The organism is Oscillospiraceae bacterium CM (genome assembly GCA_022870705.1).
Taxonomy (GTDB): domain Bacteria; phylum Bacillota; class Clostridia; order Oscillospirales; family Oscillospiraceae; genus Sporobacter.
This window is the reverse complement of record CP072107.1, coordinates 432,501-490,171: the sequence shown is the minus strand read 5'-3', so window position 1 is coordinate 490,171 and position 57,671 is coordinate 432,501. Positions and strand designations below refer to the sequence as shown.

The following is a 57,671-nucleotide window of genomic DNA, read 5'->3' as shown; positions in this document are numbered from 1 at the left end:
TTTTCTCGCTCGTTGCCGCGCGCTCGGCATAGACCCATTCCGGCTCAAACGACAAATTAAAATTTTTGGAAAACGCATAATACAGCCCCAGCTTCTGATAGTACCGCTCGAAATCTGCCAGCGTCTGCCCCGCCGCCTTCGGCTTATTGATTGCTGCCTCTTTTTTGATAAAGCAGGTCTCCACGTGCTCAAGAAAGTCTGCCAATATCGCCGCGTCACGAACGTTGAAGGGCAGCTTCATGAGCTGAAATTCCGCTTTTTCCGGCAGACGGAAAGGGCGGATGCTATCGAGAATGAGCAGATAGTCCCGCACGTCCATTTTCCGATAATAATCAAGGCGCTCTGCGCTCGTGCTCCAGAGCGCGAGCTTGTCCCGCAGCGGCAGGCCTTGAATACGCATGATGGCCTCGCCGGGGCCTAAAACAGCCTTAATAAGAGGTTCATCTGCCGTTTCGAGATTTTCTTTGAGAAACAAAAAGTCAACGCCCGTTGTGCAGACGTAGCCGACGTCATAGATGCCGCGTCGCCCCGCCCGTCCCGCAATTTGTTTCACTTCCTGCGAGGTGATGTATCGTTTCTCCTCCCCGTCGAACTTCATCAGGTCGGTAAAAATAATCCGGCGAATCGGGAGATTAACGCCCATGCCAATCGCGTCCGTAGTGATGAGCAGCTTACTGTCTCCCTGTATAAAAGCGTGGTACTGCATCCGCCGGACTTCCGGCGGCAGATCGCCGTAAATGACGCTGTTATGAACGCCGCGCTCCTGATAATATTTTGATAGTTCTAAAACGCGCCTTTTGGAAAAAGCCACGAGCGCGTCTCCCCGTTGGGCGTGCTGGAGCGAAAACGGTGCGCTGCAAACCTCCAGCGGCGTGTTACGCCGGTATTCGATGATTTCAACGTCATCCCGGCAGTCCCCAAGAATTTTGAGCAACAGCGCTTTGGCGTTGAACGCCCCGCAGATATGGATTTCGGTGCTTTGAAGCCCCAGCACGGCGCGTGTCCACGCAAAGCCCCGCTGTCCGTCGGCTATCATTTGCACTTCGTCGATAACGGCAACATCATATAACACGTCCAGATCAAGCTTTTCGATCGTCGAGCAGACATGGCGCGCACCCGTTACAAGGATTTCCTCCTCGCCGGTGACAAGATGGCAAGGCACGCCTTCTTGATTCAGCCGCTCAAAATTCTCCAGCGCCAAAATGCGCAGCGGCGCGAGATAAACCCCGTTATCAGCCTGTTTCAACCGTTCAATAGCCCGGTATGTCTTGCCCGTATTTGTCTCCCCAAGGTGCAAAACGACGTGCCGACGCATTTTTCTGGCGTTTTCATATTCGTCCTTCGGGTTGGCCGGGAAATGGCTGTTGAACGCATCTTGAATCATTTTTGGGATATGGCTCGTGAAAAGAACGGACATGATACCGGAGGCTAAATAACCGGCGCGGTCTGTTTTTACAATTTCTTCAAATGTGTAATCGGTGCGTTTTTTCTTGTTGTAATGCGCCAAGAGGCGAGCGGAAATATCGTCGAGCAGGGCGAGATAGCCATTGTAAACCGTATCAAGCTCCGTAAAATCACCGGGTGCCATCTCTTGAAGCGCCTTTATTTTTTTGCGGACACTGGCCTCGTGATCCCAAAGCTTCGAATCCTTCGTGTTTCGGACGAGCGCCGTCAAGTGCGCGAGCTGCCCGCTAATTTTTTCAAATTCCCGCCGTGCTTTCTGCGCCTTTTTCATTAACTCACCGTCCTTAGACAATATCCGTCCGTCATGTTTGTCGGCTGATTGCATCAAGAGTTTAGGCGCTGATAGTATGCCCTGTCATTGCGATTGTTTCCGCTAAATGCGCTTTTTGTCGTAATTGATTATACATCCTTGCAGGCGTTCGTTAATTTGTTAACAAAGATGCAAGATTTTTAGACAATTTTCGTTGACGCCGTCCTCCCCATTCGATATACTGTTATCGATAACGCGATACTTAATAAGGCAAAGGTGGTTTTTATGACCGACAGCGAATTTAAACTCCCCTCTATCTCCGTTCAGACGCTTCGTCGCCTGCCGCTTTATCTCGAGCATCTGAAATCTCTCGACCATGAAAAAACAAAGATCATTTCGTCCCCCGCTATTGCCAGGGCCTTACATTTAAACGAGGTGCAGGTCCGAAAAGACCTTGCCGCCATTAAAAGCGGCGGCCGACCGCGGACGGGTTACTTACTTGAAAAGCTCGTCGGCGACCTGGAGACCTATTTGGGCTACGGCAATATTAATGAGGCGGTTCTCGTCGGTGCCGGTCATCTCGGCCGGGCGCTGCTCTCTTATAAAGAATTTGACAGCTATGGGCTTAAAATTGTCGTTGGCTTTGATGTGGATGATGCTGTCATCGGCACCGAGGTCGCCGGCAAAAAGGTTTTACATATTGGAAAGCTGGAAAGCCTCTGCCGGCGTATGCACATCAATATCGGTATTCTGACAGTTCCCGCCTCGAGCGCCCAGCTTGTCTGCAACATGATGGTTAAGGCTGGCATCCGCGCCATCTGGAATTTTGCGCCCGTTAAGCTTGACGTGCCGGAGCATATCCTTGTTCAAAACGAAAACATGGCCTCATCGCTGGCCGTTTTGTCAAAGCACCTTAAAAAGCGCATCAGCAAATAGCTTTGCAACTTCAATGAATGTTCACCGGGAGGTGTTACAGATGTCAAGATATCATCACAACGAAAAGCATAATACCGTCTACACCGTGACTGCAAACTGTCAGGACTGTTATCGCTGTGTCCGCGTCTGTCCCGTCAAGGCTATCAGTGTGCGCGACGGGCAAGCCTGCATTGAAGATGACCTTTGCATCAAATGCGGTACCTGTGTGCGAGAATGCCCGCAGCACGCCAAAACAATTCGTTCAAGTCTCTATACCGTCAAAGAGCTTCTGGCCTTCGGGCGGACGGTCGCTGTCAGCGTCGCGCCGTCATTTGCCGCCCTGTTTGACGGGCATCGTGCCGCGCGGCTGCCGGCCGCGCTCAAGAAGCTGGGCTTCCACTATGTCTCCGAGACGGCGGAGGGGGCCCTTTTTGTCACAGAGGAAACGCTCAAGCGCACGGGTCACGGCAGTATCTGCACCGCTTGCCCCGCCGTTATCAACTATATCGAAAAATATAAACCGGAATATATCGATAAGCTTGTCCCTGTCGTCTCCCCCATGATCGCGCACGGCCGCCTGCTGAAAAAACGGCTCGGACACGACTGTGCCGTTGTCTTCATCGGTCCGTGCGCGGCGAAAAAGCTTGAGGCGCAGCGCCCGGAAAACGCCGATGCCATTGATGCCGTCATCACCTTCAACGAACTGCTCAGCTGGCTTCAGGAGGAGGGTATCGATCTTGACACATGCCCTGAGGACGGCTTTGAGAGCTTTGGTGATCTCAGCAAGGCACGTCTCTTCCCGCTGCAGGGCGGTCTTTTAAAAACGGGCGACATTGACTGTGACGGGACGAATGCCGATACGATCCATATCAGCGGCGCGCAGGATGTCATCGGGATGCTCGATATTCCACCCGCGCAGTGGTCCTATGCGATTGCCGAACCGCTTTTCTGCGCGGGTGGCTGCATCAACGGCCCCGGCATTACCCTTGATAAGAATATCTTCCTGCGCAAGCAGGATATCATATCTTACGCCGAAAACCGCGCTCTGCCGGTTTTAACAGATATTGACCGCGCCGTCGTCGCAGACGCGACGTTTGAAAACGACATGGTCGACATTTTAAATGATTATGTTGATGAGGAAAAAATCAATCAAGTGTTAGAAGCGCAGGGCAAACTCAACCCAGAGCTGCAGCTCAACTGCGGGGCCTGCGGCTACGAATCCTGCCGCGACAATGCCATTGCCGTTACGCGGGGTATGGCAGAGCCGGAAATGTGCATTCCATACATGCGCCGCCTGGCCCAGCAGCGGACGGACCGTATTATAGAAACAAGCCCCAATGGCGTCGTGATCCTCGACAGCGAACTCAACATCATCCATATGAACCCGGCTTTCCAAAGCATGTTCCTGTGTAACAACGGCATTCTGGGGCGGCGCATTTCATATCTTGTCGACGCCGACGGGTACGAAAAAATGGCCACCGGCGCTGCCGACACATATGAAGCCATTCGAAGCCGCTACGGCAAAAAATATCATGAACAGCTTTATAAGCTGCCTGTTGAGAAGCAGTACGTCGGTCTTTATACGGACGTGACAAGAATCAAGTTTGACGCCAAGCAGATTGATTTAATTAAACGGCAGACGGTTGAGCAGGCCAAAGAGCTTCTGGATCATCAAATCCGCTTTTCGCAGGAGATGGCGCATTTTCTGGGCAAAAGCACAGCCAGAAGCGAGGAACTCGTGACGCGGCTGATGGACCTTTACGAAGAACAGGGGTCGTTTTGAGGTGACGCAACGTGAAGTTTTTTGAGGATACGGTCGCCCAGTCCGTTAAAACGGGAAAAATTATATGCGGTGACGCCTATTTGTGCCGCCGCTCTCTGGACACGACTGATTTCGTCCTCTGTGACGGCATTGGCTCCGGCGTCTACGCCAATATTGCCGCCGTCTCCTGTGCGAGCAGGCTTTTAGAGCTGTTTAAAAGCGGCGTTACATTTCGGCACGCCTGCGAAATGGTTGCCGATTCAATGCATAAGGCGCGTTCTGAATCGATCCCATTTTCTGCTTTTTCCGCCGTGCGCATCCTGCACGACGGGCAGTTTACCGTTTTTACATACGAAGCGCCGGAGCCAATTTACATCATGGACGGGACGGCCTTCGTTCTTAAGATGCACTATTATGCCGCCGGTGACGAGCAAATCGGCGAGGCGTCCGGCACACTCGCCGTCGGGGATACACTGATCCTCTGCTCAGACGGGGTGACGCAAGCCGGGCTCGGCCACGGCTATACGTTTGGTATTGGGTCCGAGGGAATCGCCGATTTTTTAAACAGACAGCTGGCCCGCGGGGCCGACCCGGCCAGTTTGCCGCGTCGCCTCGTTGACATGACGGCGGAAATTTCGAAGGACAAATTTGAAGACGATACGACGGCGGCCTTTTTAAACTGCCGGGATGCTTTTGAAATCACCATGCTCAGCGGCCCGCCGTCCATCAAATCAAAAGATCGGCTTTTCGTCGAGCGGTTCATGCAATCAGCTGGGCCGCGCATCGTCTGCGGGTCGACAACGGCAGAAATTCTCTCGCGCGAGCTCAAACGGGATTTGCTCTTAAAAAGCGCCGGCACCGCGCTTGGCAGCCCGCCGGAATACCAAATGGACGGTGTTGACATGATCACGGAAGGCGCCGTGATCTTAAACCAGATCTACAATATCCTTGGTGAGGACCCCGACTGCTTCTCCTGTGCGTCGCCTGTTGAGCGCCTGTGCGCCATGCTATTAAAAGCGGATGTGATCACGTTTATCGTGGGCCGGTCGGTCAATTCCGCCCATACCGAGCTTGTTTTTAAGCAGCTCGGTATCCGCCCGCGTGACGCGGCGATCCGCCTGATTTCAAAGCGGCTGACGGAAATGGGGAAGCTTATCGTCGGCGAATATTACTAATACATAATCTCACATGAGAAAAAGGCTGCCAGACGCTTAAAACCGCGTCGGGCAGCCTTTCATGATGAAGGTTTAAACTTTGCTGATTTTGAAATCAACGTCTCTCGGCAGCGCCAGTCCGGCGGCAGCCTCAATGCCTTTGATGATGGCCGACGGCACAGGGCACGCTGCATGCTTGCAATACTTTTTAGCCATCTCAAAAATCTCATTTTCGCCATACTTGGATAAGGCGACTTTATAGGGGTCGGCTTCCTTGAGTTCCTCTTCCAACGGCTTAAGCGTGGGGCAAGCCGTTTTAAAATCGATTTTTACTGCTTTTCTCCCGGCCGCTTCGACTTTGATTTCCGATCGCAGACCGCAGACGCCCGGGTTTACCTGTACTTCAACCATCGTCATCATCTCCTTATAGGCAACCTTATTCCAATTGCCCGTCACCGTCTGTGATGAAATCACCGAAATGTGCCGAGCAAACACTGCTTTAAATTTACGCCTATTCCAGTTCTTTGTCCAGCGCTGTTTTAATTTTTTCGGGATCACCGCCGTTTTCGGCGATAATTCGGCTGACCGTTTCGTAACCAAGTCGCGTCGTATAAGCCGTTGCAAAAGCGTGGGAAGCTGACAAAAGCGCAAGGCACCTGTCCCTGTCGGGCTCTAAGCGCTCGATGCATTTCGTCCGGAAGAGGAAAACAGCCCGCTCTAAGAGCTCCAAGCTTTCTAAAAGCGCGTCGGCTATGAGCGGGAAAAAGGCATTAAGCTCAAATTCGCCGTGCGCGGCGGCCAGCGTGATGGCCGTATCGTTGGCGATGACGCGCATCGCCGCCTGCATTGTCATTTCGGGGATGACTGGGTTATATTTCCCCGGCATGATCGTGCTGCCCATCTGCATGGGCGCAAGCTTTATTTCGCCGAGCATGCCGTGCGGCCCGGCATTCATCAGGCGCAAATCGTTTGATATCTTGATGAGGTTAACGGCCAGTGCCTTCAGAAGGCCGGACACTTCGACGAACACGTCGTTATTTTGTGTGATGTCCATCGGGTACTCGGCGGCGGCAAGACCGATGTTTGTCAGGCTGCGCAGCTGCTCAATGACCTCAAAGCGGTATTGGCGCTCGGCATTGTCCGCCCGGCCGACGGCCGTCCCCCCGATATTGACCTGCCGCAGCCGTTCCTCCACCTTATAAAGCCGCCAGCGGTCGCGCGCTATCGCCTGCGCAAACGCTCCAAATTCAGCGCCCAGCGTGATGGGAACGGCATCCATCAGCTCTGTTCGCCCAAGCTTTTTGACGGTGTCAAATTCGTTTTCCTTCTCCTGCAGCGCCGTCTGGAGCTTGGCACACCCATCGGAGAGACCGCGCAAAAGCTCGATAGCTGCGATGCGCAGCGCCGTTGGGTAAACATCGTTTGTTGATTGGCCGCGGTTAACGTCCTCAAGCGGATGAACAGTGTTATAGTCGCCCGGTTTTTTGCCCAGAATGACGAGCGCCAGATTGGCAATGACTTCGTTAACGTTCATGTTTGTTGATGTCCCGGCACCGCCCTGTAAGGCGTCGGTGATAAACTGGTCGTCGGCTTCACCGGCGAGAAGACGGTCACAGGCCGTTATAACCGCATCATAAACGCCGTCTTTGCCGATGCCCAGTTTCCGATACGACAAAGCGGCCGCCTTTTTAACACGGATAATGGCATATATAAGCCTGAAGTTCGTCTTTTTATAGCCGAGCGTGAAATTTTCACGCGCTCGGGCGCTTTGCAGGCCATACAGCGCCTCGTCGTCCAGCTGTATGCTGCCGAGGCTGTCTTTTTCTTCCCGCACAGGCGTTTACCCCTCTCGAAACATATATTGAATGTATATTCATTATATAAAGCCGATTTTACCTAACGGACGTTAAAGGGCCTAAACCCTTGTTATTCCGGGATTTCCGCATGGATGCTCGGAAAAACCTCCAGGCTGCGTTTTAATATCCCCTGCATATAAGCAATAATGATGCCGTAATTCGTGATGGCAACGCCCTGATCAACAGCGCACTTCTGCCGATAGCGGATTTCGCGCTCATTCAGCATGCAGCCGCCGCAATGGATCACGAGCTTGTATTTTGACAAGTCGTCTTCAAACGCCGCGCCGGAGGTAAAATCAAAGTTGAGTTCTTTCCCCGTGTAATTTTTTATCCACCGCGGCAGCTTCACCCGTCCGATATCGTCGCACTGGCGGTGATGGGTGCAGCCCTCGGACAAAAGGATAGTATCGCCGTCACGCAGGTTTTCCAGCGCCGCCGCGCCGCGCACAGCCTCGTGTAAAAGCCCCTTATATCGCGCGAACAGGATGGAAAAAGACGTCAGCGGGATGTCGCGCGGCGTATCGGCAGAGACTTTGGCAAACACCTGGCTGTCGGTTATGACGAGGCTCGGCTTTTTCCCGAGGTTTTCAAGTGTCTCCCTGAGCTCATATTCTTTGACGACGATGGCGACAGCGTCCGCCTCCAGAATGTCACGAATCGTCTGCTGCTGCGGGAGAATAAGCCGCCCCTTGGGCGCGGCTTTGTCAATCGGCGTCACTAAGACGACAAAGTCGGACGGGCTTAATAGATCGCCGACGATTTTGAGCTTTTGATCGTCCGTCGGCGCGAGACGCGCAATTTTTTCTTTCAATGCCTCAATGTTCGTTTGTTTCAGTGCGCTGACGTAGATTTCGTTTGGCAACGGCGTCTCATGCGCCGTCAGGAGGTCTGCCTTATTATAGACAACAATGTAATTGATTTTCTTTTCTTCAAAAAGGGCGATGAGGGCCCTGTCCGCCTCTGTTTTTCCGACGGCTGCGTCGATAACCAAAACGGCGACATCTGTCTTGTTGAGCACTTGCTTCGTTTTTTTAACGCGCAGCTGCCCCAGCTGTCCCTCGTCGTCAATGCCCGGCGTATCAATGATCATCACAGGGCCCATCGGCAAAAGCTCCATGGCTTTATAAACAGGGTCTGTCGTTGTGCCCTTAACGTCGGAAACGACGGCGAGATCCTGCCCCGTCACCGCGTTGACGACGCTGGATTTACCGGCGTTTCGCCGGCCGAAAAAGCCGATATGCACGCGGTCAGATGACGGCGTATCATTGAGAGACATGGCTGTTACCCCCTCTATATATACCCAATTCCGGACGATCATTGGTCGTCCGCTTTGCTGCATCTTTAAAAACGGAAATCCCGTTTGCCGTTTCTGATGTTCTCAAGGTTTTGAATGGCCCGGGCCTTGACCTTTTCGCTCGGCACCTTTTCAATCTCCGCTTTAATAAGCGCCTCGCCGATGGCTCGTGTCTCGGGTGTGGCATAATCGAGCAGGTATTCCTCCAGCGTCATGAGGGCGTTCGGATGGCAGAAGTTCAAAATCTGCCCGCTTTTGCAAAACGCCATAAAGCGGTCGCCCGTGCGCCCTTCGCGGTAACACGCCGTGCAGAAGCTGGGGATATGGCCAAGCTCCATCAGCCAGCGGACGACCTCGTCAAGCGTCCGTTTGTCACTTGTGTCGAATTGCTCTGTTTTCTCATCCTCCGGCTCCGCTTCGCAATAGCCGCCGACGCTCGTGCGGGACGCGCCGCTGATCTGGGAGATACCGAGGCCGAGAACGCGCTCGCGTGTCTCTTGGCTCTCACGCGTTGAAATGATCATGCCCGTATATGGGACGGCAATGCGGATACAGGCGACGATTTTAGCAAACGTCTCATCATCAATGCCGTTGTCAAACGTGTTTGGATCGATATCGTCAGCCGGTTTGATGCGGGGCACGCTGATGGTGTGCGGCCCGACACCGAAAACAGCCTCCAGATGCTCGGCATGCATGAGCTGCGCGGCGAATTCATAGCGGTAGAGCTCCAGCCCGTACAGAACGCCAAGCCCCACGTCGTCAATACCGGCTTCCATGGCGCGATCCATGGCCTCTGTGTGATAGGCGTAATTGTGCTTCGGCCCCGTCGGGTGCAGCTTTTCATAGCTTTCCTTATGGTATGTTTCCTGAAACAGGATATAGGTGCCGATCCCGGCATCCTTGAGCTTTTTATAATCTTCAACCGTCGTTGCGGCAATATTCACGTTGACGCGGCGGATTGCGCCGTTTTTATGCTTGATGCTGTAAATCGTTTTGATTGACTCTAGGATGTACTCAATCGGGTTGTTCGCCGGGTCTTCCCCCGCCTCAAGCGCCAGGCGCTTATGTCCCATATCCTGCAAGGCCATCACCTCGCGAACGATCTCGTCCTGTGTCAGCTTCTTTCGTGCAATGTGCTTGTTTGTCACATGATACGGGCAGTAAACGCAGCCGTTGATGCAGTAGTTTGAGAGGTATAACGGTGCGAACATGACAATGCGGTTGCCGTAAAAATCGTCTTTAATCTGCTTGGCGAGGGCAAAAAGCTCGTCATTTTTCTCCTTGATGTCGCAATCGAGCAAAACAGCGGCTTCGCGGTGCGTGAGGCCTTTACGCTCCTTCGCTTTTTGAATAATGCTGTCGATGAGCGCGGCGTTAGACTTGTTGGCCTCCGAATAAGCCAGCGTATCAAGAACCTCCTGGTGGTCGATAAATTCTTCCGCTTTTAATGACTTTGGGTTATACATGGCACTGTTCCTTTCTGACAAGCGTCTTCCGCCGTATGATCGTTTATTTTTTTATAATCGCCTCTGGCGACGACGATGCGGTATCCAATGCTTTCAACGCGCCGTGACATACAGCGAACGCACTCGGCGGCTTCGTCACCCGTACAGATTTTATTGTCGTATAAGAGGTACTTGTTCCGGACGTCAATCGGCGAGAGGTTTGGCATGACGACGTTGGCGCCCGCAAGAATCCCTTTTTCCCGCCCTTTCGGGTGAATCGTCCCGAGGGCTGTCGTCGCAGGGAGCAAAACGCTTGGGAGCATGAGGCGGATGATGGCCAAAAGATAAAGCGTTAGTTCCAATGCTCCCGCTTGTTCATCCTTAAACGGCGTGTCGTGGTGCGGGATAAAAGGCCCAATGCCGACCATCTGGGGGTCAAGCGCCTTGATAAACAAGAGGTCGTCAATGATGGTTTCCGTTGTCTGCTGCGGCGAGCCGACCATAAAACCGCAGCCAGCCTGAAACCCGATGTCTTTCAAATTGTAAAGGCATTGCATTCTGTCCTCAAAGGCCATGTCCGCCGGATGCAGCGCCGCGTAATGACACGGATTTGCCGTCTCATGGCGCAGAAGGTATCGGTCAGCCCCGGCTTCTCGAAACGCTTTGTACGTCTCATAGCTCTTTTCACCGACGGAGAGGGTCAGCGCGCAGTCGGGGTAACTCGTTTTAATCGCGCGGATGATATCGGTCATCTTTTCATCCGTATAAAACGGGTCCTCGCCGCCCTGCAGGACGAAGGTGCGGAAGCCGAGCGCGTAACCGCTGGCGCAGCAGCTGAGAATTTGATCCTTCGTCAGCCGGTATCGCTCGCAGTTTTTGTTGCTCCGGCGGATACCGCAGTAATGACAGTCGTTTTTGCAGAAGTTTGTAAACTCAATCAGCCCCCGCATATAAACGTCGTTGCCATACACGCTCTGACGGACGTGGCGTGCTCGCTCAAAGAGGTACGCCGCCGTCTCGTCGTCACGTTTTTCAATCAATGTTTTGAATTCCTCGCGGCTGAGGACTCTGTTTTTTTCCAGTTTGTCAACGAGTTCTTTCATATCAATCATCCTGTTTCGAAATTACATTTGAATAAGCTGTTTTCGCGCTGACACCGGCAAGACGCCCGATTTTGCCGGACAAGGCGCTGATCACATCCTGCGGCGCGTCGACGGCGATGCTGATAACGCTGATGTTTTTCTTGCGGTACGGCAGCCCCATTCTGCCGATGATAAATTCGCCGTATTCATGCAAAACACCATTGAGCCGATCAACCGAATCGCTGTTTTCAACGATGATCCCAATGACGGCAACTCTCGTCTCCATGTCATATCCCCCCGGCATTCAAAATAAAAAATGCGCCCCGAAAGGCGCATTGATTCCACAAACAATCAAATAGAGCCTTCCACTTCAGAACAAATCTTCGTGTCAGTTGCAGTTAAGCCTTCACCGTCGGACAATTCCACCGGTTCAGTGATTTTATTGTAGCACTTCCCTGGCAATATTGCAATATTATTGTTCAATATTGTTAATAAAATAACGAAATATACGTGGCTGATTTCCGTTAAAATTAACAGGCGGTGTGTTGGCACCGCCTGTTATTCGTCCTTATCCGATAACAAATGAAAAACTTCCTGTGTGGCATCAAGGAATTTATCAAGCGCGACATGCGTCATTTCGCCGGTACCAATACCATAGCGCAAGCGCGTTAAATAGCGAAACCATTCGGAAATGTCCGTCTGTGCCGTGTCGCTCCAACCAGTTCGGATGTTCATACTCGCCCATATGAGATTACAGCGTGTATTAACCTCCTGCAGCGTCCGGTTTTTTGCCGGTTGTCTCGCTGGGTCTTCAGCCAGGCGGATGATCATTTTTACCTTATCTTCTGGTAATTTCTCCGGCTGGACGCCGTTTAAGCGCTTTTTTGGGCCGTCGTCACGTTTGGCGGACGGCAGCTTATGTGCCGCTGCCTTTTTGCGAGCGCCTAGGGCGGCCAAAAGCATCTTTTCATCCGGGGACAACCGTTGGCTGCCCGCACCCTTTTGATCCGTGCCTTTATTAAACACCGGCAGCGGAAATTGCGGCACCTGAAAGGCCGCCTGCTGTTCCACAGCGGCAGAGGCGGGTGGCGTAACCGGCTCGGCTGGGATTTCCGGCGTCTCCGGCTCCGGCGGCGGTGCGGGTGGGGCTTCCTTCCGGGAAGTATATTTCAATCTCTGCCATTCAGTGCCCTCGCGTTTTAAATAAAAGCCCTTTTCGAGCAGCATGTCAAACTCCAGGTCCAAGACGGCCTTGAACCCGCTTGGCTGGTATACGGCGCTTGGCAGGTTGCCATATTTGCGGCTGAGCTGGTAACACTCCTCCAGCTCCGGCGGCTCCAAATCCGCCAGAAGATTGATGGCCGCACCGGCCATCTGATCCTGCACGCACCGCGCGCCGACAAGCGGCTTTCGCGCTTGAAGCTTTTTTGTGCGGGTCTCGATCGCCGGTTCCATCGCATTGACAGCGTTTTTTAAAAGCGTCTGCGCCTGATTTAAAAAAGCCGCCGTCGAGACGTGATTTTTCGGCAGGTCCTCGTTTTGATATCCCAAGGCGGCTGACAAACGCATGAATGCCAGATCAAAATAGAGCTTTTTCGCCTTGTGAACCGACATATCCGCCGCCGGGCCGTCATAAATAAAAGCCATTTTCTTGATGGCATAAGCCTGCATCCTGAGGAGATTGGACCACTGGTTGATGGCGCTGCCCATTTTGTATTCGGTGATACGCTCAAAAATGGCCTTCCCAAGGCTGTCCTGCGCCGTGATGTTCTGCACCCAAAGCGCCTCTAAGCCGACAGCCTTTTCCGTGCAGATATGCTCAATCACGCAATCGAGTACGATCTGATCAAAATCACTGCCGCGCAGCGCTTTGCAATACGGGTGGCAATTTTGCAGATACTCTTTTAAATGCGGGGCTTTGCCAAGAAAAACGTCCGGCGTATCTTTGCTATACGCACCAATGCACTGCTCCTGAAAGTAGCGCAGGTCGAAATCAGCAAATCGCAGAAGCGTCAAGCCAAGCTGCATTTCCTGTATGGAATTGTTAGCTGGAACTGAAAATGAAATAACATCTTTCATGTGAAGCACCAGTCTGATAGAAATTTCTGCCACGATGCGTCCATCATAGCATAGCGCCTGTTTGTTTTCAACATGGAGAACAGATGGTTGTTTTTTTCAATAATCCGTATTATAATTTCAACAATATTTTACAAATTCTGAAGGCAGGTTCTCATCATGACTGTATTGAATGAATCCGACATGATAAAACAGCTCAGCGATATCATTTTAAAGGCTGGCGCCAATTTGTTCAAGGCCACAAAATATCTGTACGCGATGACAGCCGAAAACTATTATCGCTGTGATATCAAGGATTTCTTCAAGGTCATTTTGAACAATATTTTCAATGCTGACATATTAAAGGCGTTTAATATCACCATTGACAGCGACGCGTGCGGTCTTTTGAATACACGGGAATATTTTGAGCTTTTTCCGCTTGTCATTTACAGCTTCGCCGTGCGCCTGCCCGCCCTTTGCCAGGGCAACCCGGGCACAACACCTCTTACGCACAAGCAAATCACCGCCATCTATGAAGCCGTGCTTGAGCGCGGTATCGCTAAAAGCACCCATATCCCCGAGACGTTTGACGATATTCTGGCCGCCGTTAAAAAGGGGAAAGACGTCTCCCCGTACACCGCCGAATGGTTCCGGACATATATCTACACAACCGTGCCGGACCTTGCCGACATCACAAACAGAAATCTTTATTTCATCGGTGCGTCAGACATTTTGTTTCCGCTTTACTACATGTGCCTTGAAAACGAATTTCAGGCGTGCCTCCAGCGCCTGACGGATACGGGCGCGCCCACCGTCGCACATTGACTTTCGTCCTACCAAACGATATAATCTCTTTGCCTTTTCCGATAAATTCCGGCAGAATTCGAGTCTTTCGATAACCGTTTTGGAGTGATATCGATGTATTTTGGAAGCGTCCGTTTTTTTCGTCACCTGATTCTTTCCGTTCTGGCTCTTCTTATTGTCGTTCCTGTTTTTTTTGCCATTTTCTTCGGCATCCGATACAATCACGCAAGGCATGAGCTTGTCCAGCTGCAAAACAGTGCGGGCTTGCCTGCCATGAACACACAGGATAACGACGATATGCAAAACCAACTCCAAGCGCTTCAGACGCAAATAACGGATGATGTCATTGTCAAACTGGCCACGCTCCAGAACCAGCTTGATGAACTGTCCGGTCAGACCGCCACAATTAACAACAAGCAGGCATCGATGCAGCAGCAGCTGACGAACGTTATCAAAACACAAACGGCTTCACTGCGTCGTCAGCTTGAAGCTGAAATTGACCAAAAAACGTCTGAGCTCATGAAAAAGATAAATGACATCGGCGGCACATCGTCTGCCGCACCGGCACCATAAGCGCAAAAAACGCTAAAAAAGGCCGTTAAATCATTTTTTTCGCGCGATTTCTTTCATTCCGGTCTAGACATTCGACATCAAACATGATACTGTGACAGTAATCACATTGGAACAGGAGAACGCTTATGGGGTTAAGGGAAAATTTTAATCTCGCCATGAAGGATCTTCTCAACAAGGGCGGTCTTGTGGGCTCCGAGATGTCGGAAAGCGCGAAATCGAATTCTGAACTTAATTCTTTCCTGGATGCGCCGTCGTTCAATTCAGCGGATACGAATCATTCGGGCAGTTTCGGCAAATCTGTTTACGACCAGGAAGCGGATACGGCGCCACCGCGTACGGGCGAAGCCAACTGGCAAAGTCCGCCGTTTGAGGATGAACCGGCGTTTAACGCGCCGAATGCCGCGCCGAGAGAAGCCGAATACGGCCAGATGTTCCGCCAGGCCGAGGAAATGACGACCATTTCAAAAAATACGATCATCGTCGGTGATATCAAAACACTGGCGAATATCACGATTGAAGGCAACGTCCGCGGCAAGGTGGATGTCATGAAGGACGCGAACATCCGCGGCATGCTCATCGGCGACCTCACCTGTAATAATTCCGATATCAGAGGCTCGTCCATTCAAGGCAATATCCTGACGAAGGGCAGCTCGTATATTGATAACGATTCCATTCTCTTGGGTGACCTGACGGCGCAGTTTGCCAGTATTGATGGCAAGGTCAAGGGCAATATTGAAATCGGCAGCAAAATTGAATTGCGCCGTAACTCCATCGTCGCGGGCAACATCAACACGAATACCATCGCCATTGAAGACGGTGCGAATATCAGAGGTTACATCAATACGGCGTATTTAAACGAACAAGGTGACAATGCCTTCCCGAAGCAGGTTGTCATTAACAGTGACGTTTCGGAATAATATCGTATATAGTCAAACGCAAGCACATAATAAACAGAAAAACAGCCCCCATCCATTGGGGGCTGTTTTTTTGCGCCTTTATATCGCGTTGCCGCGATGGCTGCTGCCGACGGCTGATTTCCGAATAAAATCGATCGGGATCACTGAGAAAGCAAGGATCAATACAAACTGCAGCTCCGCGTAGCGAAGCCCTGTCGTCCGAAAAATGCTGCCACCGTAATAAATAATAAGCAGCTGAATAACGGTTACAAACAGCATGATCGCCAAAAACGCTTTGTTTTTCCAGATGTGAGCCAGCAGGTTCAGGCGTGTCGTGCGCGCGTTGAAGCTGTTGAACACGCCTGCAAAGATAAACATCGCGAAAAAAGCCGTCATGAAGAATTCATCCCCTGTCCCGTGACTATACATAGTACGGATGGCAGGCAGCTTCAAGAAGAGAACGCACAAGATCGTCGTGTACAGCCCGCCGACGAGGATCTGGTTAACCATATAGCGGTTTATTATTGGTTCGTCACGCCGTTTTGGGCGCTCGGCCATGTATTCCTTTAACGGCGCTTCTCCGGCAAAGGCAAGCCCGGCCAGCGTATCCATTACCATATTGACCCACAGCATCTGCAGTACGGTGATCGGCGCGCTGATGCCGATAAACGGCCCAATGACGGAGATGGCGACGGCGCAAAGATTGATCGTCAGCTGGAAGATGATAAACTTACGAATACTTTTAAAGATCGTTCGGCCGTAAAGTACGGCCTTAGCGATGGACTGAAAATTATCATCGAGGATCACGATATCCCCGGCCTCCTTGGCAACCTCCGTGCCGCTGCCCATGGCAAAGCCGACATCGGCCTTCTTTAAAGCCGGCGCATCATTAATGCCGTCTCCCGTCATACCGGCTACGAGGCCAAGCGACTGCGCGGCAGCTATGAGGCGGCTCTTGTCAGACGGGACGGCCCGTGCCACAACGCGCAGGTGATGCAAGGCGGCTTTGAGATCGGCATCGCTCATGCGCTGGAGCACATCACTGGTAATGATGGCGCGGCTATCACTGCCTTTTACAAGGCCCACTTCACGGGCAATAGCCTCAGCCGTCTGCCTGTTGTCACCCGTGAGCATGACGACCTGAATCCCGGCTGCTGTCACCTGCCGGATGGCGGCAGCGGCTTCACGGCGCACCGCATCCTGAATACCGGCAATGCCGACAAGTGTCAGCATGCCGCCGGACTCATCCATCGAAAACGACGTGTCCCCCACGGCAACAGCAAGCAGGCGCACGGCGTTTTTGGCTGCGTTATCCATCAATTGCTGAATTTTTCCCTGATCGGTCAGTTTTTTTTTGATGCCGTTTTCATCGAAATATGATGTGCAGCGCGGCAAAAGCAGCTCCGGTGCGCCTTTTACAAGTGTGCACGTCTCGTCTCCCCGAATGTGTGCCATGGAATATTTGTTGGCACTTGAAAACGGCACACTCGACACGATTTGGACGTGATCCGCCAAAAGGCGCTCCGCCGTGACAAATTCCAAAAGCGCCCGTTCCGTTGCGTTGCCGCCGACGGCGCACTTTTTACGGCCGTCAAACGATGCGCCGCTGTTGAAAACGCTTGAAATCCGAAGGAGCCCCCCGAGGGGCAGCCTGCCAAGCTTCTGAAACCCGTCATAGACCGTTCCGTCACCGCCTGCAAAAAACTTGACCTTCAGTTTCCCTTTTGTCAGCGTTCCCGTTTTGTCGGTAAACAGAATGTTCAGGTTACCGGACGTCTCAATACCCACGAGCTTTCGGACGAGGACATTGTCTTTAAGCATGCGTTTCATGTTTGACGAGAGGACAATGGTTATCATGAGCGGCAGTCCTTCCGGGATTGCCACAACGATAACGGAAATGGCAAGCGTCGCCGCGTGGATAAGATGCCCCGCCATGGCTTTCGGCGCGCAGAGCGTTTGAAGAACCGCATCAAGCCTGAACGCGTTGGAGATGACGAGGGCATTGAACAGGTCGGCAAGCGCAACAAGGGCCGCGCCGATATACCCAAGCTTGCTGATGGTCTGCGCCAGTTTGCCAAGGCGCAGCTTTAATGGGCTCTCCCGCACATCTGCCTGCACGTCGAGCGCCAGCTTGCCGTAAAAGGTTCCCGTGCCGACACTGAGAACCCGCATGATTGCCTCACCGGAGCAGACGATGCAGCCGCGGAACAGTCGGCTTTTACTGTCAAAATCCCTGCCCGCGCTTTCACCCGCGTCATCCGGCTTTTTAAATACCTCTTTGCTCTCACCGTTGAGCGGCGATTGGTCGACATAAAGTTCACCACTTGCCATAAATCCATCTGCTGGTATACGGTCTCCCGCCTGCAACAGAACATAATCTCCGACAACAACGTCGCTGACCGGCAGCTCGATAAGCCCGTCGGCCCTTTTCACACGGCACTTTGTTTTCAAGGCCTCCTCCTGCAGTTTTTCAAAAGCCGATTCACTGCCGTATTCCGACAGTGTTGAAACAAAGGTGGAAACCAAAATGGCAGCCGCGATGCCGATCGTCTCATACCAGTTGAAGTCCCGCAGACGGATGACGATGTTGACAACGAGCGCGACAAGCAGAATCTTGATAATCGGGTCGCCGAAATTCTGTAGAAACTCTTTAAAAAAACTGTGCTTTTTCTGGCTGACGAGCGCGTTGTCACCATATTGCTCTTTTGAACGGCGCACGTCCTTTTCGCTCATTCCTTTGATTCTGCCGATCAGCTCTATCGTGTTTTGATGCCTCATACGCGGTCCCTCATTTGAAATTGCTTCTGCTTTTGTCACAACCCCTCGGGGTAAATGACTGTCTATAAAATATATGAAGGGGTTGTCTTGATATGTTTCAAATATTGCTGGTGTCGGCGCTCTGTCTTGACGCGTTCTCAGCCAGCTTTGCCTACGGCGTGAGCCGGACAAAAATTCCCCCGGCGGCCGTCATCGTCATCAGTGTCGTATGTACGGGTATCCTCGCCGCCTCAGCGGGGCTGGGCGGGGCCGCAAAAAGCATTATTCCGCCAGCCGTCGGGACGATTGTTTCCTTTGCCCTTCTGCTCATCATCGGCCTTGTCAAATGCTTTGAATTTTCTCTCAAGCGCTTCATTGCCAAAAAAAGCGAAAACAGGCTCAACATGAAGCTCTTTGACCTCCATATCGTCCTGACCGTGTATGCCGACACCGACAAAGCCGATCTGGATAACTCCAAAACGCTCTCCGTCCGGGAGTCTTTTTATCTGGCACTGGCCTTGTCGCTGGACGGTTTCGCCGCGGGCTTTGGCTGGGGCCTTGCACATGCCGGCAGCCTGACGCTCATCGTCCTCTCGCTTTTATCCAACCTGCTCGCCGTCACGCTCGGCTGTCTCCTTGGGAGGCTCCTAACGAACATGACAAAGCTTGATCTGTCATGGGTCGGTGGTGTCCTCCTCATTGTTTTGGCCGTTTCAAAGCTTCTGTTTTAAGACCTTGGAAAAAGGGGCAGCCACGGACATCAAATCCGGGGCTGCCCTTATCATTTTGTTGAATCCGCTAAAACATGGTGACGACGAGTGAGGCCGTCAGACCGATTAAAATGACTATCGTCGCCCAGGCGATGAGATTCGTCAGCGGTTTGTTGACGTATGGCCCCATGACCTCTTTTTTATTGATGATCAGTACCATGCAGATAAGGACGATTGGCAGCATGATACCGTTAATGCGCTGAGACCAGAGCGATATCTGAATCAGCGGCGCGTTTGGAATCAGAATCATACCGGCCGACAGCGCGATGATGCCGGTATACAGCCAGTAAAACTGCGGTGCCTCTTCCCACGTTTTGTCGATTCCCGCTTCATAACCAAATGCCTCACAGACGTAAAAGGAGACGGAAACAGGCAGGATGACAGCGGCAAAAATTGAAGCCACAAAAAGGCCGAACGCAAAGACCTGTGATGCCAAAGCGCCCGCAACAGGGGTGAGCGCCGCCGCCGCGTCAACCGCGTTTGCAATCACAACGCCCTTAACATGAAGCGTCGAGGCGCAGGAGACGATGATGAAGAACGCAACAATGATGGTACAGAGGCAGCCGATCAAAACATCGAGCTTTGACCATTTCAGGTCCTTGACGCGCAGCTGTTTTTCAATAACGGACGACTGCATGTAAAACTGCATCCATGGCGCGATCGTCGTGCCGACGAGGCCGATGATGGTGGCGATGTAAGAAAAATTGGATTCGACTTCCGGCTTAATAATGGATTGGCCGATAGCGCCCCAGTCCGGCTTGCCGAGTAGCGCCGCAGCGACATAGATAAACAGCGCTAAACAAAAAATCAGAAAAATCTTTTCGGCAATCCGATACGTTCCTTTGACGACGATAAACCATACGCCGGCGGCAACGAGCGGAACGGAGATATACTTGCTGACACCGAAAATCTCCATGCTCCCGGCGACACCGGTAAACTCCGTCATGGTGTTCATGATATCGGCACCGAGCAAAAAAATAACGATGAAAAAGGTGATCTTTACGCCGGTGTTCTCCCGGATTAAGTCGGCCAAGCCCTTGCCTGTCACAATCCCCATCCGCGCGTTCATCTCCTGCGTAACAAACAGGACAATAAACGCGGGAATCAGTGTCCAGATGAGCTTATAGCCATACAGCGCCCCGGCAACAGAATACGTCGTAATGCCGCCGACGTCGTTGTCCACACTGCCCGTAATAATCCCGGGCCCAATAATGGCAAGGAAGAAGGCAACGTTTCTCCAGAACTTCTTCTTTTTAACACTGCTGATAAAAGCCGTCATAACGCCTCTCCCTTAAACCTTTCTTTTTCTGGCTCTGAGGAGATTGTAAACGATGTCATCAATGACGACCATGCCTAAAAGCACCATGTCCTTGTCAACGACGGGGACGGCAAGCAGATTGTATTTGGAGATGATTTCGCCGATCGATTCAATATCGTCCGTGTCGCGGACGAAGATCATCTTCGTGTTCATAATTTCATCGATGATCGTCTCCGCCTCGGAGACAACGAGGTCACGGAGCGATACCGTCGCCGTCAGCTTCTCGCTCTCGTCAACGATATACAGATAGTAGATGGAGCTGGGCTCCGGCTTGAGGCGGCGCAGCTCTCCAATAACCTCGCCGACGGTCATGCTCACCTTGTAGGCAATGAAATCGGTCGTCATCACGCTGCCGACCTCATAGTCCTCATATTCCATGAGCTCGCGGACTTCCTCGGACGCCTCGCTTTCCATCTCGGACAAAAGCTCTTCGGCTTTCTCTTCGCCCATCTCTTCAAGAATGTCGGCAACCTCATCGGCCGGCATCATTTCCAAGAGGTCCGCGGCTTTTTCGACAGGCAGACTCTCCAAAACGGTAATCTGCGCTTCCATTTCGAGCTCCTCAAGAACATCGGCGGCCTTTTCGTCATCAAATGATGAGAAAACCTCCGTCTGCATCTTGATGTCCATATCCTCCAGGATATCGGCAAGGTCGGAGACGTGCAGCGTCTCCAGCTTGGAGTACGCCTTGCTCAGCTTGATGCCCGCGTGCCCGATATCAACAGTCTCAACGGCATCCCACAAAACAAGCTTACCGGGCATTGACGCGTTAAAGAGCCTCAAGAGCGCTTTAAGCGGCTTGGCTACACCCAGCCGCCGCATGAGCCCCTCAAAGCCGACATCAACGGCAACAAGAAACGTCCCGCTCGACATGACGGCCAGCCGCAGGTCATTGACGCGGACAAGCTTGCGGCCGTTAATATCAACGAGCTGGCGGTCAAGCACATATTTTTTCAGTAAGAGTGTGTTTTCCGGCAGGCTGGGCAGCGTTACAAGCTCGCGGCACCGGAAAACAAATTGTCCCCGCTCCTCGGTAACCGTAAACGTCGCGGAATCGACGAGCATCTCCCGCCCGCCGCTTTTGATGACGAGCAAAACAACCTGCGGCACCGCCGAAGATACATCAACGGCGATATCGGCAAGTGTCCCGATGACGGCGTCGTTCCCTGTCCGGACTTTTTTGCCGAGCACGCGGCTCAAATAAAAGATTGTCTCTTTAAACATAAAAAATCCCTCCGTATGGTCACGGAAGGATTTTTGACATGTGGACAAAATCTAATCCTCGTTACGGAGAATCAGACAAAATTCCTTCCGTGTTCAATTCAAAAGTCTTACTTCGATTGCCAGGGTCTGCGTCCATTTGAAAAAAGCCTCCTGAATATCAGAATATGAGCAATACAAAACCTTCGCCACGACGAACGGGCGAAGGCCTATTTCCTTCCGGCACCCGTTCAAGCTTTAGCTCCGCAAGGCGGTGAAATTGCATTAGGTTATGCCTTAAATGTCGACAAATCCTGTTGACCGGCTCAGGTTGTCTCCAACCTTTCGCGGCAGCAATCCATATCCTTGTGGTAGCCTCACCTACCGAGATTTCTGTTAACTTCATTTTCAACTATAGCACTTACGATTTTGTTTTCAAGATTAATTTATAATATTACTGATAATCTTTGTTGTTAACAAATCACCCCCCTAATTGTCGCCATTTTTTATGCATTTTCGATAAATTCCGAAGGCGGCTTGCCCCCACTTGACAAAACAGCGAAATCCCAGTAGGATGAACACATTAACTCAATAGCTCAAGTCGCTGCGTTTTAACCGCTTTAGCGGTTATTGGAAGTCGGGTGTAAGTCCCGCGCGGAGCCGCCGCTGTAAGAGTACCAGCTTTATTTCATGAGGGCTTGCCCTTGGTCACTGTGATTTTTCATGGGAAGGCGAAATAAGGCCATGACGCTCAAGCCAGAATACAGGCGCTGCGATTTTAGTCACAGGCTGACGGGACTTCGGCCGGTGTGGTAAAGCATGCTTTGCTTTTTCACGCCTCTCCGTCCCGGAGAGGTTTTTTATTGCGGGAAACGAGGGGACGCACGATGACGCCAATTCCGAGAATTTTAATTGCCGCGCCGGCAAGCGGGACCGGGAAAACAACCGTGACACTGGCGCTTTTATCGGCGCTTCGGAAGCGCGGGGCAAACCCCGTCAGCTTCAAATGCGGGCCGGATTATATCGACCCGATGTTCCATCGCGCCGTCCTGGGTATTCCAAGCTATAACCTCGATTTGTTCTTCACGCCGGAAGACGTTGTACGCGGTCTCCTCTGTCAGCACGCCGCCGGTCATACGGCTGTCATCGAGGGCGTCATGGGCTATTATGACGGCTCCGGCAACACAACGGCGGCCAGCAGCTACGCGGTTGCGGCTGTGACCGAGACACCCGTTATTCTTGTTGTCTCCGCCCATGGGGCGTATCTCTCCCTCGCCGCGACGATTAACGGTTTTAAGAACTTCCGGCCGGACAGCCGCATTGCCGGGGTTATTTTGAATGAGTGTTCAAAATCACTTTTTGACATGGTGAAAGACTTGCTGACGGCGGAGACCGGCCTGCCAATCCTAGGGTATTTTGAGCGATTGCCGGACTGCGCCATCGAAAGCCGCCATCTCGGGCTTGTCACGGCGGCGGAAATTGAAAACCTGCATTTAAAGCTTGACCGCCTCGGCGAGGCAGCGGAAAAATGCGTCGACCTTGACGCCTTGCTTGCGCTGGCATCCTCGGCGCCCCCGCTTCAGGGCAGCCTGCCCGGTGTTCTGCCCGCTCTTGCGAAAAAACCCCGTATTGCGGTAGCACAGGATGATGCCTTCTGCTTTTACTATGCCGACAATCTTGACCTCCTCACGCACTTCGGTGCCGAGCTCGTCCCTTTCAGCCCACTTCGCGATGCAGCGCTGCCCAAGGATATCGGCGCACTCTACCTCGGCGGCGGCTATCCGGAGCTTTATGCCGATGTGCTCAGTGAAAACACGTCGATGCGCCGCGCCATCTTTGACGCCGTATCGTCCGGCCTGCCGACATTAGCCGAATGCGGCGGCTATCTTTATCTGCATGACACGCTGGAGGACAGTGCCGGGAAAACCTATCCCATGGCAGGCGTTTTAAGCGGTCACGGCTTCAAAACACCGCGTCTGCAGCGTTTTGGATATATCCGCCTTACGGCTGATTGTGACACTATTTTGTGTAAAACCGGCGAGACGATTCCCGCGCATGAATTTCATTACTGGGATTCAACCATCACCGACGGCATGTGTACGGCACGGCGCACCAACGGGAGCACCTGGTCGTGCGTTGCAAAGCATCCAACGCTGTTTGCTGGCTTTCCGCATCTTTATTTCTACGGCAATCCCGCCTTCGCCGAAAATTTTGTTCAAGCGGCGGCCGCTTATTCGGAGGCCCGTCTATGATCCTGTCACTTTTTGCCCTCCTCATCGGCTTCTTGCTGGACCTCATCATTGGCGATCCGATTGGATGGCCGCACATCGTTCTGGCTTACGGCAAGCTGATCCCTTTTTTTGAACGCCTCTTGCGGCGTCTCTTTCCAAAAACGCCGTCTGGTGAGCTGTCCGCCGGTATTTTTCTCGTTTTCTGCATGAGCGTTGTCTCTCTCGGCGCGGGTATTGGCCTGCTCGTCGTGTGTCAGATGATCTCGACTTATTTACGCGTTGTTGTCGAAAGCATCCTTGTCTGGCAGTGCCTGTCCACGCGCTCCCTGCGCGTCGCCAGCCTCGAGGTGTTCAACCCACTCCGTCGTGGTGATTTGGCGGCGGCGCGCGCTGCCGTTGCCGAAATCGTGGGGCGCGATACGGCGGGCTTAGACGCGGGCGGCGTGACGCGTGCCACCGTCGAAACGGTTGCCGAAAACACGGCTGACGGCGTCGTCGCGCCGCTTTTATTCATGGCCGTCGGCGGGGCGCCGCTTGGGCTTTTCTATAAAGCCCTCAATACCATGGACAGCATGGTCGGCTATCAAAACGACATGTATCTCTATTTCGGCCGCGCAGCCGCCAAGGTGGACGACGCCGTCAATTTTATCCCGGCGCGCATCGCCGGTGTTATGATGGTTCTGGCGGCGTTTTTCGTCCGGCTGGACGTGAAAGGCGCATGGCAAATTTTCCGGCGTGACCGGAAAAACCACAAAAGCCCCAATTCGGCGCATACAGAGGCCGCCTGTGCCGGTGCCCTCGGCGTTCGTTTGGGTGGCGATAATTTTTACTTCGGCGCTCTTGTCCATAAACCGACGATTGGGGACAATAAACGGCCGATCGAACCGGACGATATTGTGCGCACTAACCGTCTCCTCCTTGCCACGGCGGTCTTGTGCCTTGTTCTGTGCCTTTTGGTGAAGGGAGTGCTGATATGGCTTTGATCCACGGGGGCGATACCGAAGGGTATTTCGAGGCTTACGGCAAAGCGCCTTTAGACTTTTCCGCTAACTGCAATCCGCTCGGCATACCGGTCGGCGTTGCCAAGGCCATTGCCGCCGCTGCCACGCAGGCCGATAAGTATCCAGACCCGCTCTGCCGCCAGCTGTGCGCGGCAATTTCGGAGAAACTCGGCCTCCCGCCGTCATATGTCCTTTGCGGCAACGGGGCTGCTGACCTCATATTCCGCCTCGCGCTGGCGAAAAGGCCGAAAACAGCCCTCGTCACGGCGCCGACGTTTGCCGAGTACGAGCTGGCCTTAAAGACGACCGGCTGCGCTGTTGGGCACTATTTTCTCGAAGAATCAGCCGGTTTTCGGCTTGACGCATCCATTATTGACCGTATCACCCCGGCGCTTGACATCCTGTTTATTTGTAACCCCAACAACCCGACGGGGCTGACCGTTGCACCCGCGCTGCTTCAGGAATTGTTGGACACCACCCACCAAACCGGGACGCTCCTCGTCGTTGACGAGTGCTTCAACGGCTTTTTAGACGCGCCGGAAGACCGTTCTCTCAAGCGCAGACTTAAGGATTATGACAACCTGTTAATCCTAGACGCCTTCACAAAGCTCTATGGTATGGCCGGCGTCCGCCTTGGTTACTGCCTTTCATCAAATGCTAATCTTCTTGATGCGATAAGGGATGCGGGTCAGCCCTGGTCCGTCTCGTCCCTCGCGCAGGCGGCTGGTATTGCCGCGCTCCAGGAATTCAATTATGTTAACACAGCGCGCGCGCTTATTCAAACCGAGCGCGCCGATCTGACGGCGGCCTTGACAGCGCTCGGCCTGCGCGTTTTCGGCGGTGAGGCCAACTATATTTTCTTTCATGCGCCGATCCCCACTCTTGGTGCGCTTCTCCGGCAACGCGGTATACTCATCCGCGACTGCGGCAATTATGCAGGTCTCGCGGCGGGTTTCTGGCGCGTTGCCGTTCGGACGCATTCTGAAAACGAGCAGCTTATCGGCGCGCTTGGCGACGTCTTGAAAGAAGCGAAAAAATAAACAGTCAGGAGCTAAACAAATGGCCAAACCAATCATGATTCAGGGTACGGCGTCAAGTGCAGGCAAAAGTCTCATTTGCGCTGGTCTCTGCCGCGTCTTCGCGCAGGACGGGTACAGCGTCGCACCATTTAAAAGCCAGAATATGGCGCTTAACAGCTTTATCACAAACGAAGGTCTTGAGATGGGACGGGCGCAGGTTATGCAGGCCGAGGCAGCTAGAATCGAGCCTTCCGTCTTGATGAATCCTGTGCTGCTTAAGCCGACGAGTGACAAGGGCAGCCAGGTCATCGTGAGCGGCGAAGTCGTCGGCACCTTGACGGCCGGGAATTATTACGATTACAAAAGCCGCCTGCGGCCGATCATCACAGACGCTTATGAAACACTTGCCTCGCAGCATGACATCATCGTCATCGAAGGGGCGGGGAGCCCCGCGGAAATTAACCTTAACAAGGATGATTTTGTTAACATGGGCATGGCAAAAATTGCTGACGCCCCCGTTCTCCTCGTGGCCGACATTGACCGCGGCGGCGTCTTCGCCAGCGTTTACGGTACCGTTAAGCTCCTCGAGCCGGACGAGCAGGCTCGTTTTAAAGGCGTTGTCATCAATAAATTCCGGGGCGACGCTGATATTCTCCGCCCTGGCCTTGTAAAGCTTGAAGAGCTCTCTGGCGTCCCCGTTCTCGGCGTCGTGCCATACCTGCGCCTCGACCTTGACGATGAGGACAGCGTCACCGACCGCTTTGACCGGCAGACGACTGGGAAGGCGCTGGACATCGCCGTTATCCGCCTGCCGCGCATCTCGAATTTTACGGATTTCAACGCCCTGTCGCGCTACGAGCCCGTCGGCGTGCGCTTTGTTGACCGCGCCGAGGCGCTCGGCAATCCCGACCTTATTATCCTGCCGGGCACGAAGAATACGATGGGCGACCTCCAGTGGCTGCGCGACGGCGGTCTAGAAGCGGCTATACAAATCCGCGCCAAGGCCGGAACACCCGTTATCGGCATCTGCGGCGGCTATCAGATGCTCGGCGAAACGCTCAGCGACCCGGACTGCGTTGAAGAAGGCGGCCACATGGCGGGCATGGCGCTCTTACCGGTTAACACCGTCTTTGAAACACAAAAGGTCCGCACCCGAGTCACAGCCGGTGCCAGTACGTTGCCTGGCGTTTTTCACGCGCTGTCAGGCGCCGCCATCTCCGGCTATGAGATTCACATGGGCCGGACGGTGCTGGGCGCGGGAGCCGTCCCGTTTTCATCCCTATCAGACGGTCAGCCGGACGGTGCCGTTTGCGGCAACGTCCTTGGCAGCTATCTGCATGGGCTTTTTGACGGCGCTTTAGGAGCCGCCATCGTGACAATGCTTCTTCGAAAAAAAGGCCTTCCCGAGAATTTTGAAGCCGTTTCTGATTTTGACGTGTATAAAGACCGGCAGTATGACGCGCTTGCCGAGGCCCTCCGGTCAAGTCTTGATTTCAGCCAGATTTATGAGATTATGGGTATGTCGCGCTGACTTTCATTCTGCCGATTCGCCAAAACAATCACATCCCGCGGCGACAAGCCGCGGGATGTTTTCGCTTCTATCCTCAGAGTGATGCGCACGGTGTTTTGTGATATACTATGGCTAAATAGCAGAAAGGATTGATGATGATGGCGGAAATTTATATGGCGGGCGGCTGCTTCTGGGGCGCGGAGAAATACCTCTCCGTTGTCCGCGGTGTTTTGGAAACAGCGGTCGGTTACGCCAACGGTCAAACAGCCTGTCCAACGTACGAGGACGTCTGTTATAAAAACACGGGTCACGCTGAGACGGTGCGCGTTGTTTACGACCCCGCCGTTTTGCCGCTCGATTTTCTGCTCTCGCTTTTTTACGGCGCGATTGAACCGACGGCGGTCAATCGCCAGGGTAACGACCGCGGCGTCCAGTACAGAACGGGCATTTATTACACCGACGGGGCGGACCTGCCTATCATTACCCGTTCGATTGCCGACCTGCAGAAAACGCTCGAAGAGGCGGTTGCCATCGAAATTGCACCGCTTGATAACTTTTATCCTGCCGAGGAATACCATCAGAAATATCTTGATAAGAACCCCACCGGGTATTGCCATATCGGCTGGGACAAAATTAAAACCGCCGCCGCGGCACGCGTCAATCCGGGGCTTTACGCCCGCCCTGATCCAGACGGTTTGCGCGCCACGCTTACCCCGCAGCAGTTCGATGTCACACAGCGCGGCGCGACGGAGGCGCCTTTTCAAAATGAATTTTGGAACACGGACAAGCCCGGCATTTACGTCGATGTGACGACGGGCGAGCCGCTTTTTTCCTCAAAGGATAAATTCCAGTCTGGCTGCGGCTGGCCGAGCTTTTCAAGGCCGGTCGACCCGGCTGTCGTCCGCGAAAAAAGTGACCTGTCGCACGGCATGACGCGAACGGAAGTCCGCAGCCGTGCGGGGGATGCCCACCTCGGCCATGTCTTTGACGACGGCCCGAAGGATCAAGGCGGCCTGCGCTACTGCATCAACAGCGCCGCGCTTCGTTTTATCCCAAAAGATGAGATGGAACGCGCGGGATACGGCTCCCTCTTTGGCCTCTTTGAGCAAAAATAGTTTTCATGTTCATCAATATTAAGCCGGTGCCACGGCAGACTTCGGTCATCCGCGGCGCCGGTTTTTCTTAAGATGCGGGCTTTTTTGCATCTTTTTTTAAGTTTTTTGGTTTAATATTCCTCCAAAGGAAACATAATATTGACAATCAGGAAACAAATTGTTACAATATGCATATCTTGTTAACAGTTTTGTCTCTAATCAACGCTATCAGAAAAGGATTATTCGCAGTATATGATATTAAAAAAGATTCAATTGTCCATATTCCTCATCATCATCGTCGCCGTCTTAATGAATACAAACGTCCTGGCGGCAGATCTCCCCTTTAACACCGGAAATTCGGGCAGTCCAATATTCCAGTCACAGACATCAGTCATGACCCCGGGGCTGACGATTGAGGCGCTCGACAGCACGACGGATACCGCCGCTGCAGTACAAGCCGGTACAGCGGCCAGTGACGAGGCAGCCGTCGCCCCTGAAATTACGACGGCCGATGAGCTGGTTGAATATGCGCTCGGCTATGTCGGCTACGATTACGTTTACGGCGGCTCATCCCCTTCCCGTGGCTTTGATTGCTCCGGGTTCACGACGTATATCTATAAGCAGTTTGGCTACACGATATCAAGGACGGCCTCGCAGCAGTACAGAAACAACGGTGAAAGCATTGCCAAAACTGACATTAAGCCGGGCGATCTGCTCTTTTTCCATACCTTTGGCAGCGGGATCTCACACGTCGGTATTTATATTGGCAACGGTCAATTTGTTCACGCTGCCAATTCAAGAACGGGCGTTATCATCAGCACTTTAGACGCCGGTTATTGGTGCCGTGCCTGGGTCGCCGCAAAGCGCATGGTCTAAGAATTGCATAACAAATAAGAAACACGGAGGATGCGTCGGCATCCCCCGTGTTCTTTTCATCGTTGATTCGACCGGCACGTTACCCCTCAACAATGCCGAGCGCGAGCGCAGCGTCACGCAACGCCTCGCGCCACAGCGTGCTGCCGGCGTCGCTCGGCATGCGCCAATCACCGCGGGGGGAAAGACATACAGATCCGACCTTGACGCCGTCCGGCAGGCAAGAGCGCTTGAATTGCTGCGAAAAAAAGCGACAATAAAACGTCTCAAGCCATTTGAGGATAACAGGCGGCGTATAATCACCATCAAACGCCAGCGTCGCGAGCTTTAATATTTTCGCCGGGGCAAAGCCATTGCGGAGCATGTGGAACAGGAAAAAGTCATGCAGCTCATATGGGCCGATAACGTCCTCCGTCTTCTGGGCGATCTGCCCGTTATCATCGGCCGGGAGGAGCTCAGGGCTTATCGGTGTATCGAGAATATCCGCCAGCGCGTGGGCTACCATTTTATTCGGTGTTGTCTCAGCGTACCAGGACACAAGATGGCGTACGAGTGATTTCGGCACCCCGGCATTCACACCGTAATGGCTCATATGGTCGCCGTTATAGGTGCACCAGCCAAGCGCCAGCTCGGACAGGTCGCCCGTCCCGACGACGAGGCCGCCCACCTGATTGGCAGCGTCCATCAGAATCTGTGTGCGCTCTCTGGCTTGCACGTTTTCAAAGGTAACGTCGTGCACTGATGTATCATGCCCGATATCGCGCAAGTGAATAAGGCTTGCCTCTTTAATAGAGATTTCCCGTGGCGTTATGCCAAGCTCCCGCATCAGTAACAGCGCGTTTTGATACGTCCTGTCCGTTGTGCCGAGGCCTGGCATCGTAATGCCGACAATGGCTGTCATCGGCAGCCCAAGCGCTGTGACGGCCTCGGCCGTCACAAGAAGGGCCAGCGTTGAGTCCAGCCCGCCGGACAGGCCGATGATGGCCTTCTGAATGCCGGTTTTCCGCAGGCGCTCGGCAAGCCCTGTTGACTGGAGCTTAAAAATCTCGCGGCAGCGCCCGAATTTCTCCGTTTGATCGCGGGGAATGAAGGGGTGCTTGTCCACCTGAAAACTCGCCGTCACGTCGCGAACGCCGCGGAAGGCAAAGTCAATAATACGGCAGGCTCTTGTTGCCGTGCCACCCATATAGCTGTTGAACTTCCGCCGATCATTCATCAGCTTTTCAATGTCAATATCGGCAAAGATATACGATGAATCGGCAGCGTACGACGTCTCGCGGAGGATGCTGTCGCTCGCGGCAAGCATGGCGTGGCCGCTGAAGACGACGTCTGTCGTTGATTCCCCCAACCCGGCTGAGGAAAAGGCATACCCTGTATAGCAGCGCGCCGCCTGCTGGCGGACGAGCTCGCGACGGTAATCGGATTTCGTCACCGTCTCGTTGCTCGCCGAAAGATTTAAAATCAGATTCGCACCGCCGACGGCAAGATGCGCACTCGGTGGAATCGGGGCCCATAAATCCTCACAGATCTCCGCGCCGACGCAAAGCTCGGCATCCCTGCATTGAAACAGAAGATCTTCCCCAAACGGCACATCGTAGCCGTTTAGTTTAACCGTTTCGCTGCGCCGTGCGTGGCTGGGGGCAAACCAGCGCTTTTCGTAAAACTCATTATAATTGGGGATAAACGTCTTGGGGACAACGCCAAGGATGCGCCCGGCGAGGATCAAAACAGCGGCGTTAAAAAGCTGGTTATCGGCTTCAATCGGCATGCCGACGGCTGCAAGCAAATCGCAGTCGGCCGTCTCCTGAAGCAGTGTCCGCAGCGCGTCACGCGCGCCGGTCAGCAGCTTTTTCTGATGAAACAGATCGGCACATGTGTACCCCGTCAAGCAAAGCTCCGGGAACACCATCACGCGGACGCCGTTGTCCGCTGCCGCGTTGTGCATCAATCGGGCAATTTCACGCCCGTTTGACGCCGGATCCCCGACAAAAACGCGCGGTACGGCCGCCGCCGTTCTAATATATCCGTAATCTTCTAGTATCATGTGTATCCTCCGGCCTTGCCGTCAATGTGTTCAGCGGTCGTCCGTCATCAGGGCCAGCGTCAGCTCGGCAGCCCGTTCAAGTTCTTCCGTCGTCGTAAATTCGTCACAGGCGTGACACCTGTTCATGGCGTTGGCGATAACAAGGCCAATAAGGCCGCTTTGTGCCATCATATTATTATCGCTCCCGCCAAATGTTTTCACAAGTGAAACAGGCAGGCCGAGCGTATTGCAGGCATTTTCAAAACGCTTGACGACCGGGCTGGCAAGCGGTGTTTCATAAGCCACGGAGACTGTTTTTAAATCGAATTCCAGCGCGGCGTGCGCGGCTGAAGCTGAGCGCTCAAACTGCTTTTTGACGAGCTCGGCGTGCCGGCTGGCTTTTTCATGGCATAAGCTGCGAACTTCACCGCGGACGACGCAGTGGTCCGGTACGATGTTCGTTGCCAACCCGCCCTTAATCATCCCAACGTTCAGCGTCGTCTCATCGTCAACACGGCCCATCGGGAGCATGCTGATGGCGTCAGCCGCGACGGCGATGGCGTGAATGCCCTTTTGCGGGGCAAACCCAGCGTGCGACGCCCTGCCGCGGACCGTCGCCGTAAACGACAGGATGGACGGCGCCATATAGGCGGCCGTGCCGACGCGCCCGGCAAGGTCAAGGACATATGCCTCGCGTGAGAGTACTTTTGTAAAATCAAATTCGGCGCTGCCGCGGCAGTAAACCTCTTCGGCTACGGTAAAAAGCACCTCAATCGGCCGATGGCTGAGCTTGTGCTCCGTCAAGACCGTCAGCGCCTCTAAAATAGCGGTTACACCGGCCATATCGTCCGCCCCCAGAACGGTGTTGCCACGGCTGTGGATAACGCCGTCAGCGTCGATAACGGCTTCCTTCCCGCGGGCGGGCTCAACCGTGTCCAGATGCGCACAGAAGAGGAGCGGTTCGAGGTCTAAATCGCCCTCCAGATAACCGTAAATATTCCCGCAGTTGCCGCCTATTTTTTCACCGGCGTCGTCTTCAACGACGACGAGACCAAGCGCCGTCAGCTTTTTTTTAATATAATCGCCCGCCTGCCGCTCGTCATAAGAGGGGCTGTCGATTGCCACGAGATTCGTAAACTCATCGATAATTCTCAGCTGGTTCGTTCTCATACGGTTCTCCCGTTACCTTTTTTCCGTCTCCGGATTATGCTCTCTATTGACAAAAATGATATCATAGATATGGTAAAAATAACAGTGATTTTTTTGAAAGGCTGATTTTATGGATTTGATGGAAATTAAGACGGCAGCGGCCCCGGCGGCCATCGGCCCGTACGCGCAGGCTATCCGCGCCGGCAACATGATTTTTACATCCGGCCAGATTCCGATCGACCCGGCAAGCGGTGCCGTCATCGCGGGTGACGCCGCCGCGCAGGCCGCTCAGGTTCTCATAAATCTGCGCGCCGTCTTGGAAGGCGCGGGTTCGAGTCTCTCAACCGTCGTCAAGACGACGGTTTTTCTGGCCGATATGAATCATTTTGCCGCTGTTAACGCCGTCTATGCCACGTTTTTTAGTGAGCCCTATCCCGCCAGAGCCTGCGTTCAAGTCGCGCGCCTGCCGAAAGACGTCCTCGTCGAGGTCGAGGCTGTCGCCGTTTTATAATGAACTGATGTCACATCAATAAAAAAAACTGATGGAGAGCTTATGCCCAGACAAAAAAGAGTCGCCGCTATTCACGATATTTCCTGCTTCGGCAAGTGCTCGCTGACAGTCGCCCTGCCGATCATCTCCAGCGCCGGGGTTGAGGTCAGCGTCATTCCGACAGCCGTTTTATCGACACACACCGGCGGGTTTACGGACTATACCTATAGGGACTTGACGGATGATATTTTGCCGATTGCGCGCCACTGGCAATCCCTTCACGTGCGGTTTGACGCTGTCTATACCGGTTTTCTCGGCTCGTTTGCTCAATTGGGCATCGTTTCCGACGTGTGCGAGATGCTCAAATCAGCCGGAACGCTGATTGTCGTCGATCCCGTCATGGCAGACAACGGCATGCTTTATGCCGGCTTTTCAGACGATTTCCCAGCCGGCATGCAAACGCTCTGCCGAAAGGCCGACGTGCTCGTGCCAAACATGACGGAAGCCTTTCTTCTATTGGGCGAGCCCTTTACGCCAGGCCCGTACAATGTGTCGATGATCGAGCGTCTGCTCTATGGCCTTGGTGCGCTCGGGCCGAAACACGTTGTGCTGACCGGCGTTTATTTTGACGCGTTAAAGCTTGGCGCGGCTTGCTTTGACACAGCATCCGGGCAGATTGATTATTGCTTTGCCGAGCGGATTGACGGCTTTTATCACGGAACGGGGGACGTCTTCGCCAGTACGTTGACAGCAGGCCTTTTAACTGAGCACAGCCTGGCGTCGGCGGCTCAAATAGCCGTTGATTTCACGGTGGAAAGCATTTCGCGCACAAAAAAAGCCGGTACGGATGTCCGTTTCGGCGTCAATTTTGAAGCGGGTCTTCCCTCCCTCAGCCAGCGTCTTTTGCGATAGGAAGAGCGGGTGTTATTGCAATTATAATGTCAGTTTTCGTTAAATGAATCATGAATTTTCCCGATAAATAGTGTAGGGCATTTTGACAGATTTTAGCTCAGTTATAAGTTTTCGGGAGATGTTTATATGGAGTGCATCAGATTAAGCGCCTGCCCGTTTTATAATGATAAAATGCCGATTGACAGTGGCCTTGGCGCTATATTTAAGAAGAAATACTGCATGGACAGAAGCAATCCTTGCGCGCGCTTTGTCGTCAGTCAGCAGCTTGGACCGGCCGCCGTTCCCGACACGCTCTATCCAGGCATGCTGGATGTGGCGTATCAGATTCTCAAGGAGGCGTCAAAAACGCCCGCCAATGAATAGCTGCGCATTGATTGCGCTGACAGGATGCTTATAAAATGAGTATTTTTATTGCGCGGCAGCCGATCTTCGACCGGCAGCTAAACGTTTACGGGTATGAACTGCTTTTCCGGCAAAACAACAACAATTATTTCATCGAGATGGATGACGACATTGCCACTGCCGAACTGATTTACAATTCTTTTCTCGTTTTCGGTATAGACAGTCTGACAGACGGCGCCAAGGCTTTTATCAATTTTTCAAAAGGCCTTGTGGATAGCGACTTTATTGAACTGCTGCCGAAGGATAGAATTGTCGTTGAAGTTTTAGAGCGCAATAAGGCAACGCAAGCTACAAAAGACGCCTGTCAGCGCTTTAAGCAGCTTGGCTATGCGCTGGCGCTCGATGATTTTTCGCTTGATGAGGACAACATACCGCTTCTCGATCTGGTCAATATCCTGAAAGTCGAGTTCCCGTCCCTCAGCCTGTCGGCGCAGGCTGCGCTGATTCAGAAATATCGCGGCAAGGTTCTGTTTCTGGCTGAAAAAATCGAGACACGCGAAGAATATCAGGAAGCCGTCAGCCTTGGTTACGATTTGTTCCAGGGGTATTTTTTCAGCAAGCCCGCCATGCTGAAATCAAAAGATATCAAAACTATCAACGTGAATCTTTTCCGGATTATGGAAGAGCTTAATGACAGCGAGCCGAACTATCACAAGATTTCTGAAATCATCCAGACGGATCTCGGCCTTTCATACAAACTGCTGCGTCTCGTCAACTCCGCATATATCGCCCCGAGGCACCGCGTCAAGACGATTGCGCAGGCGCTAAATTATATGGGCACGCGGGAATTGTATCAATGGATTTCCCTCATGATGCTCAAGGACATGCAGGATAACGAAAACGCTGAGCTTGTCAAAGATTCTCTCATCCGCGGAAAGATGATGTCTCTCTTGGCGTGTGAGCTCCACCTTAGCCACTTGGCTCCGGAATATTTTTTTACGGGCCTGTTCTCCCAGATCGATGTCGTCCTCAACCGGGATTTGTCGGACATTCTCCTTGGGCTGCCACTGACAGACCTCGTCAAAAAGACGCTGCTCGGCGAAAAAAACGACATACGCGGCCTTCTAGACTGCATCATCTGTATCGAAAAAGCCGATTGGGCCGGTCTTGACAATCTGCCATTTATGAAAGCCGTCAATCCAATGCGTTTCATGACCTATTATGTCGACGCCATGAAGTGGGCTGGCAACCTAAATGCATGAGGGCAAAAACAGCCGGTCGGGCAAACCGGCCGGCTGTTTCAGCAAAGACGCTCTCAGTTTTCGAAGAAGGTTACAACGCCGCTTGAAATGGCGTACTTCGCACCGGCGACCGTGACGCGGCCTTCCTTCATCAGCTCTGCAATCACAGGATTCCTTTTGATCTCCGCAACAGTTGTGCGGACATTTTCATCCTCGCACGCCCCGTATACATCGGCACTGCTGCGCACCTTTTCAAGGGACGGTTTGATTTTGTCGGCAATGGCTTTGATGCAGCCGTGCATCTCGCCGCCGTCGACCGTTGCTTTAACGGCGCCGCATTTTTCATGCCCGAGCACGACAATGACCGGGACGTTTAAATGCTCCGCGCCATATTCGATGCTGCCAAGCCCAATGTCATCGACGACATTGCCGGCCGTTCTAATGATAAAAATATCACCGAGCCCCTGATCGAACAGGATTTCCGGTGCAACACGCGAATCACTGCAACAGACGATGACGGCAAACGGGTGCTGCCCGTTTTCGGTTAGATCCCGGCGTTTTGCCGCGCCCAGCTCTTTATCGCTCTGTTTGCCGGACACAAACCGCCCGTTGCCTGCTTTCAGTTTTTCAATGGCTTCCGCTGCTGTCATGATCATTCTCCGTTCAAAGTTGATGTCATTTACTATACCAGCAGCGGCATGCAAATTCAATCCCGGGCGGCATTTAGCAATCATCTCCTTCGACATGTCGCTTTTAAATAATATCGCGAAAGAGGCGGCCATATATGGCAGAAAAATACTGTATTTTTCTGCGCGGTGTGAACACCGGCGGGAAAAAAATGATTATGAGCGACCTGAAAAAAGCCTTTACAGACCTGGGCTTTTACGATGCACAGACGATTCTTGCCACCGGCAATGTCGTCTTGTCGGCTGATGCGCATCAGGCAGCGTCGCTCAAAGCGCTTTCTGAAAAAACGCTCGGCACATTTTTCATGAATGCCGGCACCGTTTTCGTCCGTTCGGAAAAGGCCCTTCAAGCGGTTCTGAACGCCTCGACATCAATTGCCGTGCCAGAGCATTGTCATATATACTGGCTCTTCTGCGATGACAGCGAGACGGTTTCCGAGCTCATTGGCCTTTTTAGCACCCTTCCGCATGAGCCGGGCGAAGCGTTTGTCCCGGCGGAAGACGGCGCTTTTTGGGTTGTTCCCATCGGCAAAACCCTTGATAGCGCCTTTGGTTCAAAAGCCCTTGGGCATAAAAAATACAAAGATAAGCTGACGTCCCGAAATATGAACACCATTATAAAAATCCTGTCGGCCATGGACAAGGGCTGACACTGAGGGCTAGACATGAATCAGCTGGGCGCGTATCGATCTCGATACGCGCCCTTTACATCTGTCCGGTTCTGTCCGCCATGAGCTTTTTTTCCAGATACACAAGCCGATACCCGGCATCGAGCATCTCGCTTTCTTGAAAGCGTCTATACCCCATGCGCTCATACAGCCGGATATTACCAATGCTTTTGCTGCTCGTAAACAGCTCATAGCGCCCTTTCGGGCATACTGTTTCGATTGCTGTCAGCAGGCGGGCGCCGAGGCCGCGCCTGCGGTATGCCGGGTGGACAAAAAGCCGCCCGACATAACACGTCTCACCGTCGCAGCGCCCGCGGACCGAGCCAATAATCGCCCCGTCAGGGGCAACGGCCTTTAGAATCACAAACTGCGGGAACGCCTCCTCCAGCGCGTCAAGCGTTTCCAGAAGCGGGTCGATTGAATAATCACACAGCATCTCCGCCTGGCTCTGATACGCCAAATGCTGAACCTCTATCAGGTGCGCGAGATCCTCAAAACCGGCTTTTTCGATGTTCATATCGTCACATCGCCGTCCTTTTCCCCTCAAAAGCCGCTCGTCTTAAAATATCGGCGCACAGGTCACGGAATTGCTCGAGGTCTAAGGACTGCGCGCCGTCTGAAAGCGCATGAGCCGGGTCATTGTGCGTTTCGATCATCAGCCCGTCGGCACCGGCGGCAACGGCGGCCTTTGACAGCGCGGGCACAAGGCTCCGGATTCCCGCTGCATGGCTCGGGTCGATGATAACGGGCAGGTGCGATTTTTGTTTGAGGAGCGGCACGGCAGAGATGTCCAGTGTGTTGCGCGTCATCGTCTCAAACGTGCGGATACCTCGCTCACAGAGTATGACGCTGGAATTCCCTTCCGCCATGATATACTCGGCGCTCATGAGGAATTCTTCAATCGTACTGGACAGGCCGCGTTTTAAAACAATGGGCTTTTGACAGCGCCCGACCTCTTTTAAGAGATCAAAGTTCTGCATATTGCGCGCGCCGATTTGGATGACGTCGATGTCCTCAAAAAGCGGCAGCTGCGTCTGATTCATGATTTCAGTGACAATCGGCAGGCCCGTTAAGCGCTTGGCGGCGAGGAGATACGCGAGGCCCTTTTCCTGTAACCCCTGAAAGGCATACGGCGACGTGCGCGGCTTGAACGCCCCGCCGCGCAAAAGCGTCGCCCCGCTCTCTTTGGCTGATTGCGCGACCTTTAAAATCTGCTCTTCACTTTCAACAGAGCAGGGCCCGGCGATGACATGAAACGTCCCCTCGCCAAGCGTCACGCCGCCGACTGTGATATGCGTGTCGTCCGGGTGAACCGCGCGGCTGGCTGCCTTGTATAATTCAGCGTCGTCCATGTTAGTCCTCATTTCCCACAAGCGCCGATTTCATCCGGCGGACATAGTCGCGCACCGGCTCTTCGGCCTGCTCGCCATACTGCGCGACGATTTTGACGATGGCACTGCCGACAATGACGCCGTCGGACAATTTGGAGATTTCACGCGCCTGCTCCGGCGTCGAGATACCGAAGCCGACGGCGCAGGGGATATCGTTTGCTTTTTTAACGGCGCCGATCATGGCGCCCAGATCGGTGACAATTTCCTGCCGCACGCCCGTCACGCCGAGGGATGAGACGACATAGACAAAGCCCTCCGCCTCCCGCGCGATCATTGCGATGCGGTCGTCCGACGTCGGCGCAATCAGTGAAATGAGCGCCACACCGTATGTCTGACACATTGGCCCGATCTCGCCTTTTTCTTCAAAGGGCAAATCGGGGACGATGACGGCGTCAATGCCGGTGTCCCGGCAGTTTTGTAGAAACCGCTTTGTGCCGTAGGCAAAAATCGGGTTGATGTACGTCATAAAAGCCAGCGGGACGGCTGTTTTCGCCCGGATGCGCCTGACGACGTCAAATATTTTGTCCGTCGTCGTCCCGGACGACAGCGCCCGCTCGTCCGCCGCCTGAATGACAGGGCCCTCTGCAATGGGGTCGGAAAATGGCATGCCAAGCTCAATAAGGTCGGCCCCCGCCGCCGCCATGGCTAAAACAAGGCGCTCCGTCGTCTCCAGATTGGGGTCGCCCGCCGTGATAAACGGTATAAACGCCTTTTTGTTTTTAAAAACGTCACCGAGCCTACTCATGGATGTTTACCCCCCTATACCGCGCAATCGCCGCCACGTCCTTGTCACCGCGCCCGGAGAGATTGATGACGAGAAGCTGATTTTTTCTCATCGTGGGTGCGAGTCGTCTGGCATATGCCACGGCATGCGCGCTCTCAACAGCGGGGATGATCCCCTCAAGCCGCGAGAGGTATTCGAAGGCGTCAACCGCCTCATCGTCTGTCACAGGGACGTATTCAGCCCGGCCGAGGTCATGGAGAAAGGCGTGCTCCGGCCCGATGCCGGGGTAATCCAGCCCCGCGGAAATCGAATAGACGGGTGCAATCTGTCCATATTCGTCCTGGCAGAAATAGCTCTTCATGCCGTGAAAAATGCCCATCGTGCCGGTGGCAATCGTGGCGGCCGTCTCCTTTGTCTCGGCGCCGCGCCCGGCTGCTTCGCAGCCGATGAGGCGGATGGACGCCTCACCGATAAAATCGTAAAACAGCCCCATGGCATTTGACCCGCCGCCGACGCAGGCAAGAAGCGCGTCAGGCAGTCTTCCCTCCAGCGCCAGCATCTGCGTACGGACCTCACGGCCGATCACGCTTTGGAAATCACGCACAATCGTCGGGAAAGGGTGCGGCCCCATCACGGAGCCGAGGACGTAATGGGTGTCGGCAATGCGCGCCGTCCATTCGCGCATCGTCTCATTCACGGCGTCCTTGAGCGTCTCGGTCCCGCTCGTCACTGGGTGGACGCGCGCGCCCAACAGCTCCATGCGGTAGACGTTGAGGGCCTGCCGCTCGGTGTCCTCCCGGCCCATATAGATGTCGCAGTCCATATCCATCAGGGCCGCCGCCGTCGCCGTGGCAACGCCATGCTGCCCCGCGCCGGTTTCAGCGATGACGCGCGTTTTTCCCATCTTTTTGGCCAGCAGCACCTGCCCAAGGACGTTATTGATTTTATGCGAACCCGTGTGGTTAAGATCCTCGCGTTTTAAATAGATTTTCGCCCCGCCGAGGTCGCGCGTCATGCGTTCGGCAAAGTACAAAAGCGACGGCCTGCCCGCGTAATTTTTTAAAAGCGCGTCCAGCTCCGCGTTAAACGCGGCGTCGTTTTTATATGTGTCATAGGCCTTTTCAAGCTCGATGAGGGCATTCATCAGCGTCTCCGGCACATATTGCCCGCCGTGAACTCCAAAGCGTCCCTTCATTCAGCATTCCTCCCTGATGATTCTGATTATATCGCGTATTTTCACGTCGTCCTTTACGCCGTTCGTCTCAACGCCGCTGCTGAGGTCGAGACAATAAGGGTGCGATGCGGCGGCCTTTTTGATATTATCGGCGTTCAGCCCACCCGCAAGGAAAAACGGTTTTTGAAGCGGCGGAATCAGCGATATGTCAAAACGCTCGCCGGTGCCGCCGTAAACGTTTTCACGATACGCGTCCAGCAGCAAAAAATCGCACGGCAGCGCCTCGGCTTTTTGGATCTGCTCACGGCTTTGCACACGGAGCGCCTTGACGACCGGCACATTTATTTTTTCCTTTAAGTTTAACATATAATCGGCACCCTCGTCACCGTGCAGCTGGACGGCGTCAATCACGCCGTCATGACACAGCGTGACGATATCGTCAAGCCCGGCGTTGACGAAAACACCGACGGCCTTGATATCAGCAGTAAGCTGCCTTTTCAGGGCTGCGGCCTGTGTTGGCGTCACCCTTCTTTTGCTCTCGGCGAAGACAAAGCCGATATAGTCCGGCCTATAGCGATTGACGGCGTCAATATCCTCCGGCCGCGTCAACCCGCATATTTTTATTTTTGTCATATCACTTTGACCTCTCTGCCGGCTGCAACGGGCGCCCAATGGGCGTCCCTACATATTCTTAGCGTCATGCATGCCTATCGGTGGCTTTCGTAGGGACGGCCATTGGCCGTCCGCTTCGTTAGGGACACCGCCTCCAGCGTCCTGCCGTTTTTCCGGGTCTGTATTGAAGCTGACCCAGACCGTGTTATGCCAGGCACCCTTGCCGCAGTTGCTCTAGCATCACTTTTTTATCGGCGCTTTTCATCAGCGTCTCCCCGATTAAAACGGCATTGACTCCCGCTTTGTGCAGCGCGGCGATATCATCCGCCGTTTGAATTCCGCTTTCGGCGACGAACAGGACGCCGTCTGGTACGAGCGGCCGGAGCCGGATGCTGTTTTGAATGTCGACCTCAAACGTCTTCAGGTCGCGGTTATTGACGCCGATGATCCGAGCACCCGCATTATAGGCCGTTTTCACTTCCGTCTCATCGTGCGCCTCCACAAGCGCGGAGAGACCAAGGCTGTCGCATATCCCGATAAATCTTTTGATCGTCTCGCCGTCCAAGAGCGCGCAGATGAGTAAAACCGCATTGGCGCGGATGAGCTTAGACTCGTAAAGCTGGTAGTCATCAAGGATAAAGTCCTTCCGGAGTATCGGCAGCTTGATGTCCATACTCACCTCGGTCAGGTATCTGTTGCTGCCCAGAAAAAACGCCGGTTCGGTCAGGACGGAAACGGCGTCCGCCCCTGCCTGTTCGTAGGCCTCAGCAAGCTCAAGATACGGAAAATCCTCAACAATCAGCCCCTTTGACGGCGACGCATGCTTGAGCTCGCAGATAAAGGCAAGATCGGTTTTTTTCAATGCATCTTCAAAAGGGAACCCGCCAATCGGCAGGGCCGCGGCGCGCGCCTTCATCTCTTCCAAAGACATCTGTTTTTTTTGCATCGCCACACGCTGGCGTGTCGACGCGGCGATTTTGTCAAGGATCATGAACCCACCTCGTTCGTCGCTGCGATAAAATCTTGCATTTTTTGCAGCGCTTTTCCGTTGTCAATCAGCTCCGAGGCCAAGAGAATGCCGTCTTCGAGCGAAGCACTTTGGCCACCCACATATAACGCCGCCGCCGCGTTGAGCAGGAGAATATCCCGCTTTGGGCCTTTTTCACCGGCGAGCAGCCTTCTGGCAATGTCCGCATTCTCCGCCGGGCCGCCGCCGACGAGCTTTTCCCTGTCGCATAATTGAAGACCATAGTCGTGCGGGTCAAGCGTGAACATTTTAATTTCCCCGTCTAGAAGCGCACAGACCGTCGTCGTCGCGGAAAGCGATATCTCGTCAAGCCCGTCATCACCGTGGACGACGAAGGCGCGGTTAACGCCTACGTTTGCCAAAACCTCGGCAAGCGGCCGGACGAGGCGCATGTCGTAGACGCCCAAAAGCATCAGCTTTGCCATAGCAGGGTTTGACAGGGGGCCCAGAATATTAAAAATGGTTCGCACCCCGATCTCTTTTCGCACGGGGGCTGCGTATTTCATCGACGCATGGTGGTTCGGTGCGAACATAAAGCACATGTTCGTCTTTTCAAGGACGCGCGCACTCTCCTCCGCCGTCAGATTAATCTTTGCTCCCAGCGCCTCTAGGCAGTCGGCGGCACCGCATTGGCTCGACACGCTGCGGTTGCCGTGCTTGGCGACCGGGATGCCCGCCGCCGCGGCGATAAACGCTGTCACAGTTGAAATATTGAACGTGTTGGACGCATCACCACCGGTGCCGACGATGTCGAGCACCGTACCGTCGCACGGCAGTTTCGTGCATTTTTCGCGCATGACGGCGGCGCACGCCGTAATTTCCTCGACCGTCTCGCCTTTCATGCGCAGGGCGGTCAAAAAGGCTGCAATCTGGGCATTTGTCGCTTCGCCGCGCATGATTTCATCCATGGCCTCTTTTGCGGTATCAAAAGGCAGATCTCCGCCCTCAACGGCTGTTTTAATTGCTTCTTTAATCATGTGTCCTGCCTCCGATCGTCAAAAAATTTCGTATGATGATATCGCCCTGCGGTGTCAGAACCGACTCCGGATGAAACTGGAGCCCGAAGACGGGATTTTCCCGATGCGCCACAGCCATCACTTCGCCCGTCTCATCCTCGGCAATGATGTCGAGCGCTTCGGGCACCGTCTCGCGCCGCGCGGCGAGGGAGTGATAGCGCGCGGCGTCAATCGCCTCCGAGAGCCCATAAAAAATGGGGTTTTTGTTATTGATTAATATCCGGCTTTTTTTGCCGTGCATCAGCTTTTTTGCATGCGTTACCATCGCGCCGTATACTTCGCAGATGGCCTGATGGCCGAGGCAGACGCCGAGGATGGGAATCGTTTTGCCAAGCGCTTTGACGACCTCCTCGCAGACACCGGCATCCTTCGGATAGCCCGGCCCCGGCGAAAGAATAATGTGTGACGGGTGAAGCTGCCGAATATCCTCAACCGTTAACGCATCGTTGCGGACAACGCGGATATCGGGGTTCAGGCTTCCGATCAGCTGGACGAGGTTGTATGTGAAGCTGTCGTAATTATCGATCATCAGTATCATCAGTCTGTCACCTCCCCGGCGTTTATGATGGCGTTCATCACGGCCTTTGCTTTGTTGCCGGATTCCTCGTATTCCCGCTCGGGGACGCTGTCGGCAACGATCCCGCCGCCTGCCTGGACAGACACGCGCCCGTCTTTTTTGACGGCCATGCGGATAGCGATGCAGGTGTCCATATTGCCGGTAAAGTCGATGTAGCCTAACGCGCCGCCGTAAATCCCGCGCGGGGAATTCTCCAGCTCCTCAATGATCTCACAGGCACGGATTTTCGGCGCGCCCGACAGCGTCCCGGCGGGTAAAATGGCTTCGATGGCGTTGAGGGCGTCGCAGTCATCTCGGATATCGCTTTCCACGCGGGAGGTGATGTGCATGATTTTTGAATACCGGTGAATCATCATATAGTCCATCACGCGGACGGAGGAAATTTTCGAAATGCGCCCGAGGTCATTTCGCGCGAGGTCAACAAGCATGTTGTGCTCGGAGAGCTCTTTTTCATCCGCTAAAAGCTCCTCCTCCAAGGCTTTATCCTCCGCATCCGTCGCGCCACGTGGTCGCGAGCCCGCCACGGGGAAGGTGGAAAGCCGCCCGTTATAAAGCCGTACCAGCGTCTCCGGTGACGCGCTCATGATCTCCAGGTCGTCGAAATGCATGAACACCATATAGGGCGATGGATTCGTCGTCCGCAAAACGCGGTAGGCGTTTAAGAGGCTCCCCTCAAATGGTGTTTCAAACCGGCGGGAGAGGACAGCTTGAAAGATATCGCCGTCGACGATGTATTTCTTCGTCTTTTCCACAATTGCGCAGTAGTCTTCCTGCGTCATGTTGCAGGTAAAAGATGGGGCTGCTGCCTTTCCCTCTTCTGTGCATAGCGGCGCTTCAGTGACGAGGCGAGCCATCGCTTCAAGCTCTGCCACTGCGCGGCCGTAGTTTTCCATCAGGCGGTCTGTTGTAATGTTGACAATCAGGATAATTTTCTGCCTTAAATGGTCGTAGGCAATCACCTTGTCAAACAGCATGAGGTCAAAATCATAACCGTCGCCCTTTTGGAGCTTCAAAACAGGCTCGGCATAGCCGATCATCGCGTACGCAAAGTAGCCGACGAAGCCCCCTGTAAACGGCGGCAGATCGTCAAGCCGCGGCGCGTGATACCGCGACAAAAGCTCCCGCAGGACGTTGAGCGGCTGATCGGTTCGAACCGTCTTCGTTTCGCTGCCCTCAATGGTCACAGTCCCGTCCTTGCATGTTGCGCGTAGAATGGGGTCGTATCCTAAAAAGGAGTATCTGGCCCATTTTTCCCCGCCTTCAACGCTCTCTAAAAGATAATAGCGGCGCGATTTGGCGGCAAGCTTCCGCAGGAGCAGAATCGGCGTAGTCACGTCGGCGTAAATTTCCCGGCTTACCGGAATGGTGTTATACGTTTTGGATAGCGCCTCGATCTTCTCACAACTTGGTTTAATCATGGTAATCACCTGTTTCATTGATGGATGAAAACGCCTTTCCGACAAAATAAAAAGCGGCCCCGGACAAACAAAAAGCCTCTGTCCCCCATGGGACAAAAGCTCAAGCTTCTGCGGTACCACCCAAATTGATGAAATAATTCATCCGCTCATCTTGCATACCATCATATGCACCCCACTGATAACGGACAGGGTTCCCGTCGGCGTCTACTCCCGTTAACCGGTTTCAAGCCACCCTCGCAAGCCCATTCGAAAAAATCTGTGATGCCGCATTCACACCATCTGGCGGCTCTCTGAAACACGCGACTTTTTGTACTCTTCTTGCTCATCGGTTTCGATTATACAGTTATTATAGTTTATGATATGGCATCTGCTCATAAAAGTCAACAGTATTTTGTGAAGACTTTGATTCATTCAGCATGCAACGTTTGTCGTTACGCCGATTTAGGCCGCTCATAGCACGTCATAAAGTCTGTTTTCAAAAACAAAAGGTTATGATACACTGTCTGTGACTGGAGGCGATACGATGAAAATCGGACTGATTATTCTGGCGGCGGGGAATTCCGAGCGCATGGGCGTTTTGAAGCCGCTGTTGCCCATCGGGGGCGAGAGCGCCGTTTTGCGCTGTGTCGCGCTGGGCCGCCATCAAAAAATTCACAGCATTTCCGTCGTGACGGGCTATCGCCGCGAGGCGGTGGAAGCAGCGCTTCTCAAGTGCCGCGCCAAAAACGTCCGCCATATTTATAATGCCAAATTTGAGGATGGGATGTTTTCCTCCGTCAAAGCCGGTATTCGCTCCCTCCCGTCAGACCTTGACGGCTTTTTTCTGCTGCCGGCGGACACCTGCGCTGTCACGGAAAAAACGATTGAAAAGCTTATTACCGCTTTTATTCTTGGAAACGGTGAAAGCGTCGTTTATCCGGCGTATGACGGTCATCGCGGCCACCCGCCGCTGATTCCGTACGCCCTTGCCGCCGATATTATGGGTTATGCCGGGGCGGATGGCCTGCGAGCTTGTTTGGCGCACTATCCCGCCGAAGAGGTTGACACGGACGACAGGGGCGTCCTTCTCGATATGGATACGCCGCAGGATTACGCCGCGCTGCTGCGCCATCTCGGCCTGCCGACGTACCCGGATGATACCGCCTGTGCGCAGCTTCTTCAAAAATATGAAACACCGGATCATATCATTGCGCACGGCAGGCAGGTGGAGGCCGTCGCGCTGAACATCGCCCGTCAACTCAAGCCAAAAGGCGTTGCGCTGGACGCTGGCCTTCTGTCCGCCGCCTGCCGCCTGCACGATATGGTGCGCCTGCAGCCGGCGCATGAAGATGCCGCCGCCGCACTCCTATTGCAGGAGGGGTACCCGAATGCTGCCACGGTGGTAATGGCGCATATGGACCTCCCGGACGCGTATAGCGGCGTCCCCAACGAGGCTGCCGTCCTGTTTCTATCGGACAAGCTGTGCCGGAATAGCGTCGTCGCGCCGCTTGAAAAAACGCTTGAAGACGTGCGGAAGCGGTATACCGAAGACCCTGCCGCCCTAGCCCGCGCCGAAAAGCGCCTGAAAACGGCGATGGACATCCGCGACAGTCTCAAAGTGCGATATGGCATCGTTCTGGATGCCTTGTATTCGTGATACACATCGTTTCACTTTTTCATTCTGAGCGCCCCTGTCATTCTGAGCGCAGCGAAGAATCTTTTCTGCATGTAGCCAGATTTTTTATTCGCTTCGCTTCCTCAGAAGGACTGTGTGAGGACACAGCCGTTCTAAAAAATGCATCGGGCGGATATGATATGGCGGCAGCTTGTTCTGCCAAACTTGTCGTCCGGGGGCTATTTTATGAAGCAGATTGCCGCAGCGGCGCTGGACGCGCTCCGCTTCAACAAACCGTGCGCCCTTGCCCTCACGATAGAGAGCACCGGCTCCACGCCACGAAAAGCCGGGGCAGCCATGCTCGTCAGAAACGATCTGTCCATCGTCGGGACAATCGGCGGCGGCGTTCTGGAGGCCGCCGTCATGCGTGATGCCGCGCGGGTTATAGAGAACCGGCGCGCCGCCGTCACCGAATACGCGCTGTCAGAAAACGGCGTCGACGCCCTTGGGGCCGTCTGCGGCGGACGCGCAAGGATTTTGATCAATTATCTGGACAGTACTGATCCGGAAAATGCAGTATATTTTGAAGCGCTCCTCAATGCCGCGTGTTCCGCACCGCTGTCGCGCATCGTGGCAGTGATCCCCAATTCAGGGCATCTCGCGCGGCGCAATCTATGCCTCATCTTGCCGGATGGCGGTATCGTCGGCGGTGATTTTTTGGGTCAAAATGCGCGCGCCGCGCTGGGGCGCGCGACAAACGGCGACGCTATCACACTTGTCGGTGCGGCGGTTTTCCTTTTCCCCGTCGCCTCAAACGGCGCGGCATTTATTTTCGGCGGCGGCCACTGCGGTCAGAGTCTTGCGCCTCTCTTACACACCGTCGGCTTTTCGGTCACAGTTATAGACGACAGGGTAGACTTCGCCAATCGTTCCCGTTTCCCTGAGGCCGATGAAATCATTGTACCGCCGTCGATGGATGCGCCGTTTACGACGCGCGCTTTCGGGCTGAACAGCTATATCATCATCGTCACGCGCGGTCATCAGCACGATAAGCTTGTCCTGCGCGAGGCCCTCAAAACACAAGCCGGGTATATCGGTATGATCGGTAGCAGCAAAAAGCGCGAGGCGGTTTACCGCCATTTGCTTGATGACGGGTATACGCAAGAGGACCTGGATCGCGTCTCGTCACCCATTGGCCTTGATATCGGGGCTGAAACGCCGGCGGAAATTGCGGTGAGTATCGCTGCTGAGATGATCCGCCGCCGCGCTGTTATGCGGCAAAACACATCAGGAACACCGGGCGTCTTCACTTTTTCTCATTCACGCCGATAAATAAATCGTATCATACAAATGAGCTGAGGTGGCATATGGAAAACGATAAAATCTGGGACGTTGCGGTCATCGGCTGCGGCATCGCCGGGATTTACGCCGGTTACGAGCTCGCGCGTCTTCACCCGGGCCTGAACGTCCTCCTGCTGGAGCAAGGCACGGATATCGATCACAGGAGCTGCCCCATGATCGCCAAAAAAGTGCCCGACTGCCTTTCGTGCCCCTCCTGCGCTATCATGCGCGGCTTTGGCGGTGCCGGGGCATATTCAGATGGCAAATACAACTTTACAACGGCGTTCGGCGGCTGGCTGAGAGATTATATGCCGGATGACGACATTATGGCACTCATCAATTACGTCGACGACGTCAACGTTCGCTTCGGTGCCACAACTGTCGTTTATTCAACACAGAGCGACGAGGCCTTAAAGCTGGAGAAGAAGGCGCTTGAAAATGACCTGCACCTCTTGCAGGCTAAAGTCAAGCATCTGGGGACGGAGAACAATCTCAAAATCCTTAAAAACATTTATAACGATATGAAAGACCATGTGACGTTTCAGTTCAACACGGTTGTAACGTCGATCACGCCGGTTTCGGATGGCTATACGCTTGAAACGTCCGGCGGTCGTGTTCAATGCCGCTGCCTCATCGCCGCACCCGGCCGGTCGGGCGCGGAATGGTTTACCGAGCAATGCCGCCGGTTGGGGCTGGACATGCTGAATAATCAGGTCGATATCGGCGTGCGCGTCGAGCTCCCCGCCAAGGTCTTTGAGCATATAACAGACGTTGTGTATGAATCCAAGCTCGTCTACAGAACGAAACAGTACGGCGATACGGTGCGCACCTTCTGCATGAACCCGCGCGGCCACGTCGTTGCCGAAAATGTGGATGGGCTCATCACCGTCAACGGCCACAGCTATGCCGACCCCGCGCTGCAGAGCACCAACACGAATTTTGCGCTTTTAGTCTCCAACCGGTTTACAGAGCCGTTTAAAGAGCCGCACCGGTATGGCAAGCATATCGCCTCGCTGTCCAACATGCTTGGCGGCGGGGTTCTCGTCCAGCGCTTCGGCGATCTGTTAAAAGGAACACGCACAAACGCACACCGTCTGTCTAAAAGCTTCGTCCGGCCGACACTTCAGGCAACGCCCGGCGACCTCAGCCTCGTCCTGCCGAAGCGCCATCTCGATAATATCATTGAAATGATCGGGGCGCTCGATAAAATCGCCCCCGGCACGGCTAATTACGATACGCTGCTCTACGGCGTCGAGGTGAAGTTTTACAGCGCGCGCCCGCAGCTGACATCCTTTTTCGAAACAAAGCTTCCGAATTTTTACGCCGTCGGCGATGGGGCCGGTATCACGCGCGGGCTTGCTCAGGCGGCGGCCAGCGGCGTTCGCGCCGCGCGGGCCGTTCTTGATAAAATGAAATAGCCTCTCATACGGTTATTTTTCAGCTGTCATTGCCGCCTGCGCTGCGCCCAAAATGGCCGCGTTTTCACGGGTGAAAACCGAAATCGGATACCCGCCGAGACAATTTTCTTTTAAAGCGGTCTCAAATTTCTGCCGGAATGAAAACAGCTTCAAAAAAGTCGACCCCTCTGCAATCACAACAGCAGGGCGATCGGCAATCTCCTCCGCGCGGGTCTGTTCCAGAACGGCGGCGACGGCAGCAGCGGCAAGTTTAGCAGCTCGGCTGACACATGCGTCGGCCACTGCCCTGATAAACGCTTTATCGTTGTCGTCCAGGAATTTGCCATTGGGCAGACCGCCGCCTTTTTCAAGAAGAGCGCTGAGTTCGGGTGTCGTCAGCTGCGCCGTCTTTTGAATCGAAAAGACAGCCGTCTTTGATAACAGCCCCTCCTCGGCGGCTTTTTTAAGGGCGAACAAAACGAGCGGCCCAAGATAACGCCCGCCCGTCAGCTTTTCCAAAACATGCGCCGTTGGCTCGTCGGTCGTTTGGAGAAACGCTCTGTCGATTGATCCCAAAGGCAGCTTGTCAAAGCCGCCCGCCTCGGTGTTGATTACCATAGATGCGGAGCGGCAAGTGCCCGGAAGTTTTTGAATCCGTTCCGCTGTCTCCACATAACTGATATTGATGCCAGTGCCGAGCACAAGCGCGGCAGTCGGTGCTTGACAGGTCTCTGGCAGACAAGTCAGTCCACCTAAGTAAACTGCTGTCGCATCATTAAGCACGACGAATTTTTTTGGCGTGGTGAAACCGACGAGGCGGAGCTGATCGGATAGCGCCCGCCCAATTGAGAGACCTTCACCACCGCTGACCTTTATTTCCTTGCTAAAAGAAATCAGCCTCCCGTCCCGATTTGGCGCAATTGCCACGGCATGCGAAAAAGAAATACCGACGCGGCTGCTTTGCCTGATAAACGGCAGAAGCCTTTCCGCCAATTGTGCGAAAAACGTCTCAATCGTCATCTCTTTCATGTGGCCCGGGACAGGCGATACGTCCGACGCGATGATTTCAATCGTACCGCCGATGACTTGAGTCAGTGCTATTTTTAGCGCTGTGCCGCCTACGTCGACGGCGAGTGCCGTTTCGCCTTCCGTCAGGTCTCCGCCGGGTGATAAGAACGATGGGAGCATTTTTAATGACGACGGCAGCCCGAACAAGCCCGCCGCCAAGTCGTCGGAAAAAGCGGCTTTGAAAGCGCGCCGCGAGATGTTATCCGGATGGATGCCGTATTGGTACAAAAAATCGTCCGTTTTCATCGATCACACCACCTTGCAATTTCCTTCTTACTGTAACACGCTGGATTTCCCAATGCAAAGGACAATTGGATTGACGTGGCGGGGCCGGGCGTATAAAATCAGTATAATTTCACGATGCTACAATTCAATCGGAAGTACCGATTGAGATAGTTCGAAGAACGGAGGCGATAGAATGCTGGACGTTTGCTTGCCCGGGACCGGCGGTATGATCCCGCTGCCCGAGCGCTTTTTAAGCTGCTGCTGGATAGAATCTCAGGGAAAAGCGCTGCTTATTGACTGCGGCGAGGGGACGCAGGTCGCGCTGAAGAAAGCGGGCTGCAAGCTCTCTCGTCTTGATTTTCTTTTGCTCACGCACTTTCATGCCGACCATATCGCCGGTCTGCCCGGCCTTTTATTAACGCTCGGCAACAATGGCAAAACGTCACCGCTGACGGTTATCGGCCCAAAGGGGCTGCGCGCCGTCTATACCGCCTTAACTGTTATTGCCGGCGCCCTCCCCTATCCGGTTGAGCTGATTGAGCTCCAAAACGGTGTGTTGGGGTATCTTGAGGATGATGCGCGTACCATTTCATACCTCCCCCTGTCACACGGCATCCCCTGCTTTGGTTACCGCCTTTCCCTCAAGCGCAAGCCTGTCTTTAACCCTCAAAAGGCCGAGCGGCTTGGCATCCCAAAAAAGCTGTACAAAGCGCTCCACAGCGGCAGCCCCGTTTGCCTTGACGACGGGCGGCGTATCGAGCCGGACATGGTGCTTGACGGTGCACGCGCCCCTATCTCGGTCTGCTATATGACGGATACTGTTCCGACGGAGGCCATGGCCGATTTTGCCCGTGAGGCCGATCTGCTCATCTGTGAGGGCATGTACGGTGACGATGCGATGCACGACAAAATGGCAGAAAAAGGGCATATGCTTATTTCCGATGCTGCCAAACTGGCAAAAAAAGCACAGGTGAAGTCGCTTTGGCTCACGCACTACAGCCCCGCCGTCAAAGATCCCGCACCTGGTTTGCCGGGCGCGCAGCTCATTTTCCCAAATACCGCGCTGGGCTATGACGGTATAAAAACGACGCTTTGACAAAATTAAGCGAAAGAGGAACATTATGAGTAATAACGTCAGAAGAATCACATATACGGCGGTTGCCGCAGCAATTGTCTTTACAGTGACGCGTCTTGTTGTCATACCGATTGGAACAAGCGGCGGCTATGTCAACTTAGGCGATATCACCATTTATATTTCCGCGTACCTGCTCGGCGGTCCAATTGCGGCTGTGGCTGCGGCAATCGGCAGCGCCCTGTCCGATCTGACGACCCCATGGGCATTTTACGCACCGGCAACCTTTGTCATCAAAGGCCTCATGGGCCTTGCGGCCGGTGCAATACTCAAAAGGAGCAGAGGGTTTGCGATGTTCGCCTTGTCGTCTTTTCTGGGCGGTGCAATTATGATTACCGGCTATGCGCTGTTCGATACTATTACAGTAGGCTGGGCAACAGCTCTGGCTAATGCAATACCTTTTAATCTATTCCAGTGGGGCGGGTGCGTTATCGTCGCGCTTGTGTTATACCCTTTCCTCATCCGAATTCTGAAAGTCACGCATTTTGATGAGCTACGCTAAACTGCCACACTTGATAAACACGTGCGACGGTATCCTTCAAGCACTCTAACGCGCAAAAAACCCCATACGGAAAGCCGTATGGGGTCCTTTTGTGCGCCGGTTGCAACACCGGGTTAAACAATGAAAAAGATGATGACGAAGAAAACTGCCATGACGGTAAGGCCGACCGGCGCGCCGATGCGTGCCCATTCACGGCTTGTGATTTTGAGCTTCCCTGCTGAAATAATGTTCGGGATGTTGCCAGGAATCAGCATGCCCCCGCTGACGAGAAGGCCCATTAAAATGGCGCTGAGCTGTTCGGCGGTCATTTTGGTACTGACTTCTGCAGCCGCGAGGGTGGCGTTGTCCAGGACGGCGGACAGCATGTTGAGCCAATATAAAACGGTATTGTTCAGGTGAATCACATATGTATCAATCAGCGGTTTAAAGCCGGTTCCGAGAAGCTCAAGAGCAAAGACAAAGAAGAAGATTTTAACCGCCCTGATAACTGCGCCCTTAACGGTGTCCGGTTCGTTGAACTCCTCCGTCAGCTCGAGGTCGACGCCTTTAGCAGGCCCGTATCCGGATCGGTCAATCGTATCAATCTGATCCTGGCATTTACAGCGATCGACATATATGAATCCGGCGATGCCAAACACGAGGATGCCGGGCAGCACATAAACGCCGATCAAATCGAATAGATAAAAGAAATCAGCATTAAGCCTTGACAAGACAACAGTTGCCAGAGGTTCGCCGACTGGTGTCAAAACGGCACCAAGACCGATCGAAAAGCAAGCGAGGACGTTTAAAAATACTTTTTCCTGTCTCTTCATGGGTATGGCGTTGAGAATTTCAACAAGCAACAGCGCAGCGATAATCGCCGTAATAACGCTTGACACAATGCCAAGAAAAATAATGATGATCATCATAAACACTTTGACGGGCATATGCTTGAGAACAGTGCCAATCAAGGCCGATACTTTATCTTTAAAGACGATGAAGAGGATACCGAAGACGAGGACGGCACCCGTGATGAAATAAAGAAAAGCGTTCCCCAGGATTTCAGCGAATAAGTGCGGCGAAATGGTTTTTGAAACGATCACGGCGGCAAGCCCCATGATAAACAGGAATAACTCCAGATTATGCTCAACGATTCTGACGACAAAAGGCAGAACCAGCACAAGTGCCAGAATAATCAGCAGGCCAACAATCATAATAACTCCCCCTGAGTTTTAATAATATAGTATACTAATAAAAACTTATTTGCCCATATGCGAGGACATATAAAAAAACAAGAAGTCCCATAAGGACTCCTCTCCGTAAGCAGCACTTGAGACGGACAGGTGCGGACATCGTTGCCCAGCTCTGCATGCTTCTATCATCTGAATCTCATTATAGCAGGCTTGCAACCTATCGTCAATAAAATTTCATCGCTTTTTTGCAGGAAATTCACTGTATCATTCAAATTAACCGATTTTGTTTTTATGCAAGGTGACAAATTCTTGATATTATGAAATTTACTATTGACCATCTTTCATTTTGGTGCTATATTGAATAACAACAGAAGATGTTAACCGATTTTTGTGGCAAAGACGCCGGATCAACGCTGATCCTGCGTCTTATTTTTTTAATTATTACCGATGCATCGCCTCTAATTTGACTGCAGACGGAGCTTCGGAAGAAGGGAGATATTAATGAAACAGTTTGGTAAATCAGCTGAAACTGATCCCGTTCTTAAAACCGCTCTTGTGATTGCACTTTATTCAGGTGCAGCGTTGATAACAGGCTCTGGTGCACTCTTTGGTGTGTATAGCGTCATGCGGGATATCCGGTTTGGTATTATGAACATTACCATTCCCGGTATTGTTATAGCGATGCTAATGCTTTTCTTCGGCATCCGCTCCTTTTTTTCAATTCGCAAGTTATCCCGGGTTCTCCTGCAAAAAACCACGCAACTTTCTATGGGTAAAACAAAGACCGCTCGCCTCATTCATGAAGGCAGGCAGTGACCAGCCAATTAAAGTTCGTCCGGCTCATTAATTATCTTGCCGCCGGTTGAGCCACCGGTATATCAGTGATATAACAAGGAAGTTATTTATTGGCTTCAAAAGGCAACGGCGCCAGTCCATACTAAATTGTGGATTTGCGCCGTTTTCTTTTGAGATGCGATAAGTAATATTCTTTGAGTATATAATTTAAGAAAGAGGGGTTATTATGGATACTAAAGTAGTCGTCGATACCATGTGGGTCCTAATCACAGCATTTCTTGTCTTCTTCATGAATCTGGGCTTTGCCGCAGTGGAAAGCGGTTTTGCCCGCCAGAAAAACGTTGTCAACATCCTTTCAAAAAACTTCATCGTCTTCGCAGTTTCTTCACTGGGCTTTTTGCTCTTAGGATGGGGTCTCATGTTTGGAGACGGCAATGGCTTCATTGGAACGCACGGCCTGTTCTTTGTCTCAGGCGCCGATACATCGCCGCTCACCGGTGATGCATATCAGGGTGTTTATTCATCAATCGCCTGGACCGGAATCCCCCTGTGGGCGAAATTCTTTTTCCAGCTTGTTTTCTGCGGCACTGCTGCCACCATCGTTTCCGGGGCTGTTGCCGAACGTATTAAGTACATTTCCTTTATTCTTTTCTCCTTTATTTTAACTCTCATTATCTATCCTATCGTTGGCCATTGGATCTGGGGTGGTGGCTTCCTTTACACCCTTGGCATGTGGGATTTCGCCGGCGGTACTGTTGTACACTCCGTAGGTGGCTGGGCGGCGCTCGCGGGCGTTCTTGTCCTCGGCCCCCGTATCGGTAAATACACGAAAGATGGAAAGATTAATCCAATCCCAGGCCATAACATGAGTCTGGCTACCATCGGTGCGATTGTGCTTTGGCTTGGCTGGTTCGGCTTCAATCCCGGCTCCACAATGGCTGCCGATCCCAATGCTATATCTCACATTGTTGTGACAACAAATACCGCTGGTATTATGGCGATTTTGACAGCAACGGCAACAGCCTGGATCATCATCGGGAAACCTGACCTTGGCATGTCTATCAACGGCCTGCTTGCTGGCCTTGTGGCAATTACACCGGCCTGTGCCTTTGTCAGCGTGTCCAGTTCGTTGATCATCGGTGCAATTTCTGGTATACTTGTGGTGCTGTCCGTTATCTTCTTTGATCGTAAAAAAATTGACGATCCTGTTGGTGCGCTTTCTGTCCATCTCGTTCATGGTGTCCTTGGGACGCTGTTTGTGGGCTTGTTTGCTGAAGACGGCATTGCGGGGCTTGCTACCGGAAACGGTCTGTTCTTTGGCGGTGGAACGACACTTCTCGTCGCTCAGGCGATCGGCGTTGTCGCAGTCGGCGGATTTGTCTTCGTCTCTTCCTTGCTTGTCTGGCTGCTTATCAAGGTTACAATCGGTGTACGTGTCAGCGTGAAAGAGGAAATTGAAGGCCTCGATATTGGCGAGCACGGCAATCAGGGCTATCCTGAGTTTTTGACACACAGAACCTCGCACATCACCCTTGTTGAGACAAGTGGATCAAAGAAATAACAGAAAGGAGTCATCACTGTGAAACATATCAAAGCAGTTATCCGGACCGAAAAGCTCACCGATGTTCGTCAGGCACTTGAAAACTCAGGTTGCTATCACGGCGCGATGATTACTGATATCATGGGTCAAGGAAATCAGAAGGGTATCGTTCAGGCTTGGCGCGGCGAAAAATATAAGGTGGATCTTATTCCTAAAGTCACCATTGATCTGATCGTGAAGGATGAAGACTTGCCGTCTGTTAAGAAGGTAATAATTGAAAGCGCCAGAACAGGCGAAATAGGCGACGGTAAGATATTCATTTACAACGTCGAAGAAGTCATCCGAATCAGAACCGGTGAGGAAGGTAATACAGCAATCTGACGCTTCCTCAATATTACTTAACTTGCAACGCCCTCTCAATATAGGTAGAAGCCCCCTGCCGTGCGGCAGGGGCTTCTTCTATCTGTTCATGTTTAATAACGAAAAAGGCGGGTTTTAAAGACATAAAAAAGACGATCTCATTCGAGATCGTCTTTTTGTGTTGGCATCTACCTATTTTCCCGGGCCGTCGCCGGCCAAGTATTGTCGGCACGAGTGAGCTTAACTGCCGTGTTCGGAATGGGAACGGGTGGACCCTCACCGTCATCAACACCAACTATGTAATCGGGCTAAACCGAATACTACAACAATATGACGCCCATGTCAAGGGCTTTTAAGGGGAAATGACCCGTAGGAGAATCGAACTCCTGTTTGCGGCGTGAGAGGCCGCCGTCTTGACCGCTTGACCAACGGGCCTTGCGAGGGTTTGTTTTACCCGCTGGAGTGTATCACACCCCAACGGGGTTAATACACCTTCAGGGACTCGAACCCTGGACACCCTGATTAAGAGTCAGGTGCTCTACCAACTGAGCTAAAGGTGCATACTTGCAATTGGTTCGCACCGCGCGTCTGCACCTTCAAAACCGAACAATGAATTTGTTTGTGACGTTCCCACAAGGCTTGTTTGCCTGCATTTCCAGGTCAAGCCCTCGGGTTATTAGTATCGGTCAGCTAAACACGTTACCGTGCGTACACCTCCGACCTATCAACGATGTAGTCTACATCGACCCTTACTCCATAAAGGATGGGAGAACTTATCTTAGGGAGAGTTTCACACTTAGATGCTTTCAGCGTTTATCTCGTCCATACTTAGCTACCCAGCTATGCCGTTGGCACGACAACTGGTGCACCAGAGGTATGTCCATCCCGGTCCTCTCGTACTAAGGACAGCTCCCTTCAATTCTCCTTCGCCCGCAACAGATAGGGACCGAACTGTCTCACGACGTTCTGAACCCAGCTCGCGTGCCGCTTTAATTGGCGAACAGCCAAACCCTTGGGACCGAATACAGCCCCAGGATGCGACGAGCCGACATCGAGGTGCCAAACCTCCCCGTCGCTGTGGACGCTTGGGGGAGATCAGCCTGTTATCCCCAGGGTAGCTTTTATCCGTTGAGCGACGGCATTTCCACGCACATACCGCCGGATCACTAACTCCAACTTTCGTTACTGCTCGACCCGTCGGTCTCGCAGTTAGGCTCGTTTTTGCGTTTACACTCACTGCACGATTTCCGTCCGTGCTGAACGAACCTTTGAGCGCCTCCGTTACCTTTTGGGAGGCGACCGCCCCAGTCAAACTGCCCACCTAACAGTGTCCCCCGACCAGATTCATGGCCGCAGGTTAGAAACCCAGCAATACAAGGGTGGTATTCCAACGTCGCCTCCACCGGGCCTGACGGTCCGGCTTCTTAGGCTCCCACCTATCCTATACATGCATTGCCAAGCTCCAGTATTAAGCTACAGTAAAGCTCCATGGGGTCTTTCCGTCTAGTTGCGGGTAACTGGCATCTTCACCAGTACTACAATTTCGCCGGGCGGGCTGTCGAGACAGTGCCCAAATCGTTACGCCATTCGTGCGGGTCAGAACTTACCTGACAAGGAATTTCGCTACCTTAGGACCGTTATAGTTACGGCCGCCGTTTACCGGGGCTTCAATTCAATGCTTCGGATTGCTCCTAACATCTCCTCTTAACCTTCCGGCACCGGGCAGGCGTCAGCCCCTATACGTCATCTTTCGATTTAGCAGAGACCTGTGT

At 53.3% G+C, this 57,671-nt stretch carries 48 protein-coding genes, 2 tRNA genes, 2 rRNA genes, 2 pseudogenes, 1 riboswitch and 1 other annotated feature (2 of these 56 cut by a window edge); of the genes and pseudogenes, 25 read left to right on the top strand and 29 right to left on the bottom strand.

What is annotated here, in order from left to right; genetic code table 11:
• A protein-coding gene (locus tag IZU99_02475; GenBank protein UOO38144.1) for an RNA helicase crosses the window boundary here: on the bottom strand, positions 1-1,735 show its 5' portion. The gene continues 26 nt to the left of window position 1, outside the view; the window shows 1,735 of its 1,761 coding nt (coding positions 1-1,735); its start codon is at positions 1,733-1,735; its stop codon lies off the left edge, out of view.
• Between the two features lie 264 nt (positions 1,736-1,999).
• On the opposite strand from IZU99_02475, the gene IZU99_02470 reads away from it, so the two are divergent.
• From IZU99_02470 to IZU99_02460, 3 genes are read left to right on the top strand one after another with little or no spacing between them, the layout of a single operon-like run.
• Positions 2,000-2,650 (top strand): redox-sensing transcriptional repressor Rex, encoded by a 651-nt coding sequence (locus tag IZU99_02470; GenBank protein ID UOO38143.1) that lies wholly within the window; start codon positions 2,000-2,002, stop codon positions 2,648-2,650.
• A 40-nt stretch (positions 2,651-2,690) separates the two neighbouring features.
• Positions 2,691-4,412: a 4Fe-4S binding protein gene (locus tag IZU99_02465; GenBank protein UOO38142.1), complete on the top strand. Its 1,722-nt coding sequence runs from the start codon at positions 2,691-2,693 to the stop codon at positions 4,410-4,412.
• Positions 4,413-4,423: 11 nt separating this feature from the next.
• Positions 4,424-5,566 carry a SpoIIE family protein phosphatase gene (locus IZU99_02460; protein ID UOO38141.1) on the top strand — a complete coding sequence of 381 codons (1,143 nt, stop codon included), beginning with the start codon at positions 4,424-4,426 and terminating at the stop codon, positions 5,564-5,566.
• 72 nt (positions 5,567-5,638) lie between these two features.
• Here IZU99_02460 and IZU99_02455 read toward each other — a convergent pair whose 3' ends face one another.
• The 7 genes from IZU99_02455 to IZU99_02425 all read right to left on the bottom strand — a co-directional run bounded on the left by IZU99_02455 (position 5,639) and on the right by IZU99_02425 (position 13,301).
• Positions 5,639-5,956 carry a hypothetical protein gene (locus IZU99_02455; protein UOO38140.1) on the bottom strand — a complete coding sequence of 106 codons (318 nt, stop codon included), beginning with the start codon at positions 5,954-5,956 and terminating at the stop codon, positions 5,639-5,641.
• A 100-nt stretch (positions 5,957-6,056) separates the two neighbouring features.
• Positions 6,057-7,379 (bottom strand): aspartate ammonia-lyase, encoded by a 1,323-nt coding sequence (locus IZU99_02450; protein ID UOO38139.1) that lies wholly within the window; start codon positions 7,377-7,379, stop codon positions 6,057-6,059.
• 92 nt (positions 7,380-7,471) lie between these two features.
• A complete protein-coding gene (gene hydF / locus IZU99_02445) occupies positions 7,472-8,677 on the bottom strand; it encodes a [FeFe] hydrogenase H-cluster maturation GTPase HydF (GenBank protein UOO38138.1) in 1,206 nt (401 codons plus the stop codon).
• Positions 8,678-8,742: 65 nt separating this feature from the next.
• On the bottom strand, positions 8,743-10,161 hold the full coding sequence (hydG, locus tag IZU99_02440; GenBank protein ID UOO38137.1) for a [FeFe] hydrogenase H-cluster radical SAM maturase HydG: 1,419 nt from the start codon (positions 10,159-10,161) through the stop codon (positions 8,743-8,745).
• Entirely contained in the window at positions 10,140-11,243 is a 1,104-nt protein-coding gene (hydE, locus tag IZU99_02435) for a [FeFe] hydrogenase H-cluster radical SAM maturase HydE (protein ID UOO38136.1), read from the bottom strand. Before hydE ends, hydG begins: the two co-directional genes overlap by 22 nt.
• Before the next feature lies 1 nt (position 11,244).
• Positions 11,245-11,508, bottom strand: coding sequence for an iron-only hydrogenase system regulator (locus IZU99_02430; protein UOO38135.1), 264 nt, complete (start codon positions 11,506-11,508; stop codon positions 11,245-11,247).
• A gap of 272 nt (positions 11,509-11,780) precedes the next feature.
• A complete protein-coding gene (locus IZU99_02425) occupies positions 11,781-13,301 on the bottom strand; it encodes a hypothetical protein (GenBank protein ID UOO38134.1) in 1,521 nt (506 codons plus the stop codon).
• Between the two features lie 156 nt (positions 13,302-13,457).
• Between IZU99_02425 and IZU99_02420 the strand changes: the two genes are divergently transcribed.
• From IZU99_02420 to IZU99_02410, 3 genes are all read left to right on the top strand, one after another.
• Complete coding sequence (locus tag IZU99_02420; GenBank protein ID UOO38133.1) at positions 13,458-14,102, top strand: hypothetical protein; 645 nt, start codon at positions 13,458-13,460, stop codon at positions 14,100-14,102.
• Between the two features lie 93 nt (positions 14,103-14,195).
• On the top strand, positions 14,196-14,654 hold the full coding sequence (locus IZU99_02415; GenBank protein UOO38132.1) for a hypothetical protein: 459 nt from the start codon (positions 14,196-14,198) through the stop codon (positions 14,652-14,654).
• 125 nt (positions 14,655-14,779) lie between these two features.
• Positions 14,780-15,571: a polymer-forming cytoskeletal protein gene (locus IZU99_02410; protein UOO38131.1), complete on the top strand. Its 792-nt coding sequence runs from the start codon at positions 14,780-14,782 to the stop codon at positions 15,569-15,571.
• Positions 15,572-15,649: 78 nt separating this feature from the next.
• Here IZU99_02410 and IZU99_02405 read toward each other — a convergent pair whose 3' ends face one another.
• Complete coding sequence (locus IZU99_02405) at positions 15,650-18,328, bottom strand: calcium-translocating P-type ATPase, PMCA-type (GenBank protein UOO38130.1); 2,679 nt, start codon at positions 18,326-18,328, stop codon at positions 15,650-15,652.
• 92 nt (positions 18,329-18,420) lie between these two features.
• Between IZU99_02405 and IZU99_02400 the strand changes: the two genes are divergently transcribed.
• Positions 18,421-19,038, top strand: a complete 618-nt coding sequence (locus IZU99_02400; protein ID UOO38129.1) for a manganese efflux pump — start codon at positions 18,421-18,423, stop codon at positions 19,036-19,038.
• A gap of 67 nt (positions 19,039-19,105) precedes the next feature.
• Here the strand turns inward: IZU99_02400 and IZU99_02395 are convergent, their stop codons facing one another.
• Both IZU99_02395 and IZU99_02390 read right to left on the bottom strand, forming a co-directional pair.
• Positions 19,106-20,356, bottom strand: a complete 1,251-nt coding sequence (locus IZU99_02395; GenBank protein ID UOO38128.1) for an Nramp family divalent metal transporter — start codon at positions 20,354-20,356, stop codon at positions 19,106-19,108.
• A 12-nt stretch (positions 20,357-20,368) separates the two neighbouring features.
• Positions 20,369-21,619, bottom strand: coding sequence for a magnesium transporter (locus tag IZU99_02390; protein ID UOO38127.1), 1,251 nt, complete (start codon positions 21,617-21,619; stop codon positions 20,369-20,371).
• 565 nt (positions 21,620-22,184) lie between these two features.
• A riboswitch (cobalamin riboswitch) is annotated at positions 22,185-22,383 on the top strand.
• A 108-nt stretch (positions 22,384-22,491) separates the two neighbouring features.
• On the opposite strand from IZU99_02390, the gene IZU99_02385 reads away from it, so the two are divergent.
• The 6 genes from IZU99_02385 (at position 22,492) to IZU99_02360 (ending at position 29,326) form a co-directional block, all read left to right on the top strand.
• On the top strand, positions 22,492-23,847 hold the full coding sequence (locus tag IZU99_02385; GenBank protein ID UOO38720.1) for a cobyrinate a,c-diamide synthase: 1,356 nt from the start codon (positions 22,492-22,494) through the stop codon (positions 23,845-23,847).
• Complete coding sequence (cobD, locus tag IZU99_02380) at positions 23,844-24,809, top strand: cobalamin biosynthesis protein CobD (GenBank protein UOO38126.1); 966 nt, start codon at positions 23,844-23,846, stop codon at positions 24,807-24,809. The genes IZU99_02385 and cobD overlap by 4 nt, the downstream gene beginning before the upstream one ends.
• Complete coding sequence (locus IZU99_02375) at positions 24,800-25,867, top strand: aminotransferase class I/II-fold pyridoxal phosphate-dependent enzyme (protein ID UOO38125.1); 1,068 nt, start codon at positions 24,800-24,802, stop codon at positions 25,865-25,867. The genes cobD and IZU99_02375 overlap by 10 nt, the downstream gene beginning before the upstream one ends.
• Positions 25,868-25,886: 19 nt before the next feature.
• Positions 25,887-27,377, top strand: a complete 1,491-nt coding sequence (locus tag IZU99_02370) for a cobyric acid synthase (GenBank protein UOO38124.1) — start codon at positions 25,887-25,889, stop codon at positions 27,375-27,377.
• Positions 27,378-27,514: 137 nt separating this feature from the next.
• Positions 27,515-28,471, top strand: a complete 957-nt coding sequence (gene msrB / locus IZU99_02365; GenBank protein ID UOO38123.1) for a peptide-methionine (R)-S-oxide reductase MsrB — start codon at positions 27,515-27,517, stop codon at positions 28,469-28,471.
• Positions 28,472-28,702: 231 nt separating this feature from the next.
• The gene (locus IZU99_02360; protein ID UOO38122.1) at positions 28,703-29,326 is read left to right on the top strand and encodes a C40 family peptidase; all 624 of its coding nucleotides are present in this window, start codon (positions 28,703-28,705) and stop codon (positions 29,324-29,326) included.
• Positions 29,327-29,405: 79 nt separating this feature from the next.
• Here IZU99_02360 and IZU99_02355 read toward each other — a convergent pair whose 3' ends face one another.
• Both IZU99_02355 and IZU99_02350 read right to left on the bottom strand, forming a co-directional pair.
• A complete protein-coding gene (locus tag IZU99_02355) occupies positions 29,406-31,367 on the bottom strand; it encodes an NAD(+) synthase (protein ID UOO38121.1) in 1,962 nt (653 codons plus the stop codon).
• A 30-nt stretch (positions 31,368-31,397) separates the two neighbouring features.
• Complete coding sequence (locus IZU99_02350) at positions 31,398-32,516, bottom strand: M20/M25/M40 family metallo-hydrolase (protein UOO38120.1); 1,119 nt, start codon at positions 32,514-32,516, stop codon at positions 31,398-31,400.
• A gap of 109 nt (positions 32,517-32,625) precedes the next feature.
• Here IZU99_02350 and IZU99_02345 point away from each other — a divergent pair, with 109 nt between their 5' ends.
• From IZU99_02345 to IZU99_02330, 4 genes are all read left to right on the top strand, one after another.
• The gene (locus tag IZU99_02345) at positions 32,626-33,006 is read left to right on the top strand and encodes a reactive intermediate/imine deaminase (GenBank protein UOO38119.1); all 381 of its coding nucleotides are present in this window, start codon (positions 32,626-32,628) and stop codon (positions 33,004-33,006) included.
• A gap of 42 nt (positions 33,007-33,048) precedes the next feature.
• The gene (locus IZU99_02340) at positions 33,049-33,897 is read left to right on the top strand and encodes a pyridoxamine kinase (GenBank protein UOO38118.1); all 849 of its coding nucleotides are present in this window, start codon (positions 33,049-33,051) and stop codon (positions 33,895-33,897) included.
• Positions 33,898-34,023: 126 nt separating this feature from the next.
• Positions 34,024-34,260 (top strand): hypothetical protein, encoded by a 237-nt coding sequence (locus tag IZU99_02335; GenBank protein UOO38117.1) that lies wholly within the window; start codon positions 34,024-34,026, stop codon positions 34,258-34,260.
• A gap of 35 nt (positions 34,261-34,295) precedes the next feature.
• Entirely contained in the window at positions 34,296-35,501 is a 1,206-nt protein-coding gene (locus tag IZU99_02330) for an HDOD domain-containing protein (GenBank protein ID UOO38116.1), read from the top strand.
• Positions 35,502-35,554: 53 nt separating this feature from the next.
• On the opposite strand, the gene IZU99_02325 is transcribed toward IZU99_02330, so the two are convergent.
• Positions 35,555-36,226 (bottom strand): carbonic anhydrase, encoded by a 672-nt coding sequence (locus IZU99_02325; GenBank protein UOO38115.1) that lies wholly within the window; start codon positions 36,224-36,226, stop codon positions 35,555-35,557.
• Between the two features lie 38 nt (positions 36,227-36,264).
• Between IZU99_02325 and IZU99_02320 the strand changes: the two genes are divergently transcribed.
• On the top strand, positions 36,265-36,816 hold the full coding sequence (locus IZU99_02320) for a DUF1697 domain-containing protein (protein UOO38114.1): 552 nt from the start codon (positions 36,265-36,267) through the stop codon (positions 36,814-36,816).
• Between the two features lie 55 nt (positions 36,817-36,871).
• Here IZU99_02320 and IZU99_02315 read toward each other — a convergent pair whose 3' ends face one another.
• The 9 genes and pseudogenes from IZU99_02315 to trpE form a co-directional block, all read right to left on the bottom strand.
• Entirely contained in the window at positions 36,872-37,351 is a 480-nt protein-coding gene (locus IZU99_02315) for a GNAT family N-acetyltransferase (protein ID UOO38113.1), read from the bottom strand.
• Positions 37,352-37,355: 4 nt separating this feature from the next.
• Positions 37,356-38,174: pseudogene (gene aroF / locus IZU99_02310) on the bottom strand (3-deoxy-7-phosphoheptulonate synthase).
• A 13-nt stretch (positions 38,175-38,187) separates the two neighbouring features.
• Entirely contained in the window at positions 38,188-38,970 is a 783-nt protein-coding gene (locus tag IZU99_02305; GenBank protein UOO38112.1) for a tryptophan synthase subunit alpha, read from the bottom strand.
• A complete protein-coding gene (gene trpB / locus IZU99_02300; protein UOO38111.1) occupies positions 38,963-40,144 on the bottom strand; it encodes a tryptophan synthase subunit beta in 1,182 nt (393 codons plus the stop codon). The genes IZU99_02305 and trpB overlap by 8 nt, the downstream gene beginning before the upstream one ends.
• A complete protein-coding gene (locus tag IZU99_02295) occupies positions 40,145-40,756 on the bottom strand; it encodes a phosphoribosylanthranilate isomerase (protein UOO38110.1) in 612 nt (203 codons plus the stop codon).
• Positions 40,757-40,940: 184 nt separating this feature from the next.
• The gene (gene trpC, locus IZU99_02290) at positions 40,941-41,726 is read right to left on the bottom strand and encodes an indole-3-glycerol phosphate synthase TrpC (protein ID UOO38109.1); all 786 of its coding nucleotides are present in this window, start codon (positions 41,724-41,726) and stop codon (positions 40,941-40,943) included.
• Positions 41,723-42,739 carry an anthranilate phosphoribosyltransferase gene (gene trpD, locus IZU99_02285; protein ID UOO38108.1) on the bottom strand — a complete coding sequence of 339 codons (1,017 nt, stop codon included), beginning with the start codon at positions 42,737-42,739 and terminating at the stop codon, positions 41,723-41,725. The genes trpC and trpD overlap by 4 nt, the downstream gene beginning before the upstream one ends.
• A complete protein-coding gene (locus tag IZU99_02280; protein UOO38107.1) occupies positions 42,732-43,316 on the bottom strand; it encodes an aminodeoxychorismate/anthranilate synthase component II in 585 nt (194 codons plus the stop codon). Before IZU99_02280 ends, trpD begins: the two co-directional genes overlap by 8 nt.
• The gene (gene trpE / locus IZU99_02275; GenBank protein ID UOO38106.1) at positions 43,316-44,773 is read right to left on the bottom strand and encodes an anthranilate synthase component I; all 1,458 of its coding nucleotides are present in this window, start codon (positions 44,771-44,773) and stop codon (positions 43,316-43,318) included. Before trpE ends, IZU99_02280 begins: the two co-directional genes overlap by 1 nt.
• 85 nt (positions 44,774-44,858) lie before the next feature.
• Positions 44,859-45,108, bottom strand: a binding site (T-box leader).
• 188 nt (positions 45,109-45,296) lie between these two features.
• Between trpE and IZU99_02270 the strand changes: the two genes are divergently transcribed.
• The 3 genes from IZU99_02270 to IZU99_02260 all read left to right on the top strand — a co-directional run bounded on the left by IZU99_02270 (position 45,297) and on the right by IZU99_02260 (position 49,126).
• The gene (locus tag IZU99_02270; GenBank protein UOO38105.1) at positions 45,297-46,409 is read left to right on the top strand and encodes an NTP transferase domain-containing protein; all 1,113 of its coding nucleotides are present in this window, start codon (positions 45,297-45,299) and stop codon (positions 46,407-46,409) included.
• 204 nt (positions 46,410-46,613) lie between these two features.
• Positions 46,614-47,699 carry an XdhC family protein gene (locus tag IZU99_02265; protein UOO38104.1) on the top strand — a complete coding sequence of 362 codons (1,086 nt, stop codon included), beginning with the start codon at positions 46,614-46,616 and terminating at the stop codon, positions 47,697-47,699.
• A gap of 35 nt (positions 47,700-47,734) precedes the next feature.
• Positions 47,735-49,126 (top strand): NAD(P)/FAD-dependent oxidoreductase, encoded by a 1,392-nt coding sequence (locus IZU99_02260; GenBank protein ID UOO38103.1) that lies wholly within the window; start codon positions 47,735-47,737, stop codon positions 49,124-49,126.
• A 12-nt stretch (positions 49,127-49,138) separates the two neighbouring features.
• On the opposite strand, the gene IZU99_02255 is transcribed toward IZU99_02260, so the two are convergent.
• On the bottom strand, positions 49,139-50,419 hold the full coding sequence (locus IZU99_02255) for a hypothetical protein (protein ID UOO38102.1): 1,281 nt from the start codon (positions 50,417-50,419) through the stop codon (positions 49,139-49,141).
• 172 nt (positions 50,420-50,591) lie between these two features.
• Here IZU99_02255 and IZU99_02250 point away from each other — a divergent pair, with 172 nt between their 5' ends.
• On the top strand, positions 50,592-51,494 hold the full coding sequence (locus IZU99_02250; protein ID UOO38101.1) for a ribonuclease Z: 903 nt from the start codon (positions 50,592-50,594) through the stop codon (positions 51,492-51,494).
• Positions 51,495-51,519: 25 nt separating this feature from the next.
• Entirely contained in the window at positions 51,520-52,032 is a 513-nt protein-coding gene (locus IZU99_02245; protein ID UOO38100.1) for an ECF transporter S component, read from the top strand.
• A 113-nt stretch (positions 52,033-52,145) separates the two neighbouring features.
• Here IZU99_02245 and IZU99_02240 read toward each other — a convergent pair whose 3' ends face one another.
• The gene (locus tag IZU99_02240) at positions 52,146-53,225 is read right to left on the bottom strand and encodes a DUF1646 family protein (protein ID UOO38099.1); all 1,080 of its coding nucleotides are present in this window, start codon (positions 53,223-53,225) and stop codon (positions 52,146-52,148) included.
• Between the two features lie 480 nt (positions 53,226-53,705).
• Between IZU99_02240 and IZU99_02235 the strand changes: the two genes are divergently transcribed.
• Positions 53,706-54,020 carry a hypothetical protein gene (locus IZU99_02235; protein UOO38098.1) on the top strand — a complete coding sequence of 105 codons (315 nt, stop codon included), beginning with the start codon at positions 53,706-53,708 and terminating at the stop codon, positions 54,018-54,020.
• A 205-nt stretch (positions 54,021-54,225) separates the two neighbouring features.
• A pseudogene (gene amt, locus IZU99_02230) lies at positions 54,226-55,920 on the top strand (ammonium transporter).
• A gap of 158 nt (positions 55,921-56,078) precedes the next feature.
• On the opposite strand, the gene rrf reads toward amt, so the two are convergent.
• The 4 genes from rrf to IZU99_02210 all read right to left on the bottom strand — a co-directional run.
• A 5S ribosomal RNA gene (gene rrf, locus IZU99_02225) occupies positions 56,079-56,195 on the bottom strand.
• 67 nt (positions 56,196-56,262) lie between these two features.
• Positions 56,263-56,334: transfer RNA gene (locus IZU99_02220), tRNA-Glu, on the bottom strand.
• A gap of 52 nt (positions 56,335-56,386) precedes the next feature.
• Positions 56,387-56,459 (bottom strand) — tRNA-Lys (locus IZU99_02215).
• 96 nt (positions 56,460-56,555) lie between these two features.
• Positions 56,556-57,671, bottom strand: a 23S ribosomal RNA gene (locus IZU99_02210) (it continues 1,733 nt past the right edge of the window).

What these genes read in the sequence shown, in the direction of transcription:
- IZU99_02360 (UOO38122.1), top strand. Translation starts at nt 28,703, where the DNA reads ATGATATTAAAAAAGATTCAATTGTCCATATTCCTCATCATCATCGTC.
- IZU99_02410 (UOO38131.1), top strand. Translation starts at nt 14,780, where the DNA reads ATGGGGTTAAGGGAAAATTTTAATCTCGCCATGAAGGATCTTCTCAAC.
- IZU99_02245 (UOO38100.1), top strand. Translation starts at nt 51,520, where the DNA reads ATGAGTAATAACGTCAGAAGAATCACATATACGGCGGTTGCCGCAGCA.
- IZU99_02345 (UOO38119.1), top strand. Translation starts at nt 32,626, where the DNA reads ATGGATTTGATGGAAATTAAGACGGCAGCGGCCCCGGCGGCCATCGGC.
- IZU99_02405 (UOO38130.1), bottom strand. Translation starts at nt 18,328, where the DNA reads ATGAGGCATCAAAACACGATAGAGCTGATCGGCAGAATCAAAGGAATG.
- IZU99_02295 (UOO38110.1), bottom strand. Translation starts at nt 40,756, where the DNA reads ATGACAAAAATAAAAATATGCGGGTTGACGCGGCCGGAGGATATTGAC.
- msrB (UOO38123.1), top strand. Translation starts at nt 27,515, where the DNA reads ATGGCGGAAATTTATATGGCGGGCGGCTGCTTCTGGGGCGCGGAGAAA.
- IZU99_02240 (UOO38099.1), bottom strand. Translation starts at nt 53,225, where the DNA reads ATGATTGTTGGCCTGCTGATTATTCTGGCACTTGTGCTGGTTCTGCCT.
- trpC (UOO38109.1), bottom strand. Translation starts at nt 41,726, where the DNA reads ATGATCCTTGACAAAATCGCCGCGTCGACACGCCAGCGTGTGGCGATG.
- cobD (UOO38126.1), top strand. Translation starts at nt 23,844, where the DNA reads ATGATCCTGTCACTTTTTGCCCTCCTCATCGGCTTCTTGCTGGACCTC.
- IZU99_02470 (UOO38143.1), top strand. Translation starts at nt 2,000, where the DNA reads ATGACCGACAGCGAATTTAAACTCCCCTCTATCTCCGTTCAGACGCTT.
- trpD (UOO38108.1), bottom strand. Translation starts at nt 42,739, where the DNA reads ATGATTAAAGAAGCAATTAAAACAGCCGTTGAGGGCGGAGATCTGCCT.
- IZU99_02355 (UOO38121.1), bottom strand. Translation starts at nt 31,367, where the DNA reads ATGATACTAGAAGATTACGGATATATTAGAACGGCGGCGGCCGTACCG.
- IZU99_02425 (UOO38134.1), bottom strand. Translation starts at nt 13,301, where the DNA reads ATGAAAGATGTTATTTCATTTTCAGTTCCAGCTAACAATTCCATACAG.
- IZU99_02255 (UOO38102.1), bottom strand. Translation starts at nt 50,419, where the DNA reads ATGAAAACGGACGATTTTTTGTACCAATACGGCATCCATCCGGATAAC.
- trpE (UOO38106.1), bottom strand. Translation starts at nt 44,773, where the DNA reads ATGATTAAACCAAGTTGTGAGAAGATCGAGGCGCTATCCAAAACGTAT.
- trpB (UOO38111.1), bottom strand. Translation starts at nt 40,144, where the DNA reads ATGAAGGGACGCTTTGGAGTTCACGGCGGGCAATATGTGCCGGAGACG.
- IZU99_02260 (UOO38103.1), top strand. Translation starts at nt 47,735, where the DNA reads ATGGAAAACGATAAAATCTGGGACGTTGCGGTCATCGGCTGCGGCATC.
- IZU99_02430 (UOO38135.1), bottom strand. Translation starts at nt 11,508, where the DNA reads ATGGAGACGAGAGTTGCCGTCATTGGGATCATCGTTGAAAACAGCGAT.
- IZU99_02280 (UOO38107.1), bottom strand. Translation starts at nt 43,316, where the DNA reads ATGATACTGATGATCGATAATTACGACAGCTTCACATACAACCTCGTC.
- IZU99_02415 (UOO38132.1), top strand. Translation starts at nt 14,196, where the DNA reads ATGTATTTTGGAAGCGTCCGTTTTTTTCGTCACCTGATTCTTTCCGTT.
- IZU99_02420 (UOO38133.1), top strand. Translation starts at nt 13,458, where the DNA reads ATGACTGTATTGAATGAATCCGACATGATAAAACAGCTCAGCGATATC.
- IZU99_02265 (UOO38104.1), top strand. Translation starts at nt 46,614, where the DNA reads ATGAAGCAGATTGCCGCAGCGGCGCTGGACGCGCTCCGCTTCAACAAA.
- IZU99_02325 (UOO38115.1), bottom strand. Translation starts at nt 36,226, where the DNA reads ATGTCGAAGGAGATGATTGCTAAATGCCGCCCGGGATTGAATTTGCAT.
- IZU99_02330 (UOO38116.1), top strand. Translation starts at nt 34,296, where the DNA reads ATGAGTATTTTTATTGCGCGGCAGCCGATCTTCGACCGGCAGCTAAAC.
- IZU99_02400 (UOO38129.1), top strand. Translation starts at nt 18,421, where the DNA reads ATGTTTCAAATATTGCTGGTGTCGGCGCTCTGTCTTGACGCGTTCTCA.
- IZU99_02455 (UOO38140.1), bottom strand. Translation starts at nt 5,956, where the DNA reads ATGGTTGAAGTACAGGTAAACCCGGGCGTCTGCGGTCTGCGATCGGAA.
- IZU99_02390 (UOO38127.1), bottom strand. Translation starts at nt 21,619, where the DNA reads ATGTTTAAAGAGACAATCTTTTATTTGAGCCGCGTGCTCGGCAAAAAA.
- IZU99_02350 (UOO38120.1), bottom strand. Translation starts at nt 32,516, where the DNA reads ATGAGAACGAACCAGCTGAGAATTATCGATGAGTTTACGAATCTCGTG.
- IZU99_02270 (UOO38105.1), top strand. Translation starts at nt 45,297, where the DNA reads ATGAAAATCGGACTGATTATTCTGGCGGCGGGGAATTCCGAGCGCATG.
- hydF (UOO38138.1), bottom strand. Translation starts at nt 8,677, where the DNA reads ATGTCTCTCAATGATACGCCGTCATCTGACCGCGTGCATATCGGCTTT.
- IZU99_02375 (UOO38125.1), top strand. Translation starts at nt 24,800, where the DNA reads ATGGCTTTGATCCACGGGGGCGATACCGAAGGGTATTTCGAGGCTTAC.
- IZU99_02335 (UOO38117.1), top strand. Translation starts at nt 34,024, where the DNA reads ATGGAGTGCATCAGATTAAGCGCCTGCCCGTTTTATAATGATAAAATG.
- IZU99_02315 (UOO38113.1), bottom strand. Translation starts at nt 37,351, where the DNA reads ATGAACATCGAAAAAGCCGGTTTTGAGGATCTCGCGCACCTGATAGAG.
- IZU99_02340 (UOO38118.1), top strand. Translation starts at nt 33,049, where the DNA reads ATGCCCAGACAAAAAAGAGTCGCCGCTATTCACGATATTTCCTGCTTC.
- IZU99_02395 (UOO38128.1), bottom strand. Translation starts at nt 20,356, where the DNA reads ATGACGGCTTTTATCAGCAGTGTTAAAAAGAAGAAGTTCTGGAGAAAC.
- IZU99_02305 (UOO38112.1), bottom strand. Translation starts at nt 38,970, where the DNA reads ATGAGTAGGCTCGGTGACGTTTTTAAAAACAAAAAGGCGTTTATACCG.
- IZU99_02465 (UOO38142.1), top strand. Translation starts at nt 2,691, where the DNA reads ATGTCAAGATATCATCACAACGAAAAGCATAATACCGTCTACACCGTG.
- IZU99_02370 (UOO38124.1), top strand. Translation starts at nt 25,887, where the DNA reads ATGGCCAAACCAATCATGATTCAGGGTACGGCGTCAAGTGCAGGCAAA.
- IZU99_02250 (UOO38101.1), top strand. Translation starts at nt 50,592, where the DNA reads ATGCTGGACGTTTGCTTGCCCGGGACCGGCGGTATGATCCCGCTGCCC.
- hydE (UOO38136.1), bottom strand. Translation starts at nt 11,243, where the DNA reads ATGAAAGAACTCGTTGACAAACTGGAAAAAAACAGAGTCCTCAGCCGC.
- hydG (UOO38137.1), bottom strand. Translation starts at nt 10,161, where the DNA reads ATGTATAACCCAAAGTCATTAAAAGCGGAAGAATTTATCGACCACCAG.
- IZU99_02320 (UOO38114.1), top strand. Translation starts at nt 36,265, where the DNA reads ATGGCAGAAAAATACTGTATTTTTCTGCGCGGTGTGAACACCGGCGGG.
- IZU99_02235 (UOO38098.1), top strand. Translation starts at nt 53,706, where the DNA reads ATGAAACAGTTTGGTAAATCAGCTGAAACTGATCCCGTTCTTAAAACC.